45 protein-coding genes and 2 tRNA genes (2 of these 47 cut by a window edge) are annotated in these 57671 nt (G+C 55.1%); 27 read left to right on the top strand and 20 right to left on the bottom strand.

Annotated elements, in window-relative coordinates; all coding sequences use genetic code 11:
- Both NQ559_RS03435 and NQ559_RS03430 read right to left on the bottom strand, forming a co-directional pair.
- Positions 1-659: the 5' portion of a pyridoxal phosphate-dependent aminotransferase gene (locus tag NQ559_RS03435; RefSeq protein WP_026318530.1), read on the bottom strand. 538 nt of this gene lie to the left of the window's left edge; only the first 659 of its 1197 coding nucleotides appear in the window; its start codon is at positions 657-659; its stop codon lies off the left edge, out of view.
- Between the two features lie 31 nt (positions 660-690).
- Positions 691-951 (bottom strand): HU family DNA-binding protein, encoded by a 261-nt coding sequence (locus NQ559_RS03430; protein ID WP_018696701.1) that lies wholly within the window; start codon positions 949-951, stop codon positions 691-693.
- 170 nt (positions 952-1121) lie between these two features.
- Here NQ559_RS03430 and NQ559_RS03425 point away from each other — a divergent pair.
- Positions 1122-1206 (top strand) — tRNA-Ser (locus tag NQ559_RS03425).
- A gap of 71 nt (positions 1207-1277) precedes the next feature.
- Here NQ559_RS03425 and NQ559_RS03420 read toward each other — a convergent pair.
- The gene (locus NQ559_RS03420; RefSeq protein WP_018696700.1) at positions 1278-2318 is read right to left on the bottom strand and encodes a hypothetical protein; all 1041 of its coding nucleotides are present in this window, start codon (positions 2316-2318) and stop codon (positions 1278-1280) included.
- 580 nt (positions 2319-2898) lie between these two features.
- Between NQ559_RS03420 and NQ559_RS03415 the strand changes: the two genes are divergently transcribed.
- Complete coding sequence (locus NQ559_RS03415) at positions 2899-3714, top strand: hypothetical protein (protein ID WP_018696699.1); 816 nt, start codon at positions 2899-2901, stop codon at positions 3712-3714.
- 273 nt (positions 3715-3987) lie between these two features.
- On the opposite strand, the gene NQ559_RS03410 is transcribed toward NQ559_RS03415, so the two are convergent.
- Entirely contained in the window at positions 3988-6030 is a 2043-nt protein-coding gene (locus NQ559_RS03410) for a DEAD/DEAH box helicase (protein WP_018696698.1), read from the bottom strand.
- A gap of 185 nt (positions 6031-6215) precedes the next feature.
- On the opposite strand from NQ559_RS03410, the gene NQ559_RS03405 reads away from it, so the two are divergent.
- Positions 6216-7085 (top strand): enoyl-ACP reductase FabI, encoded by an 870-nt coding sequence (locus NQ559_RS03405; protein ID WP_018696697.1) that lies wholly within the window; start codon positions 6216-6218, stop codon positions 7083-7085.
- A 171-nt stretch (positions 7086-7256) separates the two neighbouring features.
- Here NQ559_RS03405 and NQ559_RS03400 read toward each other — a convergent pair whose 3' ends face one another.
- The 4 genes from NQ559_RS03400 to NQ559_RS03385 form a co-directional block, all read right to left on the bottom strand.
- Positions 7257-8333 (bottom strand): Gfo/Idh/MocA family protein, encoded by a 1077-nt coding sequence (locus tag NQ559_RS03400; RefSeq protein WP_018696696.1) that lies wholly within the window; start codon positions 8331-8333, stop codon positions 7257-7259.
- Positions 8334-8452: 119 nt separating this feature from the next.
- Complete coding sequence (locus NQ559_RS03395; protein ID WP_018696695.1) at positions 8453-9604, bottom strand: cytochrome d ubiquinol oxidase subunit II; 1152 nt, start codon at positions 9602-9604, stop codon at positions 8453-8455.
- Positions 9605-9610: 6 nt separating this feature from the next.
- The gene (locus NQ559_RS03390; RefSeq protein ID WP_026318528.1) at positions 9611-11182 is read right to left on the bottom strand and encodes a cytochrome ubiquinol oxidase subunit I; all 1572 of its coding nucleotides are present in this window, start codon (positions 11180-11182) and stop codon (positions 9611-9613) included.
- A 9-nt stretch (positions 11183-11191) separates the two neighbouring features.
- The gene (locus NQ559_RS03385) at positions 11192-11404 is read right to left on the bottom strand and encodes a DUF4492 domain-containing protein (protein ID WP_018696693.1); all 213 of its coding nucleotides are present in this window, start codon (positions 11402-11404) and stop codon (positions 11192-11194) included.
- A gap of 157 nt (positions 11405-11561) precedes the next feature.
- Here NQ559_RS03385 and NQ559_RS03380 point away from each other — a divergent pair, with 157 nt between their 5' ends.
- The 5 genes from NQ559_RS03380 to NQ559_RS03360 all read left to right on the top strand — a co-directional run bounded on the left by NQ559_RS03380 (position 11562) and on the right by NQ559_RS03360 (position 15790).
- A complete protein-coding gene (locus NQ559_RS03380) occupies positions 11562-13043 on the top strand; it encodes a Na+/H+ antiporter NhaC family protein (protein WP_018696692.1) in 1482 nt (493 codons plus the stop codon).
- Between the two features lie 15 nt (positions 13044-13058).
- Positions 13059-13709, top strand: a complete 651-nt coding sequence (locus NQ559_RS03375; RefSeq protein WP_026318526.1) for an HAD family hydrolase — start codon at positions 13059-13061, stop codon at positions 13707-13709.
- A gap of 140 nt (positions 13710-13849) precedes the next feature.
- Positions 13850-14455: a TetR/AcrR family transcriptional regulator gene (locus NQ559_RS03370; RefSeq protein ID WP_018696690.1), complete on the top strand. Its 606-nt coding sequence runs from the start codon at positions 13850-13852 to the stop codon at positions 14453-14455.
- A 79-nt stretch (positions 14456-14534) separates the two neighbouring features.
- Positions 14535-15254, top strand: a complete 720-nt coding sequence (locus tag NQ559_RS03365; RefSeq protein ID WP_026318525.1) for a T9SS type B sorting domain-containing protein — start codon at positions 14535-14537, stop codon at positions 15252-15254.
- Positions 15251-15790: a hypothetical protein gene (locus NQ559_RS03360; RefSeq protein ID WP_026318524.1), complete on the top strand. Its 540-nt coding sequence runs from the start codon at positions 15251-15253 to the stop codon at positions 15788-15790. Before NQ559_RS03365 ends, NQ559_RS03360 begins: the two co-directional genes overlap by 4 nt.
- A gap of 7 nt (positions 15791-15797) precedes the next feature.
- On the opposite strand, the gene NQ559_RS03355 is transcribed toward NQ559_RS03360, so the two are convergent.
- The gene (locus NQ559_RS03355; protein WP_026318523.1) at positions 15798-16931 is read right to left on the bottom strand and encodes a sigma-54-dependent transcriptional regulator; all 1134 of its coding nucleotides are present in this window, start codon (positions 16929-16931) and stop codon (positions 15798-15800) included.
- 193 nt (positions 16932-17124) lie between these two features.
- Between NQ559_RS03355 and NQ559_RS03350 the strand changes: the two genes are divergently transcribed.
- From NQ559_RS03350 to thyA, 4 genes are all read left to right on the top strand, one after another.
- On the top strand, positions 17125-17811 hold the full coding sequence (locus NQ559_RS03350; RefSeq protein WP_018696686.1) for a DUF4290 domain-containing protein: 687 nt from the start codon (positions 17125-17127) through the stop codon (positions 17809-17811).
- 62 nt (positions 17812-17873) lie between these two features.
- Complete coding sequence (locus NQ559_RS03345; RefSeq protein ID WP_018696685.1) at positions 17874-19016, top strand: TlpA disulfide reductase family protein; 1143 nt, start codon at positions 17874-17876, stop codon at positions 19014-19016.
- A complete protein-coding gene (locus tag NQ559_RS03340) occupies positions 19016-19753 on the top strand; it encodes a UDP-2,3-diacylglucosamine diphosphatase (RefSeq protein WP_018696684.1) in 738 nt (245 codons plus the stop codon). Before NQ559_RS03345 ends, NQ559_RS03340 begins: the two co-directional genes overlap by 1 nt.
- Positions 19750-20649 (top strand): thymidylate synthase, encoded by a 900-nt coding sequence (gene thyA / locus NQ559_RS03335; RefSeq protein ID WP_018696683.1) that lies wholly within the window; start codon positions 19750-19752, stop codon positions 20647-20649. The genes NQ559_RS03340 and thyA overlap by 4 nt, the downstream gene beginning before the upstream one ends.
- Positions 20650-20759: 110 nt before the next feature.
- Here the strand turns inward: thyA and NQ559_RS03330 are convergent, their stop codons facing one another.
- The 11 genes from NQ559_RS03330 to NQ559_RS03280 form a co-directional block, all read right to left on the bottom strand.
- Positions 20760-22529: a right-handed parallel beta-helix repeat-containing protein gene (locus NQ559_RS03330; RefSeq protein ID WP_018696682.1), complete on the bottom strand. Its 1770-nt coding sequence runs from the start codon at positions 22527-22529 to the stop codon at positions 20760-20762.
- 20 nt (positions 22530-22549) lie between these two features.
- The gene (locus tag NQ559_RS03325; RefSeq protein ID WP_018696681.1) at positions 22550-24217 is read right to left on the bottom strand and encodes a right-handed parallel beta-helix repeat-containing protein; all 1668 of its coding nucleotides are present in this window, start codon (positions 24215-24217) and stop codon (positions 22550-22552) included.
- Positions 24218-24257: 40 nt separating this feature from the next.
- Entirely contained in the window at positions 24258-25949 is a 1692-nt protein-coding gene (locus NQ559_RS03320; RefSeq protein WP_018696680.1) for a RagB/SusD family nutrient uptake outer membrane protein, read from the bottom strand.
- A gap of 9 nt (positions 25950-25958) precedes the next feature.
- On the bottom strand, positions 25959-29078 hold the full coding sequence (locus tag NQ559_RS03315; protein WP_018696679.1) for a SusC/RagA family TonB-linked outer membrane protein: 3120 nt from the start codon (positions 29076-29078) through the stop codon (positions 25959-25961).
- A gap of 100 nt (positions 29079-29178) precedes the next feature.
- On the bottom strand, positions 29179-30615 hold the full coding sequence (locus NQ559_RS03310) for an Ig-like domain-containing protein (RefSeq protein ID WP_018696678.1): 1437 nt from the start codon (positions 30613-30615) through the stop codon (positions 29179-29181).
- A 268-nt stretch (positions 30616-30883) separates the two neighbouring features.
- Positions 30884-31933 (bottom strand): LacI family DNA-binding transcriptional regulator, encoded by a 1050-nt coding sequence (locus tag NQ559_RS03305; RefSeq protein WP_244061984.1) that lies wholly within the window; start codon positions 31931-31933, stop codon positions 30884-30886.
- A 58-nt stretch (positions 31934-31991) separates the two neighbouring features.
- Positions 31992-33917, bottom strand: a complete 1926-nt coding sequence (locus tag NQ559_RS03300; RefSeq protein WP_026318522.1) for a glycoside hydrolase family 97 protein — start codon at positions 33915-33917, stop codon at positions 31992-31994.
- Positions 33918-33923: 6 nt separating this feature from the next.
- Positions 33924-36740, bottom strand: a complete 2817-nt coding sequence (locus NQ559_RS03295; protein ID WP_018696675.1) for a glycoside hydrolase family protein — start codon at positions 36738-36740, stop codon at positions 33924-33926.
- Entirely contained in the window at positions 36737-39325 is a 2589-nt protein-coding gene (locus NQ559_RS03290) for a glycoside hydrolase family protein (RefSeq protein ID WP_033395293.1), read from the bottom strand. The genes NQ559_RS03295 and NQ559_RS03290 overlap by 4 nt, the downstream gene beginning before the upstream one ends.
- Before the next feature lie 31 nt (positions 39326-39356).
- Positions 39357-41639 (bottom strand): FAD-dependent oxidoreductase, encoded by a 2283-nt coding sequence (locus tag NQ559_RS03285; RefSeq protein WP_018696673.1) that lies wholly within the window; start codon positions 41637-41639, stop codon positions 39357-39359.
- Between the two features lie 4 nt (positions 41640-41643).
- Positions 41644-43284 (bottom strand): sodium:solute symporter family protein, encoded by a 1641-nt coding sequence (locus NQ559_RS03280; RefSeq protein ID WP_018696672.1) that lies wholly within the window; start codon positions 43282-43284, stop codon positions 41644-41646.
- A gap of 248 nt (positions 43285-43532) precedes the next feature.
- On the opposite strand from NQ559_RS03280, the gene NQ559_RS03275 reads away from it, so the two are divergent.
- The 15 genes from NQ559_RS03275 to NQ559_RS03205 all read left to right on the top strand — a co-directional run.
- Positions 43533-44018 (top strand): dihydrofolate reductase, encoded by a 486-nt coding sequence (locus NQ559_RS03275; RefSeq protein ID WP_018696671.1) that lies wholly within the window; start codon positions 43533-43535, stop codon positions 44016-44018.
- A gap of 103 nt (positions 44019-44121) precedes the next feature.
- Positions 44122-44820 carry a 4Fe-4S dicluster domain-containing protein gene (locus NQ559_RS03270; protein WP_026318521.1) on the top strand — a complete coding sequence of 233 codons (699 nt, stop codon included), beginning with the start codon at positions 44122-44124 and terminating at the stop codon, positions 44818-44820.
- 3 nt (positions 44821-44823) lie between these two features.
- The gene (locus NQ559_RS03265) at positions 44824-45912 is read left to right on the top strand and encodes a heterodisulfide reductase-related iron-sulfur binding cluster (protein ID WP_018696669.1); all 1089 of its coding nucleotides are present in this window, start codon (positions 44824-44826) and stop codon (positions 45910-45912) included.
- Positions 45912-46916 carry an FAD-dependent oxidoreductase gene (locus tag NQ559_RS03260; RefSeq protein WP_018696668.1) on the top strand — a complete coding sequence of 335 codons (1005 nt, stop codon included), beginning with the start codon at positions 45912-45914 and terminating at the stop codon, positions 46914-46916. The genes NQ559_RS03265 and NQ559_RS03260 overlap by 1 nt, the downstream gene beginning before the upstream one ends.
- Positions 46917-46919: 3 nt before the next feature.
- Positions 46920-47255 carry a 4Fe-4S dicluster domain-containing protein gene (locus NQ559_RS03255; protein WP_018696667.1) on the top strand — a complete coding sequence of 112 codons (336 nt, stop codon included), beginning with the start codon at positions 46920-46922 and terminating at the stop codon, positions 47253-47255.
- Positions 47256-47257: 2 nt separating this feature from the next.
- The gene (locus NQ559_RS03250; protein ID WP_018696666.1) at positions 47258-49039 is read left to right on the top strand and encodes a (Fe-S)-binding protein; all 1782 of its coding nucleotides are present in this window, start codon (positions 47258-47260) and stop codon (positions 49037-49039) included.
- 262 nt (positions 49040-49301) lie between these two features.
- Positions 49302-49377 (top strand) — tRNA-Met (locus tag NQ559_RS03245).
- Positions 49378-49606: 229 nt separating this feature from the next.
- Complete coding sequence (locus NQ559_RS03240; protein WP_018696665.1) at positions 49607-50818, top strand: site-specific integrase; 1212 nt, start codon at positions 49607-49609, stop codon at positions 50816-50818.
- 215 nt (positions 50819-51033) lie between these two features.
- A complete protein-coding gene (locus NQ559_RS03235; RefSeq protein ID WP_154654055.1) occupies positions 51034-51801 on the top strand; it encodes a DEAD/DEAH box helicase family protein in 768 nt (255 codons plus the stop codon).
- A gap of 45 nt (positions 51802-51846) precedes the next feature.
- Complete coding sequence (locus tag NQ559_RS03230; RefSeq protein ID WP_154654054.1) at positions 51847-53223, top strand: hypothetical protein; 1377 nt, start codon at positions 51847-51849, stop codon at positions 53221-53223.
- 519 nt (positions 53224-53742) lie between these two features.
- Positions 53743-54546, top strand: a complete 804-nt coding sequence (locus tag NQ559_RS03225; protein ID WP_154654053.1) for a hypothetical protein — start codon at positions 53743-53745, stop codon at positions 54544-54546.
- A gap of 413 nt (positions 54547-54959) precedes the next feature.
- On the top strand, positions 54960-55541 hold the full coding sequence (locus tag NQ559_RS03220; protein WP_083923874.1) for an RDD family protein: 582 nt from the start codon (positions 54960-54962) through the stop codon (positions 55539-55541).
- Positions 55542-55610: 69 nt separating this feature from the next.
- Positions 55611-56513: a hypothetical protein gene (locus tag NQ559_RS03215; protein ID WP_018696662.1), complete on the top strand. Its 903-nt coding sequence runs from the start codon at positions 55611-55613 to the stop codon at positions 56511-56513.
- A gap of 515 nt (positions 56514-57028) precedes the next feature.
- Positions 57029-57304: a hypothetical protein gene (locus tag NQ559_RS03210; RefSeq protein ID WP_014775845.1), complete on the top strand. Its 276-nt coding sequence runs from the start codon at positions 57029-57031 to the stop codon at positions 57302-57304.
- A gap of 101 nt (positions 57305-57405) precedes the next feature.
- Positions 57406-57671, top strand: the beginning of a protein-coding gene (locus tag NQ559_RS03205; RefSeq protein ID WP_014775846.1) for an ATP-binding protein. It continues 460 nt past the right edge of the window; the window shows 266 of its 726 coding nt (coding positions 1-266); the start codon lies at positions 57406-57408; its stop codon lies beyond the right edge, outside the window.

Below are 57671 nucleotides of genomic sequence, written 5' to 3'. Positions count from 1 at the left end.
TGGCAGGCCGATATGTAGGGCGACCCGGTGTAGATGAATTCGCGGTAGACCTCGTCGGAGAAGAGGAACAGGTCGTATTTTTTGACCAGGTCGCGGATGCGGTTCATCTCCTTGCGTGTGTATAGGTACCCCGTGGGGTTGTTGGGATTGCAGATCAGGATGCCGCGCGTGCGGTCGTTGATGAGCTTTTCGAATTCCGCGACGTCGGGCAGTGCGAATCCCTGCTCGATCGACGATACCACGGGGCGTATCACGGCCCCCGCGGAGATGGCGAAGGCCATGTAATTGGCGTAGGCCGGCTCGGGGACGATGATCTCGTCGCCGGGGTTGAGGCACGACATGAAGGCGAACAACACGGCCTCGGAACCGCCCGTCGTGACGATGATGTCGTCGGGCGAGAGCTTGATCTGGAACTGTTCGTAGTAACCTACCAGTTTCTCGCGCAGCGAGCGATATCCGTCGCTGGGGCTGTATTCGAGCACCGTACGGTCGATCTTTTTCAGGGCGTCGAGCCCGGTCTGCGGCGACGGCAGGTCGGGCTGGCCGATGTTCAGGTGGTAGATCTTGGTGCCGCGTGCCCGGGCGGCTTCGGCCAACGGGACGAGCTTGCGTATGGGTGAAGCCGGCATCAGCTCGGCACGTTGTGAGATTTCTGGCATGTGTGAAAAAAGTTAAAAAACGCAGTGGAAATTACTCGACCTCGGCCGTGGGGCGGAACTTGATGGCCTTGCGCGGCGGGATCTTCACCGGGGCGCCCGTGCGCGGATTGCGGCCCATACGTGCGGGTTTCTGCTGCACGCTGAATGTCCCGAGCCCGGTGAGGGTAAGGCGCTCACCCTGCCGGAGACTGTGTACGGTCACCCGGATGATGGCATCGACCGCTTTGCGCGCGTCGACTTTCGAGATGTTAGCGTCGAGGGCTACCGCCTCGACCAGCTGCGATTTGTTCATGTTCTATAATGTGTGAAAAGTTGCGACCTTACCTAACTTGTTGACAAAGATATGGAATTTTCCTAAAAGTCAAAAATAATGTCCTTAATTTGAAGTCCGGCTCCGCCCGGGCGGAAAATAATCGGGGTGAAGATTTGGCAGAATGGAAAAACCGTGCTACTTTTGTCCCCGGAAAGATGGCAGAGTGGTCGATTGCGGCGGTCTTGAAAACCGTTGAGCTGCAAGGCTCCGGGGGTTCGAATCCCTCTCTTTCCGCCGAATGTATGAAGAATCGACAGCAAGAGGGGCCATCAGCCCCTCTTGTCTTATTCAGGTGTCGGTGTGGCCTATTGCGTGCCCAGTTCTTTATAGAGTTCCAGCCGCAGGCCGCAGTAGTTTGCGATTATTTCGGCAGCCTTTTGAACACGCCCCATGTGCATTTCCAATTCCTGCGGAGCCATGTAGAACTCGGCGCTGTAAGACGTTTTTAACAGCACCTGTTTCAGGCATGGCAACGTGAAAATGTTTTCGATATGGTTGTCGTCGAATACCAGCATTAGTTTTGTCGAAAGCGTCCGCATCCGGTCGTGCATCACGACCGGATCATGGATGTCGAACTCCATACCGTGATAGACATAGTAGAGCGTGTGGTAGAAATAGACGATCGCCTGCGCCGAGAACTGTGCCGCCAGCCGCACGTTGCGGCCCCCGGCAAACGCATCCTGCGCCTGTTCGAGCAGGTCGTTGCCGAGCGTGCGGAACGTGTCGAAATGGAATTTGGCGTCGGCATAGGCTTTGGCAAAGTCAATCGGGTGCTTCGGGCGGCGAAACAGATAGTGGTCGCTGCAATGCAATAGTTCACCCTCGGCATGGGCAAAGTAGAGGAACGGCGTCCGATGCGATTCGACATAGTTCAACGGCAGGATATAGGGATTGATGTAGGTGACCTTCCGGTGGCGGTACGGCATCCTGTACCGCAGGATGCGTTTTGCCCGAATCCAGTCGTATTCGGGCGTTTCGCGCACGACCATCAGCAGGTCGTAGGCCACGGCCTCGCTGTGGGGCGTGCCGCCGGCCAGCTTTCCGAAAAGCAGGACGTATTCCGGGTCGAAATAGCCGTCCGTCAGGTGGCGGATTATCTGCGCCGTTTCGTCGGGGTCGTAGAGCAGTTCGTCGGGGCGCCCGGGTTGCGGTTGTGGTTGTGGTTGTGGTTGTGGTTGTGGTTGCGGTGCCGGGGCGGGTTGCGCGGCAGATTGCGCGGCGGGCTGTGCCGGTTCCATGGCGGGAGCGACGATCTGTTCGATGTCCGGCTGTTGCGCGGCCTGCGTGGTTTGGGGGACTATGGGTTGCACAGGCTGTTCCTGCGCGGGGTTTTGATTCGTTTCCATTTTGTTTGATTTTAAGATTGCAGACGAAGCCTGCGGGGTTTGAAAACATGCGCAGCGTGTTTGCAGGCCTCCGCCGGGGGAGGCTTCGGCCTGCCACTGCCTGTGGCAGCGGATACGACGTGCATAAAAAGGGCTGTCCTTATCGTGCAACAGGGCACAACAAAGAGAATAGCGATTTGGTTAGCAGTCGTTTGCTAATCGGACGGGTGAAAATGGAACCGGATCGGGAGGTTGCACGGCGGAAACCGCCTGCGGCTGGCCTTGCGGCGTGTCTGTACCGGGGTACGGACGGAAGATAGTGTTCGCATAATACAAAAAAAAGTGTGCGCAGCTGCGAACACTATCTTCACCTTTTTACGGGCTCAATACAGGTGCCGTTCGCGGGATTGCTCCCCAACGGCTCTGCGCATACTTTTTTCGTGGCTTCCCGTATTGAGAATCCAGTGAAAAGGTTTTTTGAAAATAATGTTCGCAGGAGCAAAGATAGAAATTATTATTTGAATCAAAATAATTGGATATCATCATTATCTTTTTAAATTTGTATAAATTTAAAAGAATATAATTTGTTATCTGAATATTTATGAGCGATATCAATATTCCAAAAGAAAATGAAGGTTTTATCTATACGATTCTCTCGTTTGAGAGGAATGTCGAGATAAAATGCAACAGGGACTGTCGTTATATCAAGGATAGAGAATACTATCAAGATTGCCCAATCCACTTAATGATGGGAAATAGCAAGACTAAATCCAAGTTTATTGCTGATAGATTGATTGTGAACATAAAAAATATTGGCGGACATGACAGTTGGAGATTTGATTCGAATGAGGTGTTGTTGGTGGATGGAGAGGGCTTTATCCATGAGGGCGAGTTTATGTGCCTTGATAATTTGCCAGAAAAATACGCGGGTGACAGATATATAGTCCTACCTCAAACACAGATGAATTTCATGTTATTATTCCATCCCTTACCCGAAAATGTCAATGTATCGCGTTTTAAGATTAATATATACAACAAATGGGTAGACTTTATCCTTCAAGATTTTGACGAGTCCGTTTCTGCGCTTTTCAATGCGGTGGGGAAAAAGGTGAAAAAAATCGAGTATGATATGGACGGTGAAAAGAGACATATTTCCAATACCTATCTTGATTACAACCTGAAATACAATCTTGAACGGTACGAAAAAAGATTGTTGGATTTGAAGGTGAAATTATTTTCCCGATTCAACAACGTATTGACCCCGGCTGAAACGACGAAACTGGATAATAAAATAACAAGTGAAATATATGCATTAGGCCTAGAATTGGTAGAGAAGCAAGAAGTTGAGTATAATCAGGTAAAAGCAAATTTCACCCGCATCAAGGATGAATATACACGAAAAATAAAAAATAGGTGAGAAATAAGAGTGATTGGGTCACTAGATTATCCTTTTTTCTTTGCTATAACCATCTGCAATATAAGCTAAAACGATGCAAATCGGCCGTAGGCTATTCTGTGTACTTAAATTAAGTTCAAAGAATAACAGACTGATATACGGCGAATTTCGGGAGGTTCTGTTCCTTCATTTCCTGCCAAATAAAACGCGGTTGCAGATTATCTGCAACCGCGTTTCGTGGTGTATATGGGCGGACGGAAGAAAAGATACTGCCCGGTGTCCCTTCCGGAACCGTTATTTCCGTTTCTTGCCTTTGGCGGCGACCCGCTGGGCGGCTGTGACCGTCTTTTTCGGGGTCTTGCGGACGCTTTTGGTCGCTTTGCCCTTGCCTTTGCCATTCTCGTCGCGTCCCCATGCCGTGCCTTCGTCGAATTTCATAAATGCCGACCAGTCGAAACCTTCGTTCGACATTTTGCTGAAATCGGGGATGTCCGGGTGGGGCTGGGTCTTGGTTTTCAGCTTCCGGCGCGGCGATGACGTTTGGTCATATGCCGTTTGGTCGTGTGAGGGTTCTGCGTGTACCGTTTCGTCGTGGGCGGGCGCCGGGTCGTACGCCGCCGGGGTTGCCGGGACGGGCGTTGCCGGCTTCACGTTCCGCGTCGGCTTTTTCGGTGCCGGGGCGTATGTCTGCCCGGCGGTCTGGTAATCCTCGGTTTTTGTGCGGCGGGGCTTGCGAACCGGGGCTTCCTGCGCCCCGTTTTCCCCGTCGCGGGCGATCTCGGCCATCGGCCGGCGGCCGCGGTTCAGCCGGTTGAGTTTGCGGACGACCTCCTCGGCATCGCGGAACGGGACGCTCACGAACGAGAAGTTGTCCGAAATCTGGACGTCGTTGATATATTTGTCGCGCAGGCCGCATTTGAATTTGAGCATGTCGACCAGCTTGCGTGCCGTGTAGCCGTCGCGTTTGCCCACGGCCAGGAACAGCCGCGCCGTACCCTTGCGGTCGACCGAGAAGGAGCGTATTTCGGGGTAGTTGTTCTGGTCGAGCTCGCTGCGGAACGCCAGGCGCAGCAGCGCACCCAGGGCTATGTCGGGGGTGTATTCGGCGAGCAGCTCTTCGGCGAATTCCTTGTACCCGTCGTAGCTTTCGTTTTCGACGATCTCCTGCATCTCCTCCTTGATTTTCAGCCGTTTCATCTCTACGATGTCCTGCGGCGAGGGGAGGGTTTCGCGTTTGATCTCGACCTTGATGTCGCGCATCAGGTTATTCAGGCCGCGGAACTCCGAGGGCGAGACGAACGTGATGGCCGTTCCCTGCTTGCCGGCGCGGCCCGTGCGGCCGATGCGGTGCACGTAGCTCTCCGAGTCCTGCGGCAGCGAGTAGTTGATGACGTGGGTCAGGTTGCCCACGTCGATGCCCCGGGCGGCCACGTCGGTAGCCACCAGGATATTGATCGTGCGGTCGCGGAATTTGCGGAGTATCTTCTCGCGCTGCGCCTGCGACACGTCGCCGTGCAGCACCTCGGCTGCGTAGCCGCGCACCGTCAGGCGCGAGGCGGTTTCGTCGGCGCCGATCTTGGTGCGGGCGAAGATGATGCCGTAGAATTCGGGTTCGACGTCGATGATGCGGGTCAGGGCGTCGAACTTGTCGGCCTCGCGTACCTCGAAATAGATTTGTTCCGTGAGGTCGGCCGTGATTTGCTTGTGTTCCACGCGCACGATCTCCGTGTCGCGCATGTAGGTTTTCGAAAGCCGGATGATGCGCTCGGGCATCGTGGCCGAGAAGAGCAGCACGCGCCGCTCGTCGCTGGTGTGGCTCATGATCTCTTCGACGTCCTCGACGAAGCCCATGTTGAGCATCTCGTCGGCTTCGTCGAGCACGAGGTAACGGACGTTTTCCAGTTTCATCGTGCCGCGGCGGATGTGGTCGAGCACGCGCCCCGGTGTCCCGACGACGATGTCGATGCCTTTGGCAAGGCGACGCAGCTGTTCGCTCATCGCCGCACCGCCGTAGATGGCCGTGATCGAGAGTCGTTTTTCGCGGTTGTAGGAGAGCAGTTCTTCGGCCGCCTGGAGTGCGAGTTCGCGTGTCGGTACGAGGATGATGGCCTGTATCGGCCCGCGGGCGGGTTCGAGGGTCTGGAGTATCGGCAGTCCGTAGGCTGCGGTTTTGCCCGTGCCGGTCTGCGATTGCGCGATGATGTCGTTGGGTTTTGTGAGCAGGTGGGGGATGGTGAGCTTCTGGATTGCGGTGGGCGTCTCGAATCCCTTGGCGCGTACGGCTTCGAGCATCTGCTCGGAAAGCCCCAGGGCGCTGAAATCGTCTGTAATGGTCATGTGCATGTTTTATTCGGCACAAAGGTACGATAAAAAGCCGAAAAATGTGTAAAACGTGAAAAAACCGTGATTTACAACCCGTGTTTTGGTTCGGGGACATGCCGTTTGCCGCGGTTTGCAGGGACGGCGGTTCGCCCGTTTCAAATATTTTTGTTATATTTGCCCGAATTTTTAATCTAAATAGGATGGCATACAATTTATTGAAAGGCAAGAAGGGCCTTATTTTCGGAGCACTCAACGAGCAGTCGATCGCATGGAAAGTGGCGGAACGCGCCGTTGAAGAAGGGGCCGAAATCGTCCTTACGAATACTGCCGTATCTATTCGCATGGGTACAATCGGCCGGTTGGCTGAAAAATGCAATACGATCGTCGTCCCGGCCGACGCTACGAGCGTCGAAGACCTGGAAAACCTAATCGACAAGACGATGGAACATTTCGGGGGCAAGTTCGACTTCATGCTCCACTCGATCGGCATGTCGCCCAACGTCCGCAAGGGGCGCACATACGACGACCTGGATTACGATTACCTCTCCAAGACGCTCGACATTTCGGCGATCTCGTTCCACAAGGCGATCCAGGTGGCCCGCAAGAAGGACGCCATCAACGACTGGGGGTCGATCGTGGCGCTCTCGTATATCGCGGCACAGCGTACGCTCTACGGTTATAACGACATGGCCGATGCCAAGGCGTTGCTGGAGTCGATCGCCCGCAGTTTCGGGTATATCTACGGCCGTGAGAAGCACGTGCGCATCAACACCGTGTCGCAGTCGCCGACGCCGACCACGGCAGGAAGCGGCGTGCTGGGAATGGGCGACCTGATGAATTTCGCCGAGAACATGTCGCCGCTGGGCAATGCCTCGGCCAACGACTGCGCCGACTATGTGCTGACGCTTTTCTCGGATCTTACGCGCAAGGTGACGATGCAGAACCTTTACCACGACGGCGGTTTTTCTTCGATGGGTATGAGTCGCCGCGCCATGAAGACCTACGAAAAGGGGATGCGTTTCGAGGACGTGCACCAGAACCAGTACCCGTTCGGCGAGGAGGGGAAATAACGCCCGTAGGATCCCGCAGAATATAAGGCCCGTGGGCCGTGAGGTTTACGGAGAACCGCTCTTTGGAGCCGGCAGCAGGATATTCGTTATCCGGCAGCCGGCTCCTCGTAATTCAGGCCGGGGGAGCGGTTCCTGCCGGCACCGGTTGCATACGGCGGCGGATATAAATTCCTATTTCGTCCGGGGCGGTTGGGCGGGACGTACCGGGGTGCCCGCCGCGTTGTGTTTGGCGGCTTCGAGTATCTCGACGACGGTCACGTTGTTTTCGAGCGCCGAGAGGTCGTACGGCGCCATCGTTATTTCTCCACGAACCAGTGCGGCAAGGTAACGGAACGAATCGTCGTAAGGAGCCGGCAGCCGTTGCGGGGTGAGGTGCGTTTCCCTGCCGCCGGTGTACAGGCGCATGTCGGTCGCGGTGTCCTGGTAGATATATCCGCGGCTGCCGTAGATATGCATGTCCTTGCGGTTCATGGGCCAGTTCCACGATGCCATTATCTCTACGGTTGCCGTCGGGTATTCGAGCACTATCGTGGCGTCGTCGTCCACCTTCGGGTAAATGTGCGGCTTCTGTTGTTTGAGCACGCCGGAAACCTTCAGCGGCTTTTCGCCGAGGAACATCTTGGTGGCGAGGTTGGCGCCATAGCATCCGAAATCCATGACTGCGCCGCCGCCGTTCAGTTTCGGGTCGGTCAGCCATGCCAGGAACTCGGGGCCGCACCCGATCTCGACGGGCCCCTGATGCCCGTCGAAAATATTCATTCGGGTGATTTCGCCTATTACGCCCGTCCGTACGAGCCGGAACGCCTCGTCGTTGGTGGCGTACCATGTGGTTTCGTAGTTCGTCATTACGATGATGCCGTAGCGGCGGGCCAGGTCGGCGATGCGGTGTGCATGCTCGACGCTGACCGCCAACGGTTTCTCTACCATTACGTGAATGCCCCGCGGGGCGCATGCTTCCACCACCTGCAGGTGGTCGTAGACGGGCCCGAACGCCACTACGGCTTCGGGTTTGGTCTGGTCGAGCATTCGGGCGAGGTCGGCATAGAACAGCGCCCCGTCGACTTTGTCGTGCAGGTGCGTGGCGGCACGGAGACTGTCGTTTGCCTCCCATACGCCCACGACCGTGAAATCTCCGCGGTGGGCTTTACTTATCACTTCGTGGATATGCCCGTGCGACACTCCCGCAACACCTATGCGGAGCGGTTCGGCCGCCCGGAGGGCGGCCGGTGCGCACAGGACGGCCGCCATTATCAATATGCTGGTTTTCATGCTCTCCTTTTATTGTTCCCACGTAGGGATCGCCGCCTGCCGTTTGCCGATGCGGGCTGCGGGTTTTTTATTCGGGCGGTTCCGTGTCCCGGCCGGGTTCAGTATTGGTGGTCGTCCCCGCGTATTTCCTCGCGGGTGATCGGCTTGCGGTTCATCGCCCGCCATGCGTACCAGATGTAGGCTGCGACGAAGGGGATCAGCAGCGAGACGATCGACATCACCTTGAGCGTGAAGAGGCTCGATGAGGAGTTGTAAATCGTCAGCGACGACTGCATGTCGGCCAGCGACGGGTAATAGGCCGTGTCGTTCCATCCGGCGCAGAGCAGCAGCGCCAATACCGTCAGTACCGTACCCGCACCGCCGAACCAGATGGCGTTGCGCCGGCCGCGCCAGCCCAGGCCGATGCTCCACAGCACCGCCACTACGCCGAGGAGCAGCACCACAGCGAGGTAAGGCATCTCGATGAAGTTGTGCAGGTATTTGTACGGCTCGATGGAGATCCGGCCTGCGGCATCGACCGCCCGGCCGTCGGCGAAGAGCAGCATGCCGAGCCACGCTACGAAGAAAAGTACGAAACAGACTGCCGCGGGGATCATCCGCTGGCGGGCACGTTCGTGGATGGTCTTGTCGTCGATGTTATTCATGAAATACTGGCAGGCCAGCGTCATGGCGAGGAATGTTACGGCAATGCCCAGAAAGACGTTCGAGATATCCGTAAGCGCTTCCAGCCCGTGCCACGGGGTCGTCCACTGCGAAATGACCGTCGCGCTGCCGCTTCCGGCGCCGTAGGCCAGGTTGAGGCGGTCGACCGTGAAGTTTGCGCCCGTGAAAAGTGTCCCGACGGCCGTGCCCAGCAGCAGCGGCCCGGCGATGCCGTTGATCATCAGGAATACGTTGAATGTCTTTTCGCCGAAGACGTTGCCCGGTTTGCGGCGGTATTCGTAGGCCACGGCCTGGATGACGAACACCAGCAGGATCGCCATCCATACATAGAACGCGCCGCCGAACGACGTGGAGTAGAAGAGCGGGAACGAGGCGAAGAATGCGCCGCCGAAGGTCACGAGCGTCGTGAAAGTGAATTCCCATTTGCGGCCCAGCGAGTTGACCAACATGTTACGTTCCTCTTCGGTCTTGCCGATGTCGTAGAGCAGCCCCTGCCCGCCCTGTACGAAGAGCAGGAATACGAGCAGTGCCCCTAGCAGGGAGATAATCAGCCACCAATAGTGTTGCAAAAGTACCAGGGTATCCATAGTCGTTTACTGTTTTTCGTTTTCGGGCCCGATTTTGATCTGGCGGAACATGATGCTCAGCTCGGCGATCAGCAGCGCCGTGAAGAGCGCGAGGAAGATGAAGAAGGTGGCCGATACCGACCCGGGGCCGATCTTCGAGGCCGCGATGCCCACGGGCATCAGATCCTGGATGGCCCACGGCTGGCGTCCGACCTCGGCCAGCACCCAGCCGGCCTGTGAAGCGAGGTAGGCCAGCGGGATCGACCATACGGCGACCCGCAGCAGCCAGCGCTTGTCCGCCAGTTTATCCTTGCGGTTGAGCCACCAGACGATGCCCAGCAGCAGAATGAAGAAGCACCCGGCACCGACCATCACACGGAACGAGTAGAAGAGCAGCGGTACGTTGGGGACGATCTGCTGCGGGGTGTCGAGGTAGCCGTACCCGAAATAGGCGAAATATTCGCGCAGGAACTCTTCGCCCTCGGGCTTCGAGGGGTCGAACTTGGCGATGATTTGGTCGATCACCGCCTGGTCGCCGGCCTCGAGCGCTGCCCGGTAACGGGCCAGTTCACCTACAGCGACGCGGCCCCGTTCCATCTTCTCCGCGGCCGACATCACGCCGTATTTCTCGTTGCCGTTCACCAGGTCGTTGATGCCCGCCACATAGGCGTCGGCGTCGCGGAAACTCATGATCGAGAGCAGTTTCGGGATGTCGATCTTGAAATAGAATGCGTCCTCGTTCGAGGTGCGTTCCGCCTCCGGCCTCACGATGCCGATGGCCGTCAGAGGCGCACCCTGCTGTCCGTCGTAGAGCGCTTCCATGGCCGCGAGTTTCATCGGCTGCACGCGGGCGATGACGGCGCCCGACTTGTCGCCCGTCATCGCCGTGACGAGCGCGAATACGAAGCCGAAGGCCGAGGCGATGGCGATGCTCTTGCGGGCCATCTTCTGTTCGCGGTGCCGGAGCAGGTACCAGGCGCTGACGCCCACGACGAACAGCGCCGCCAGCACGAACGACGAGGTGATGGTGTGGAAGAACTTGTTCATCGCCACGGGCGAGAAGAGCACCTCCCAGAACGAGGTCATTTCGTTGCGCACGGTTTCGAGGTTGAACGTACATCCCACGGGGTGCTGCATCCAGGCGTTGGCGACCAGGATCCACAGTGCCGAGAGGTTCGCGCCGATGGCCGTGAGCCATGTCGCCGTGAGGTGGAAGCCTTTCGAGACCTTGTTCCAGCCGAAGAACATGATGGCGATGAAGGTGCTCTCCATGAAGAAGGCCATGATGCCCTCGACGGCCAGCGGGGCACCGAAGATGTCGCCCACGAAATGCGAGTAGTTCGACCAGTTGGTGCCGAACTCGAATTCGAGGATGATGCCCGTTGCCACGCCGATGGCGAAGTTGATGCCGAACAGGCGCATCCAGAATTTGGTCGTGCGCTTCCAGAACTCATCGCCCGTGCGGACGTAAAGGGTCTCCATGATGGCGATGATGAACCCCAGCCCCAGCGTGAGCGGGACGAAAAGCCAGTGGTAAATGGCCGTCATGGCGAATTGCGCACGCGACCAGTCGACTGTTTGTAGATAATCCGATAACATAAGCGATGGTTATTTGTCGGGGGTTAGTTCTTTCATGACCGAACGGCTGCGCTCTTCGGGGCTCTGCCCGGCCAGGAAATCGGGAAAAAAGAATACCTTGAGGATTGCGAACAGGATGAACAGCTTGACCAGGATGATGGCCCACAGGGTTTTGCCTACGGTCATGCTCCGGAACCCGTCGAGGTAGAACCGGAAGATCTTTTTGATTGTCTGTGCCGCCATATCCGTCGCTATGTTTTACCAAAATTAGATAAAATTTCGGAAATAAAAAACAATGCGCCCCGAAAAGTCGCACTCGCATATCTTCCGGTCGGAAATGGTTATCCCCGGTACCGGGTGTGCGGATATGTGGTAAGTTTTTCGTATTTTTGCCGTCCGTATGGTTAATGGGAATCCGGAATCGGGAAAGAACGCGGTGAAGCTGCCTTCGCCGTGGGTGTCGGTGCTGCCGCTCGCGGTGCTGACGCTGCTGCTTTACGTGGTCATCCGCTGTTTCGGCGGGGACGCGATCAACGGCGGCAGCCAGATCGCGCTGCTGTCGGCCACGTCGGTCTGCGTCATGCTGGCCATCGGTATTTACCGCTGTAAATGGGCGGTCTTGGAAGAGGCGATCATCGACAATATCCGGGCTTCGGCTTCGGCGATCATCATCCTGTTGCTGATCGGCGCCATTGCCGGGTCGTGGATGGTGAGCGGTGTGGTGCCGACGATGATCTATTTCGGGCTGAAGATCCTGCACCCCTCGTTCTTCCTGGTCGCCTCGTGTGCCATTTGTGCGGGCGTGTCGCTGATGACCGGCAGTTCGTGGACGACGATCGCCACGATCGGCGTGGCGCTGATGGGCATCGGGCAGGCCATGGGTTTCCCCGAGGGGTGGATCGCGGGGGCGATCATCTCCGGCGCTTACTTCGGCGACAAGATCTCGCTCCTGTCCGATACTACGGTGCTCGCGTCGTCGACCGTCGGGGTTCCGATTTTCACGCACATACGTTACATGTTGTATACGACCGTCCCGTCGTTCGTCATCGCGCTGGCGGTTTTCGTCATCGCGGGGCTGACGCTCGATCATACGGGCGGCACGCATGCCGGGATGTATGCCGAGTCGTTGCGCGGGACGTTCCGCATCACGCCCTGGTTGCTGGCGGTGCCCGTGGCGACGGGCGTGCTGATCGTGCGCAAACTCCCGGCCATCGTGACGCTCTTCTGCGCCGCGGTTTTCGCCTGCATAGCCATGCTGCTGGCGCAGCCCGAACTGGTGGCGAAGGTGGCCGGAGTCGGAGGGCTGGATTTCATGTCGGGGTTCAAGGGCGTGCTGATGAGCTGCTTCGGCCCGACGGCGATCCCTACCGGAAGCCCGCAGCTGGACGAGCTGGTTGCGACGCGCGGCATGGCGGGCATGCTCAATACCGTATGGCTCATCATCTGCGCCATGTGCTTCGGCGGCGTGATGACCGGCAGCGGGATGCTGGGGGCGCTGACCTCCGTTTTCCTGCGCTTCGTACGCCGTGCCTTCTCGGCCGTGGCTTCGACCGTCGGCGCGGGCATCTTCTTCAACCTCTGCACCGCCGACCAGTATATCTCGATCATCCTTTCGGGGCGCCTTTTCCGGGAACTTTATGCGGAGCAGGGGCTCGAACCGCGGCTGTTGAGCCGCTCGGTCGAGGATTCGGCCACGGTCTGCTCCGTGCTGGTGCCGTGGAACTCGTGCGGCATGACGCAGGCCACCGTGCTGGGTGTTTCCACATTCGTCTACATGCCTTACTGTATTTTCAATATTGTCAGTCCCCTGATGTCGCTGATGGTGGCGGCCATCGGGTGGAAGATCAAAAGAGCCGCAGGCACTGCGGCGCATCCGCATTAAATTATGGAATATAAGATGGATACCGGACTTGTGATATTCGACCTCGACGGCACGCTGCTCAATACGATCGGCGACCTGGCTGTCGCATGCAATGCCGTGCTGGCCATGCGCGGCCTGCCGCAGCATACCTATGACGAATACTGCCATTTCGTGGGCAACGGCATCATGCGGCTCGTGGAGCGGGCGTTGCCCGAAGAGCTCCGCACGCCTTATACGGTCGCGGCCGTGCGCGCGGATTTCGTGAAATATTATACCGAGCATATCGACGTTTATACGAAACCCTACGAAGGAATTCCGGAACTGGTTGCGGAGATTGCGCGGCGAGGTGTCCGTATCGCCGTGGCATCCAACAAGTTCCAGACCGGAACGGAAAAACTGATCCGGTTGTTTTTCCCCGGTGTCGAATTCGCCGCGGTCTTCGGCCAGCGCGAGGGCGTGCCGCTCAAGCCCGACCCCGCGGTGGTGGAGGAGATACTTGCGCTTACGGGCGTGGCGAAGGAGCGGGTGCTCTATGTCGGCGACTCGGGCGTGGACATGCAGACAGCCGCGGCCGCCGGTGTCCGCTCGGTCGGAGTGACGTGGGGGTTCCGTGAGCGCGCCGAACTCGAGGAGGCCGGGGCGCGGCACATCGTCGACAGCCCGGCCGGGATATTGGAGCTGTTATAGTCCGGGGGGGGCTCTCTGTTTGCCCGGCTGTCCGGATCCTTTTGAGGATTCTTCCGAATTTTATGCTGAAAATGTAAATTTTTCCCGAAAATTGCATTAATCCGGGAAAAAGATGTATATTTGTTCCCGAGTAGTAACATATGGCGAAGAACAACAATACCGAACGTGACCGGGATGCTACCGAACAGCGTATGCTGAAGGCGGTGGGAGAGATGATCCGCAGGGATGGCTTCGAGAAACTCGGGGTCAATGCCGTCGCGGCGCATTGCGGGGTCTCGAAAATCCTTATCTACCGCTATTTCGGTTCGCTGGACGGACTGCTGGCCGCCTATATCCGGCAGCACGATTTCTGGATCAATTTTCCGCTCGACATTCCCGGCCGCGCGCATTTGCCCGAATTCCTGAAAAAGACGTTCCGCACGATGATCGGGCGTTTGCACGGCGACCCTACGCTGAGGCGCCTGTACCGCTGGGAGTTGTCCTCGAAGAACGAACTCGTGGCGGCGCTCCGCAGGCAGCGCGAGCAGGCCGGGCTGGAGTTGATCGCCCGGGTGTCGCGGAAAACCGGGCTGCCCGAATCGGAGGTGGCCGTGCTGGCTACTTTCCTGACGGCTTCGGTGACCTACCTTGTGCTGTTGGAGGAATATTGCCCGGTTTACAACGGGATTCCGATCGGAGAGGCTGCCGGCTGGGAACAGATCGTCCTCGGGATAGACCTGCTGATTGACAAGACTTTCAAGGAATGACCGGCCCGCGGGGCGGGAAGGTATATATATTTTTTATAACGAATGTTACCAATAGGTAACAAATTGAAAACCAAAAACAATGAGAAAGATGGTAATGGCATGGATTTTACCGTTCGTATTGCTTGGTTCCTGCGATAAGGAGCTGGTCGAATATGAAAAGGGAAGCGTGGAAATTGTCGTGGAACGGGGCGACGCATGGCTGCATGATTTTCCCCTGTTCCTGGGGATTAAAAGGAAGAACCCGCCGCAGATCGCGGTCTGGATCGAAGATGCGCAGGGGCGCTACCTCTCCACGGTTTATGCGAGTTCCAAAATCGCCACCCAGTCCTGGCTGGCGGCGGGCGGAAACCGCCGCAGGGAGGCGCTGCCTCACTGGTGCCATAGCCGGGGTGTGCAATATGCCGACGGGCTTTACCTGCCGACGAAAAGCGAACCGCTGGCGGACGGCATATCGGGTGCCACGCCGCGCGGCAGTTTCGACCTGAAGCTCTCGCCCGGGGCGGGGCTCGATCGGTTCGTCGTAAAGGTCGAGGTGAACCATTCGACCGATTTCAACGAAACCTATCCCGAATCGGCCAAGGAGGGGGAGCCCGCTTACTCGGGCGGGCGGCACGGGAGCGGCCAGCCGGCCGTGGTCTATGCCGCCGACGTCGACCTGTCGTCGGGCAGGGAGCAGTTCGAAGCCGTGCTGGTAGGCCACAGCAGTCCCGACGGAAGTTCGGGCGGGATAGACCCCGATATTTCGGGGCTCACTTCGGCGCTCCGGATCGTGGAACGCATTACGATCCGTGTCCGATGAAGGGGCGATCCCGAGTATTGGCCGCGGCGCTGTGCGTGCTGCCTTTCCTTGCCACCGAGGTGCCGGCGCAGGAGTTTCCCCGCTTTTCCTGTTCGACGTCCGTAGGGACGGGCTTCGGCCTGACCCGCCCGTCGTCGGTGCCCGTCGTCTGGCGCGTGACGGGTTATTACAATGTGAGCCGCCGTTTTTCGGTCGGTGCCGGAACGGGGGTTTCCTGCTATGAAAAAACGCTCGTGCCGCTCTTTGCCGATGCGAAGTTCCTGCTTACGCGCCGCCGCAGCTTTACGCCCTATGCCGGGTGCGCCGCCGGATATGCTTTCGCACCGCGCAGGGATGCCAACGGGGGACTGCTGCTCAATCCCGAACTGGGGGTGCAGTATGCATTGCGCTGCGGTGTGCATCTGTTCTTCGCGGCGGGCTATGAGTTGCAGCGGCTGGAGCGGCTCCGGAAATACGAAGGCCGCTGGTTCTCCGCCGAATTTGCCGAGCAGCTCAGCCACGGCACCCTCCTGCTGAAGGTCGGGGTGCTGTTCTGAGCCTCGGTCAGCAGTAGGCCTTGACGTCGGCGGGGGTGATGCGCTCCTCGCTGAGTATGATGAGCCGCTCGATGACGTTGCGCAGTTCGCGGATATTGCCGCTCCAGGGCATCGTTTGCAGTTCGCTAAGCGCTTCTTCCTCAATGCGTTTTGCCGGGATGTGGTATTCGGCACAAATTGTGTGTATGAAATGGTCGACCAGCAGCGGGATGTCCTGCGCATGTTCGCGCAGCGCCGGGACGCGCACGACGACCACCCCGATGCGGTGGTAGAGGTCTTCGCGGAAATTGCCCTTCCGGATCTCCTCGCGCAGGTTCTTGTTCGTGGCGGCGATTACGCGCACGTTGACCTCGATGTCCTTGTCGCTGCCTACGCGGCTGATCCTGTTTTCCTGAAGCGCCCGCAACACCTTGGCCTGCGCCGCCAGCGACATGTCGCCGATCTCGTCCATGAACAGCGTGCCGCCGTCGGCCTGCTCGAACTTGCCCCTTCGCTGCTTGATGGCCGAGGTGAAGGCGCCGCGCTCGTGGCCGAAGAGTTCGCTCTCGATCAGTTCCGAGGGGATCGCCGCGCAGTTGACCTCGACGAACGGAGCCGCGGCGCGGTTGCTTTTGGCGTGCAGCCAGCGTGCGACCAGCTCTTTGCCGGTGCCGTTTTCGCCCGTGATCAGCACACGCGCTTCGCACGGCGCGACCTTGTCGATCAACAGGCGGACGTGTTCGATCTGGGGCGAGGTGCCGATGATATGCTCCGTCTGCGCACAGTGTCCGCGGCGGGTGCGGCGTGCCGGGGCCGCCGCGGGGGCCTGCACCGGGGCCGGGTCGTCGATCGTGCGGTGGATGGACTGCAGCAGGCGGTTCATGTCGATGGGTTTGGTCAGATAGTCCTGGGCACCGTTGCGTACGGCTTCCACGGCCGAGTCGATCGACACCTCGGATGACAGCACGATGAACGGGACGCCCTTGTCGGGGATTTTGCACCCGGTGTCCGACAGGATGACGTCGAACGGGATTTTCTCGCACATGACGGAGGCCGCCTCTTCGTCTTCGGCGGCCTCCGTCGAGAAACCTTCGTATTCGAGCCGCTCGCGCAGCGTGTTTCGCATACTTTTTGATTGGTCTAAAATTAAAACCTTTGCCATAGCTTGTTTTTCCTGAAATTTTACCTACTTTTGTCCCAAAGTTATGACTTTCTGCGGTGTAAAACCAATCTTGTAGGGTCTTGCCGGATGGGGTGGAAAGTCGGAAAAAACGTCTTGAATCGGTTTACCGCAACGGGCTTGCCGGACGCTCCGGCGGACGGATTGAAACAGTGCGGAAGACCACAAATACAATATGAAAAAGAATTATAACTACACACGACGCAAGTTGTACCTGCCCGAGTATGGGCGTCATATCCAGGAGATGATCGACTCGTTGCAATTGATCGAAGACCGCCGCGAGCGCAACCGCCAGGCGCGTGCCGTGATCGCCGTGATGGGCAACCTGAACCCCTTGCTGCGCGATACGGCCGACTTCACCCACAAACTGTGGGATCACCTTTTCATAATGTCTGATTTCCAACTCGATGTGGATTCCCCCTATCCGCAGCCTTCGCGCCAGGAGCTGACCATTACGCCGCGCCGCATGGCCTACACGCAGGGGCGTATCTCCTATAAGCATTACGGCAAGTATGTCGAGCAGATGATCGCCGGGCTTTCCGGGGAAAAAGACCGGCGTACCATGGCGCGCACGGTGGACAACCTGGCCCGGTACATGCGCACGAAGAGCTACGAGTACAACCAGGAGCATCCCAACAACGAAGTGATCGTAAAAGACATCAAACGCATGTCCGGCGGAGCGATCGAAATCGATGAAGTGGCATTAAATAATCTCCGAAGTGACTATAAACAGCACTTTACGGCACGTCCCCAGAAGGGGCCGCAGCAGCGTCAACAGCAGCGCCCGCAGAAAAACCGCAACCAGCAGCACGGGCGCAATTTCTCGAAAAACAACGGCGCACACCGCAATTCGTCGAAATAAAAAGTGCGCATATCCGGAATTTTGCTATATTTGTAAGCATTTAACTGCGATAACAAGGATAAATGAATAAACAAACGCTTTTCGTGTCCCTGACCACGGCCGTCATGCTGTGCGCATGCCAGTCGTCGAAGGTGAAGATTTCGGGTCGCTTCGTAGGTAACGATGCCAAGGATGTTTATTTGGAACAGGTATTGCCCCTGACGCAGTCGGTGATCGACTCCGCGGTGCTCGACAAGGACGGTAACTATCGTTTCGAGTTGAAGGGCGTGACGAAGACCCCGTCGCTTTATAATGTAATATATAACGGCGAACGCATTCCGCTGTTCCTCGCCGCCGGCGAGAAACTGTCCCTGAATTCCGTGGGGAGCGTCGTACGCAACTATACGGTCGAAGGTTCGAAGGAGTCGGAACTGCTGCGGCAGTTCTACCAGGCTTTCGTTTCGGGCGCGCAGCGGCTGGATAACATCGCGTCGCAGTTTGCCAAGGCAACGCTGTCCGAGGAAGACCGCCAGGCACTGGTAAAGGAGTACACGGCCGAATACTACCGTATCCGCCGCGAACAGCTGCGGTTCATCATCGAGAATAAAGCGTCGCTGGCGGCGGTCTATGCCCTGTACCAGCGGTTGCCCGGGGACACTTACCTGTTCAACGGCGACAGCGACGTGGTTTATTACCGCACGGTGGCCGAGGCCATCGAACAGACTTATCCCGAATCGCCCTACCTGCAATCGCTCATGGGGGAGATCGCCCGCATGGACGCCCGCATCAGCCTGTCGTCCCAGATTACCGAGGCGGGGTATCCCGACCTCGAGCTGTCGGACATCTACGGCAAGAAGGTGCGTCTCTCGTCGCTCGCGGGGAAAGTCGTGCTGCTCGATTTCTGGTCGGCCGAGCTGGGCAACAGCAATACGCTCAATGCCGAACTGAAGGAGGTCTATAAGAAATATGCCGACGCCCCCGTCGCATTCGAGGTCTACCAGGTTGCCATCGACACGTCGAAGCCCCTGTGGATTTCGGCCGTGCAGGAGCAGCAGCTTCCCTGGGTTTCGGTGAGCGACCTGCGCGGGCGCGCATCGTCGTCGCTGGGACTCTACAACGTGCAGAAACTCCCGGCCAATTTCCTGATCGACAAGGAGGGGAATATCGTCGGGAAGGATATTTACGGCAAGAGCCTCGAACAAAAACTCGATGAACTGACCCGTTGATGTACTATTTCGCATCGGATATCCACCTGGGCGCAGGCGGCGAGGCGTTTGCGCAGCAGACCGAACGGCGCTTCGTGCGCTGGCTCGACGATGCGGCGCAGGATGCGGAGGCGATTTTCCTGGTGGGTGACGTCTTCGACTTCTGGTTCGAATACCGGGGCGTGGTGCCCAAGGGCTTCGTGCGGACGCTCGGCAAACTGGCCGAACTGACCGACCGCGGTATCCGGGTGGTATTCTTTACGGGAAACCACGACATGTGGGTCGGCGATTACCTCGCCCGCGAGTGCGGCGTCGAGATACATACCTCGCCGCAGCAATTCTGCCTGAACGGTAAAAACGTCTTCATCGCCCACGGCGACAACATGAACATCGACGGACAGCCGGTGCTCAAATTCCTCAATACGGTATTCCGCTCGCGGACGTTGCGCTGGCTCTTTTCGTGGCTGCTGCATCCCGACCTGGCGATGCGCTTCGGGCACTGGTGGAGCGGCAAGTCGCGCAAATCGCACGGTGCCGAGGAACTCGACGTTTCGCTTACCGAGCCGCTGATCGAATATGCCCGCCGGTATGCCGCCGAGCACGACGTCGACCACTTCGTCTTCGGGCACATGCATTTCCCGCGCGACTACCGCGAGCAGAGCCTGCATGTGATAAACCTGGGGTGCTGGGAGAAATACCCTTCGTGCGCCGTGCTGGACGCATCGGGCGGAATGACTTTAAAAATGCTGGAGAGATGAAACAATACCTCGACCTGCTGCGGCGGATCAAAGCCGAGGGCGTCGTCCGCGGCGACCGTACCGGCACCGGCACCAAAGGCGTCTTCGGACACCAGATGCGTTTCGACCTTTCCGAAGGCTTCCCGCTGCTGACGACCAAAAAAGTATTCCTGAAAGGCGTGATCCACGAATTGCTGTGGTTCCTGGCGGGCGATACCAATATCAAGTACCTCGTGGACAACGGCGTCCATATCTGGGACAACGACGCTTTCCGCTACTACAACGAACTCTGCGTGCGCCACGGCGTGCTGCCCGTCGACCGGGATACGTTCCTGCGTGCGGCACAGGACGGTGTCGAATCGCCCGTCGAAGGGTATCGGTTCGGCGACCTGAACCATGTGTACGGCTATCAGTGGCGCAGCTGGCCCAAGCCCGACGGCCGCTTCATCGACCAGATCGCGCAGGCAGTCGAACTGATACGGCACAATCCCGAGTCGCGGCGCATCATCGTCTCGGCCTGGAATGTCGCCGAGATCGGGGACATGGCATTGCCGCCTTGCCACGTGTTGTTCCAGTTCTACGTGGCCGGGGGAAGGCTCTCGTGCCAGTTGTACCAGCGCAGCGCCGACACGTTCCTGGGCGTGCCGTTCAATATCGCGTCGTATGCCCTACTGACGCTGATGACGGCGCAGGTATGCGGCCTCGAACCCGGCGAGTTCGTCCATACGCTCGGCGACGCGCACCTTTACCTGAACCACATGGAACAGGCCGACGAGCAGTTGTCGCGCGAACCGCGGCCGCTGCCCGTGATGCGGCTGAACCCCGATGTGAAATCGCTCTTCGATTTCCGCTACGGGGATTTCACGCTCGAAGGCTACGATCCCTGGCCGGCGATCAAGGCGCCGATGTCGTTCTGAACCATTTCACTCCCGTCAGGAACGGTGGCGAATTTCTCTGCGCACTGATCCGCTTGAACTGATGAAACAACAGGCGTCCCTGCTTCAGAGACGCCTGTTTCCACAGACAGTTATTTCTCGACGATCTTGATTTTTCCCGGTTTCTTGTATCGGTTGTTTTCGATGACGACCTGCTGCGAGTTCCGAATGTCGATCGTCGGAAGGTCGTTGTAAGGTTTGTATTTCTCCGATAATTCGATGGTATTGTCTCTGAAAATCAGTCCTCCGACGGATTTCGCCCGAAGCAGTTGTTCGTTGAATGTTCGGAAAAGATTGCCTTCGATCGTGATGTTGCGTTCGTAGGGATGGCCCGGAACCTCTTTTTTCTGGTGCGGGTTGATGAATATCGTCGGGAAATCGGCGCCGCCGTATGTGCCGTCTAGGAACTTGTTGTTGCGGATCGTTACGTCGCGCACGGCTCCCGATTCGTACCAGTGATCCATGTCTCCTTCGAACAGAATGGCGGACATCATGGATGAGAATGTATTGCCTTCGATGATGACCTTCCGGGGCGTGCTGACCAGAATACTTCTCGCCCGGTTGTTGCGCACGACGTTGTTCCGGAAGATCAGTTCGGGGTACCACGACATGTTTTCCAGCCCGTCGCCGACCGTGAGTCTGCCTTCGACAGGTGAGGTGAACGTCAGCCGGATGTAATGGGCATTGATGCGTTCCGATTTTTTCACCCGCAGGGTGTGTTTCGCAAGCAGGGTCTGCCCGTCCACGACGTCGATTTCGTCGCCTTTCCCGGCGAATTCATACCCGGCCTGCTGGGGGTGGTTAATGCGGGCGATGACCTGATTGGGCGCCGTGATTCCGGTCACGCGGACGTAGGAGCCGTGTACGTTGGTCGCGTCGTCGAGCATGTTCTCGAAAATGCACTCTTCGATCAGTACGGTTCCCCGGCAGTTGCAGAAGTGCGTGGCGTCCGCCGTGGTCGTTATTATCCGGGGGCTTCCTTTCCGCAGAACCACCTGCAGCCTGCGGACTGTTACGTTGTCGGTCTTTTCGGCGATCAGTCCCATGCCGCCGCAGTGGTGGATGGTTACGTCTTCGACCAGTACACCGGACGAGGCGGTCGCGTGGATCGCAGGCGAATGCCGGTTCTGGGTGAAGACGCCTTTGAATGTCAGGATCGTTCCGACGGGCGGTAAGGCGCGTACGAACCGGGTTTGGAGTTCATACCGGCCGGGGGCCTTCGGCGTAACGCGTATGTCGAAATTGTCCGGCTTGGGAATATAGTAGTCGTCGCTGCGGTAGGCGGTGGCCATGGTGCGGGGGTCGAAAACGATATTTTCGCCCAGAATACGTTCTTCCCAGCCTTCTGCCCGCATGATGAGCTTGCCGTTTTCGAACGCATGGCCGAATTCGTCCGGAATCTCGATTTCGATACGTTGCCGTTCCGGATCCGCAGCCGTAACCTTTCCTTCCAGCGTGAACGGAATTTCCCAGTCGACGGTGAAATTGCGCAGCGTCACGCCGTGCGAATCCTCGATCAGAAACGGGATGATCCGGCCGTGGAAGATGAATTCCGAGCCGCCGCCGTCGATCTCGATGTTCCGCCGTCCTGTCAGCGGGAATGCGAAATGCCGGTATCCATTGTCGTGGTTGGTGATACAGTGGTATTTCCCGGCGGCGAATTCCGGCCAGAAATGGTAGGTGCCTTCGGGGAATACCAGTTTTACCGGGTTGTCCGCCGGGATGTTTTCGAGCAGGGTGTAGATGAACGGGGTCATGTCCTGCGTGTCGTACCGGCCTTTATAGTCTGCGATGTCGATTATTTTGCTTTGGGCATATGCCGTACCGCAGACCATACTCATGAGGAGTATGACGATTCCCATGGGTGGCTTTATACGCATGGCTATTTCTTTACGTTGTTCTTTTCCCAGATTGGCGCACCCGTGTCGGCGCCGTACCGCTTTCCGTGGTTACGCGTCACCTCTTTTGAGTTTTCGACCTCGTTGTCCGACATCTTCAGCCCGTCGACCGACGTGACGACGATTGCCGGGTAGGGACAGTCGGTTACCTTGTTCTTTTGAACGGTGATGTTCATGAATGCGCCCGGATCCGCGACTTTCGCGTCGCCGGTGATGTAGAAGAGCGACAGCGCTCCAGGAGGCAAGCGCGGATTGCCGCGCTCGAACATGCATTCCTCGATCGTATTGCCGACGATCTGTACGTTCGAGGAGAAGCCTCCTCCCATCCATTCGATTTCGGGCGACATGAGTATTCCCTGCATGGCGCATCCGGTTATCTTGTTCGAAGACACTACTCCGTCGATACCCTTGATCAGGATTCCGCGCGAACGTACGTGCCCCACTTCGTTGTCTTTGACGAGGAATCCGCTGCCGACCGCATCGGCATTGAAAACCACGTCGCCGGGGCCGATTTCGAACGGCATCTGCTTCACCTTGAGCCGGAACCCGAGTTTGTAGGAGGGTTTCGACAGCAGCGAGGGATAGCCCCTCGTCACGGCGTTGCGCTGCTCTTCGGTCGGGTCGAAGCGGTTGATCGAAACCAGCCGGAGCTCGCCTTTGCGTTTTCCATCGTAACCGACCACAACCAATCTGTCGCCGCGCCGGAATACGGGGTGAGTTTCGCGCGTCACCAGGTCGATCGTCCTCTTTGCGGCATCCGCCGATCCGACCGGGAATGAGCGTCCGCAGACGATGATACAGTCGTCGCCGTTATGGCCCACCTTGCACCCCGTGACAGTCGGGCCTTTTCGGGCCTGACTGCTGTGGATGCCGTCTGCGTTGCCTGAACGCAGGCGGGGTGCGATGCCCTGTGGCATGGGGCCGCGATCGACAACGCAGTTCTTGTATTCGTTGGCGTAACCTTCTTTCTCGAAGAAAGAAAAGGTATTGGATCCGTATACCGTAACGTTTTCGAGTTTGGTGTTGTAGCACTTGTTGAGCATGATGGTATGGACGCCGGCATTTGGTTTGTCCGTTTTGACGTCCATGACTACCAGATCCCCGACCTGCTCGCCTGCGCTCCACGTTCCGTTCTTGACGGCCCGGAAGAGGTTGTGACCGAGCTGTTTCAGCTCGGAGTAGTTGCTCGTGTAGGTGGTGATGCTGTTGCGCTTGAGCAGGCGTGTCTGCGGATCGTAGAACTGCACGCGGTTGGCGGCCAGACCGGTTACGGGATACCCCTTGTCGATCCGGACGTCGAACCAGCTTCCGTCTTCGGCCACGGCCGTAATCTCGCCCTGCGTAAAGCAGAGCGGATCGTAGTCGATGGTCAGGTCGCGCAGCTCCACCCGCACGCAGTTGTAAAAGCTGAACGCCTGCTCCTGATTGTTGCAGATGACCGTCGATCCGTTGCCGTTAATGTGGACATCGGTCAGGTTGTGGAACTTGTACGGCCCATTGTTACGCACGTCGAGCGTATAGGTGCCTTTGGGTATTTCGATGAGGATCTGGCCTTTCTGTCGGTCGAGGATCTCGTATAGATCCGGGTAATTCTGTGCTGCCGCAGATGTCGTGAGGCATGCGACAGCACAGAAAACAGTCAGTTTGTTCATCTGAATAGGGTTTGTTGTCGGAGGTTACCCGCAGGAATCGTCAGATCGTCTGCGAGTACCCCGGATTTTGGCTCAGGTTTTTGTTCACTTCGCGTTCGCGCTTGGGTACCGGCATCCATATCTTGTACGGTTTGTAATTGTTCTTGATCGGCTCCATCTGCGGGGCGAAGTAGTAATATTTGTTGCCGGTGTCATTGACGGTTTTTATTCCGCCGATCACCTCCGTCATTTTGCCCGTGCGGATCAGGTCGATGCGTCTCCAGCCCTCGACGCAGAGTTCGCGCGAACGTTCGTCTAGCAGCTCTTCCATGAAATCGGTCTTATAGTAGGCCGAATTCATGGCGTTGAGCGCCGATTCGTCGAGTTTCCCCTCCGTGTCGGTGCAGGCGCGTTTGCGCACCTCCTCGACCAGTTCGCGCGCAAGGGATTCGTTGCCTGTTTTGTAAAGCGCTTCGGCGTACAGTAGTACGATGTCGGCAAAGCGAAGCATCGGGAAGTCGATATTGCTTGCCCACGTCGGAATGCCCTGCGACGTTCTGACTGCGGGATCTGACTGGCGGAACTTACCGTGGCAGAGGTTGGCGCCCGATGCGTAAAGCGCCACGGGACTGAAATATTTCGCTCCGTTGACCGTCGTATAATCGGTGACGTTGTTACCCAGACTGCCGCAGAGGTTCCAGGCCATGCGGCTGTCCTCGGTCACGTATTTGTCCGACAACTCGCCAGTCGGGCGTATCCAGCCGTAACCGCCTCCGTTCGTGCCGACGTTACCTTGCGGCCCGGCCCAGTAGGCGAAGAGGAAATATTCGTTCGAGCCGCCTGCTCCGGTTTGCATGACCATCATGCATTCCTCCTTCTGACTGCTTTTGGTGTCGGCCAGAAAATTGTAATGGTAGGGCCTGATGAGCTTATAGCCGCTGTGGGCATAAATATCTTCGGCGATGGCCGCGGCTTTTTTCCAGCACGCTTCGGCATCTACCCAGTCGAAACTGTTGATCGGTGAGCCGAGTTCCTGTCCTACGCGGTTCTCCTTGCAGGATGCCAGATAGGTATACATCTTGAGCAGATAGCTGCCCGCGGTCCATTTGTTTACGCGGCCGCTTACATTTGAATTGCGGTCGGGAAGTTCCTTATAGGCTTTGTCGAGATCTTCCTCAATGCAGGCGTAGACCTTGTCGAGCGGTTCGCGCGGAGCTTCGGCCGACGAGTTGGGCGTGTTCGGCAGGGGGACTTCGCCCCAGAGCCACGCCTGATAGAGCCGGTAAAGGCCGCGTAGCAACTTAGCTTCGTTGACGATTTCGTCACGGCGTTTGGGATCCATGTCGATAGCCGGAACTTTCTGAATGATGTGGTTGGCACGGTCGATGCCGACGAAGAGTCCGAACCATGCCATCGAGACAAAGTCAGCCTCTTCATTGTAACCGCAGCTGGCGATGATCTGATGATGCGGGTCACTGATGCCGTTGGGGGCGATCTCGTCGCCGAGCATCATCAGGTAGTGCATGCCGCGTCCCCAGAGGGGCTGGTTGCCGGTTCCCTGAATTGATCCTGCGTTGAGTATGTCGTATACGCCCGTGAGGGCCAGCTCCGCATTCGCGGCAGTGGTATAGAGGTCGTCGCCCGAAACGAACGAATAGGTTTTTTCGTCGAGAAAACTGGTGCAGCCCGCCATCGCCGTGCAAAGCAGGAACGCAGTCGTGTATTTTAGTGCTTTCGAATAGAACGTTTTCATATCGCTGTTTTAGTATTTGATTGAAACTCCGAAAAATACGGATCGTGCACGCGGATAGTTAGTGTAGTCCAGTCCGGGAATCAGACGATTCCAGAACGATACTTCCGGATCATAGCCCGAATAGCCTGTGCATGTGAAGAGGTTTTCGGCCGTGACGTAGACCCGCAGGTGGGAGAGTCCGATTTTCCGCGAGATGTGTGTGGGCAGCGTATAGCCTACTGTCAGGTTTTTCAGGCGGAGGTAAGAACCGTCCTCGACGTAGTAGCTCGACATTTCGGTCTTGCCCTCGCCGTTGAGCGACGGATACCTATTGCTAGGACGCTCCTCCGTCCAGCGGTTGCGCCAGTAGTCCGTCGAGACGTTGTTGTAGCCCACGAAACCCTCGTAACGGTAGCGGCCGATGTTGATGATGTCGTTGCCGTAAGACCACTGGAACATGAAACTGAGGTCAAAATTCTTGAACGTAAAGTTGTTGGTCATGCCGCCGAAGTGCTTCGGGTCGCTGTTCGCAATGACCGTTTTGTCGTTGTTCGGGTCGATGACGTTGTCGTTGCCCGCTATGTCCTTGAACTTCATGTCGCCCGGCTTCACGGTGATTCCTGCGAATGACGGCACGCCCTTTTTCAGGTTCCCCTGTTCGTCGAAGTCGGATTTCTGGTAAATGCCGTCGAAGACGTATCCCCAGCCCGAACCGATCGGGTGTCCTACCATGACGCGGCCTACTTCGGTGATGTGTCCGCCGGCGACCTTGACCGGGATCGAGCTGACGTCGCCCAGCGATACGACTTTGTTGCGGTTGAGGTTGAAATTCAGGCTTGTCGACCATGTGAAGTTGCGTTTCTGAATATTGACCGTGTTGATCGTAAGCTCGAAACCTTTGTTGTCCACCTGCCCGATGTTCTGCCACTGACGGTAGGAACCGATCTGGCTGGGAATGTCGGCATGCAGGAGCATATCCTTGGTCTTTTTGTAGTAAACGTCGGCTTCGATGCTCAGTCGATTGCGGAACATGCTGATATCCAGACCTCCGTTGAGCTGATAGGTCGTCTCCCACTTGAGGTCGGGGTTCGATATCTCCGAAGGCGACAGACCCAGCTGTACGGAGTTGTTGTCCCCCGAATAGTAGGTCTTGTCGGTACGGCTCAGCGACTGGTAGGCCGGAATGCGGTCGTTACCCGTCACGCCGTAGCTGAGCCGCAGTTTCATGTCGCTGAAAATCTTTTGCTGCTTCATGAACTCCTCCTTGCCGATGCTCCATGCGAAAGCGGCTGAGGGGAAGTAGCCGTACTTGTTGTTCTTGCCGAACTTGGACGAACCGTCGCGTCGAATCGAAGCCGTGAAGATATACTTTTCGGCGAGGGTGTAATTCAGGCGCAGGAATTCCGATTCGGAGGTGTTGCGTTCGCGGTTGGTTTGTACGTTCTCGGGGAATACGGAGCCCTGCCCGATGTCGAACGCTCCGTTGAAGCTCTGGTTTTCGAATCCTTCGGCGCGGGTGCTGAGACGTGTTGCGGTGTAGCCGCGTAGTTCGAATCCGAGTACGGCGTTGAAATAGTGTTTGCCGCGCGAGATGGCATAAGTCAGCGTGTTGGAGGTTTGCCACGATTCGGCGCCACTCTCCGCGACGACGGCCATGCCGTTTTTGGAGTAGCCCCACGAGGTCGTCGAAGGATACCACTCTTCGGTCTTCGAATTCAGAATCGTACCGCCGCCGCTGATACGCAGCGTCAGGTTGTTGAGGATCTTGTATTTGAGGTAGAGATCTCCGATCGTACGGTTCTGGGTGGATGCCTTGTAGGAGTCGTTGATGAAGGTGATGGGGTTCGTCAGGTTGTAGTTCTCGGGGTTGGATGCTTCGTCATCGTCGTCGCTCACGAAAATTGGCTTGTAGAGAACGAAACTCTGCACCAGTCCGTTGTACGAATTGGCACCTGCATTGGTGACGGCTCCCTTGGTCACGATGTGGGAGAAGTTGATCGTACCGCCGATAGTGAACTGCTTGCTGAGGTCGCTGTCGAAACGGATGCGGCCCGTGAAACGTTCCATCTGATTCTTCTTGACGATGCCTTCCTGATTGAGGTAGCCTGCCGAAGCGGCCACTTTGGTCTTCGCGCTGCCGCCCGAAGCGACGCCGATGTTGTAGCTCTGGATGATACCCGTGCGCATGACCTCCTCCTGCCAGTTGCGGCTGCGGTAGTCGGAGAAGTCCCTCACCTGATCGGGCAGGCCGTCGCCGTTGGTGTCGATACCCCACGCATCACTGGTCGGGAACTTTGCGAAACGGTAGTCCGCGAATTCCTGTCCCTGAAGCACATCGATCGTATTCGACATCCGGGCCAGGCCGACGCTCATGTCGAAATCGACTGAGGCTTTTTCGCCGCGCCCGCTTTTGGTGGTGATGATCACGACACCGTTGGCTCCGCGCGACCCGTAAATGGCCGTTGCCGACGCATCCTTGAGGACGGTGATCGACTCGATGTCCGATGGGTTGATGCCCGCCAGCGGATTGTAGCGCACGTTGGCCGACGTGTAGCTGCTCGTGGCGACTTCGTCGGCATTGACGTCAATCTGTACATCGTCGATGATATACAGCGGCTGTGTTCCAGCATTGATCGAGTTGCCTCCGCGGATCGTAATGTCGATGCCCGCGCCGGGTTCGCCCGAACTGGAGCTGACCTGCACGCCGGCCATGCGGCCCTGGAGCGCATCCATAAAGCTCGTGCCTTTGGATTTGGTGATCTCTGACGTGCTCAGCACGCCCAGCGAGCCGGCGACATTTTTCTTCTGGGCGTCGCCGTAACCGATCTGCACGACGACGTTTTCGATCTGGGTCACATCCTGCTGCAACTCGACCCGCAGATCGGTGCTGCTGCCGACCATGATGTTCTGCGGTACCATACCAATAAACGAGAAGGTCAGGACGGATTGGTGGTTTTTGACGCTTATGGCGAAACGGCCTTTGGTGTCGGTCGTGGTTCCGTTGGTGGTTCCCTGCTCGATCACGCTCGCGCCGGCCATCGGTTCGCTGGTCGCGGCGTCCAGCACGGTGCCCGTTACTCGGAGCTGGGCATAGACGCTGCCGTACGTAAACAGGGCCGATAATAGTAAAAGTAGTACACTTTTCTTCATGGTTATATTCAGGTTGGTTTTTACTGGATGGTATGTCGTGGATCCGATGCCCCCGGAGCCGCCCGTGTCCGGGACGGCTCCGGAGATGTCGGATACGGAATTATCTCATTTCGGCGGACTCTTTGTCGAGCGGTGTATGGCGGATGCACCGCACGGAGTAGGCGTTGGTTCGCTGGTAGTTGTTCAGGTATATGCTGGTGCCGTTGAGCATGATGAAACGCGCCGCATTGGTGAAGATGTTGCCTGCGCCGGCGATGATGGGCATGTTCGTCCAGTAGACGCCGCGGCCTCCCGATACGGTTCCCCCGACGACCGCCTGTCCTGCCCACGGCATTTTGAGCGGGCTTCGGGCGAATACGGCAGCAAGATCGGTCACCTTGTAGGAGGTGTCGCCGTAAACCATCGTTTCGAGTCCGGTGACGGCTTTGGCCATCTCGATGAATTCGTTCACCGTCGGTACGCGGTAGCCCGGAGGGCAGGGATTGTTGTCCTGCGTGGCGGCATCGAGCGGCGCCGCATACGTCTTGTCCTCGAAGCGGCCGCCCCAGAGTCCGTCCCGGTTCGACGTGTCGTCGCGCGCCCAGTCGTGGGGCTCCTTGTTAGTTGGCATGAAACCTTCCCGACCCGACTCCCGGCGGTCGGCGGTGGGAGTGTTCAGCGGTGCGAGGGCATTGACGAATGAACCAGCCGTGGCAGAAGTCCATTTGGTCTTTTCGTGTCCGTCGGCTTTGCGCGACCACTGGAAGAGCGATCCGAAGGCCGCATAGTCATTGGATGCGGCGGCGATGCTTTTGGCACCGAGGTTGCGGTCGAGCCATGTTTGTTCCGTCGCCTGGCCGTTCTCGTCTTTGACGGTGATGTTTACAGGGAAATAGATGATCTTGTAATAGTCGTCATCCGAATCATAGTTGCGATCCTTTACTCCGATCACGGTCACTTCGCATTGGGCGGTTTTCTTTCCGCCGTCGGTGGTCGAGACGTGGATGGTCGTTTTGCCGTGCGATACGGGAACCAGTAGGCCGTTTTCGTCGATTTCGGCGACGAGCGGATCGTCGGAGATCCACTTGAGCTTTTTGTTTGTGGCGCTCTCCGGCAGGATTGTCGGGGTGAACTGGAAGTATCCGACTCCCGGATCAGTTGCGAAGTCGAATGTCTTGGACGTAGCGTCGAGCGTCAGGCTTTCAATGGGAATGCTGTTGTCCACGTCGTCGATCGTGAGGTGGATCGCGTCGTTGACGTGCATGTCGTTGGCTTCGGCTGTGAGCGTCACCTCGCCGAAAGCCAGCGCTGTGACCAGGCCGTTCTTATCCACGGTGGCCACGTTCGTATTGGAGCTGTACCATGCGATTCTCTGGTTGGTGGCATTTTCCGGCGTGATCGTGACCGAAAGCTGATATGTCTTACCGGGATTGAGGTGGAGTTCCCGAACGTCGATACTTACTTTTTCGACATGGATGAATTGCCCCTCGTCATCTTTGCAGCCGGAATGGACAGCAGCGATAGCGGTGATTAGAAAAGCGTAAAGAAGTTTTTTCATATTTTAGGGTTTGTTTGTTGGTTGCATACAGCGGATAAATCGCCTGATCTTATAAGCAAAATTATCAGAATGAATATTTTTTGAATCTCGTGTCGTGAAATAAATTAACGGGAACGGTTTCGGGAACGGTTTGATTAGCCGGGAGCGTTCCCGGAAATGTCTTCAAAAGTGAGAAAACCGCCCTGAAAAAACTTTTTCAGGACGGAATCGGGACTGATTGTATTATTTTCGGGATGCTCCTCCCGCTTCGCCGAATGTGCGTGCCGCGCTATTGCTGCAGCCTTATGTCGGTGGATTCGCGGATGTTGATTCGCGCGTCGAGTACCACCGTGCGGTTCGGGGCATCGGGATTCTTGATTTTTTCCAACAGCAAGTTTGCCGCCGTTTCGCCGATCAGGTCGAGGGGCTGGGCCACGGAACTCAGCTGCGGTTCGGTCAGTAGGGCCGACTGCGATTCCGAGAAGCCCATCACGGCGATTTGCTCCGGAATGCGGTAACCCCTCTTTTTGATGGCCTTGAGCGCTCCGATAGCGAGTTGGTCGTTGAAACAGAACACCGCGTCGGGAATACGATCGCCGTCGAGTATCATATTCATGGTCTCGAAACCGCATTCGCGGGTGATGCCCTTGCATTGGATGAACGTATCGGGTGCGGGGGCGATGCCGTGTTTACAGAGGGCGTCCTTGTAACCCTGGTAGCGTGTGGCTGAGTTGAAAATCCCTTTCGGTCCCATCAGGTGCAGCGGTCGGGTGCGTTTGGTTCTGTTGGCGTAGAGAATGTGCTCTACGGCGAAAAATGCCATCCGGAAATCGTCGATGACCACTTTGCTGGCTTCGACTTCGTTGCTCGGACGGTTGAAGAAAACGATCGGGATTCCGTTGTTGATTAGCCTTCGGTAATATTCGTCGTTGCGATCCTTTTCGGTGACGGAAAGGATGATGCCCTCCACCATGCTGTTTTCCAGCAGATGCAGGTTCTTGAGTTCGATCTCGGCGGATTCGCCTGACTGGGTGATCAGGACATTGAAACCCTCTTTCTCGAAGACTTTCTGTATCTGGATGATGATGCGCGGGAAAAACGAATTGACGAATTCGGGTACGACGACGCCGATGACCTTCGAGCGTCTCCGTATCAGGTTCTGAGCGTATGGGTTCGGCCGGTAGTTCATTTTTTCGGCCATTTCGAGCACCAGCCGTTTGGTCTCGGGCTTGACGTCGGAATGATCGGCCAAAGCGCGTGAAACTGTGGATTTGGATATGCCCAGAGCTTGGGCGAGATCCTTTATCGTGGCATGTTTTATCATTTCCAGCTTTTTCACGCAAAATAGTATTTTTTTTACAGTTTACAAAAAATAAAGATTCCCGGTTCCCGGAAGATTATTCGAGCACGACGATAAATCCCGCATTCTCCGGCAACTGCATGACGAGTGGTTCCGGCGCCGGCAGTGCGACTTCGGCCGTTTGCAGCGAACCGTCCGCCGCGTCGCGGACGATCTGCGCCTTTCGGGCCGTCGCGGGGATGAATCCGGCGGGAATCGTCACCGCGGCGGGAGCGGTGTTCACACCGGCGATGTACCATGTGCCGGCCTTGCGGCGGGCGATGACGGCCAGCCGTCCGATCTCGCTTTGCAGTAATACGACTGTTTCGTCCCATACCGTCGGCAGACGGCGGATGATGTCGAGGGCAGGGCGGTAACGCTTGTCGCCGGAGAGGACGAACGGATTTTCAGCGATCGTCAACAGCGGCGAGTCGAGCAGCAGAGCGAACGCCAGCTGATGGGCGGCCGTCGTGCCGCCGGGCATGGTGAATGCGACCGGAGTGTAGTCTGCGGCGCCCAGTATGCCGCGTGTGAAAGGCAGGGCAGCATTGTGGCTGGCCGGAATGTTCTGGTTTTCGTCGCCGGGCACATAGCGGTTCGGATTGGGGGCGTGACCTTCGTCCCGCATCCGTTTTTCGTAGTTGGCCGTGATGCGGTTGAGTTCAATGCCCCGCACGCCTTCGCGGGTGATTTCATTGGGGTAGGTGCGGATTTCGCCCGTCGGCTTCTGGCAGCCGTGGAGGTTGACCAACAGTCTGCGTCGTGCCGCATTTTTCAGCAGGTGGGTATTGAAGTCGATCTGGCGTATGCCCTCGCCGTTCATGAAATCCACCTTGACACCCTTTATGCCGACCGCTGCGACCGAGTCCAGAAAGCCGCGCATCTGGCGGTAATCGTCCGCCGGGTCGTTGAGTTTCTCCCAGTGGCGCCATACGAATAGTCCCACGCCGCGGGATTCGGCGTATCCGGTCAACTCCTGCAGGAATTTCCATTTGTCGGGACGTTCTTCCCAACCGTCGTCGATGGTGCTGTATTCGATGCCCAGTGACGATGCGGTGTCGATCACCCGCTTTTCGCCTTCGAGGGTCATGAAGCGGCCGTCGATGCCGCTCCACCAGCTCCATAACGAACGTCCGGGCACGATCCACGACGTGTCGGCGAAAAGTTCCGGATCGGGAGCCGGATTGAGACTCGTGATGATGTCGGTGTTTACCAGTGCATCGAGGTCGCGGGCGATGATCGTGACGCGCCATGGGGTGACGATGTCGCCCGACAGCTCGAATCCCTCCTGCTCGGTGAAGTCGGCCCGCAGGCTGGCTCCGGCTTCTGCCCGCAAACGCATGCCGCTGTAGCCGTACAGCGCGGCTTCTGTGATCATCACGTATTCGTCAGGGGTTTGGTAGAGCAACGGCATGGTCTGCACGGGCCCCTGTCGGGAGACGATGTGCAGGCTGTCGGCCGTCGTGGATATCCATTCGCCGGCATAGGTGAGCAGTTTCCATCCCGAGTTCCGCTCGGCGAACCATACCCTGCTCCGGTGGGGTGGCCGCCATTGGGCCGCTTCCCCGTTGACGATCCGTTTGCCGTCTCCCGGCAGAATGAACCGGTAGGCGAAGCCGTCGTCGTAGAGACGTGTCTGGAGCTGATATGTATAGCCCGAAGGGCGATGCGTTACGTCGAAAAGGTATTCATTGCACCGATTCTCTGACACGGCTTTGCGTCCCGTGACGGAATAGGTTTCGTTGATTTTTCGTGTGCCTGCCGGGCGCAGAACCGCATCGCGGAACAACTCCGTTCCGTCGATGGTTACACCCATGGCCGATGTATCGATGATCGTGCGGCCGTCATGAGTTACGCTGTAGCTGAGACCTTCCTTGTCGGCGAATACCTCTGCCCGGATATTACCCGAAGGACTTTTTTGTGCGCTACTGCCGCAACTTGCGGACAGAAGGGCCATGAAGGCGAAAAATGCTGTTTTTCTCACGTTGCGTTATTTTTTAAGTTCCAGAGTTTCCCATTCGATAATTTCGCCCTGCCGGGTAAGGGCTTTTACCGCTATCTCCGTCCGCTCTCCGTCGATGGCCGCCGTATGTTCGAACGGATAGTGGGTGTCTTCGGTCTGCCGTCCGTCGATGGTGAACCAGACTTTCTGCAACTGCGTGTCGTCTTTGGTTAGATAGACGAATACGTTGTTTGCAGCCCGGCCGAAGCTGATCCGCATGCAGCGTACGGCGTCATCCTGCGTCGCGGCGTAAGAGGTTTGCCACTGTTTGCCAGCCGTGAAGAGTGCGGCGAGCTGCGGCCGAATCGGGGTTGGGGTTTCGATCCTGACTGCGGCGATCCCGTTTCCGGTGACACGGATCGGAAAACGTCCGTCGACGAGTGGCCCCGATACGCCCCTGCCGCCTATGACCTGTGTCCTGTAATGCCGGCCTTTCGAATGTCTGCTCAGGGCGTAATCCAGCGCGACCTCCGTTTCGACCGTTTCCGGAGACTGGTTCATGAAAACGATGTACAATGCGTCGTCGTCGACGGCCGAAATGTAGTTGAGTTGCCGGTCGGCCGGTGCCGCCAGCCCCGTCGGCATCCACAACCGGGCTTCGTGGCCGTAGACCGTGCCGGGGAGGTGACCGTAGAATTTGCTTTGCAGATAAGCGTATCCTTCGATGAATTCACCCGGGAAATTCACCTGTCCGTCGCTTCGGTACAGGGCCTGCGTGACGAGGAAGTCGTAAAGCAGCGATATGTGCGGCATGATGTGGTTGTAGTGGAAGGAGTTGGCGCCCAGTTTCATGTGTTCCCGAAGCGGGTAATCCGCCTTTTCGTATACGGTCGTGCGGGCCGTGTTGATGTGGTAGCCCGGGAAGTTGCGGTAGCGCCCTATGACGGCGTGATCCGCCGTGCGGGCCAGGAATTCGTCGCCCGTGTAATGCGCCAGCCGCAGCATCCATGCGGCATAGTTGGCCATGAAGATACCCCGATGCCCGGTACTCGTGCCCGAGGATTCCGGGGTGAGTCCGATTTCCGAAAGCCGCCATGCCGGAACCCGTTCGGCGGGAGCGTCCATCTGCGCATGCCCTTTCGATTTCAGGTATTGGTAGTGCGGGGCCTTCCCGTCGGGATTGACCAGAATGTTCCGATCCGGGACGGCTGGGGAATACCAGATGTACTGCGTGTAGAGTTTGGCCCCGCGGTGGGCGGCCCGGAGATAGGCTTTGTTACCCGTCAGTTCGTACATTTCGAGCAGGTCGATCCATTTCGGGGCAAATCCCGTCCAGAAGAAAAATCCTCCGGCTTCAGGATCGCGGAAATCGGTGGCCGGCGTGTCGATGCGTCGGCGGATGTATCGGTCGGCTCCCGCAACGGCTTTTTTCAGGTATTCGGTCTCTCCGGTGGCCCGGTAAAGGTGCATGGCATTTTTCCATGTGCAGCCTTCTTCGACGACATCCAGATTGCGAGTGCGCGTGGAGCCGTACTCCTTTTTAGCGAAGGAGAGCAGGTAAGGGGCGCTGCCTTTCAGAATGCTGCAGAGCGCCGTCAGTTCCGAAATCGGACAGCAAGGGCCGTTCATACGCCGGGAAGGGTACTGGATGTTCTGTGTCGAATCGGCACAGAAGAGCAGCTTTTCGCGCGACAGCACGTATTCGTATACCGGCAGCGCCCTTTCGAGAAGCATTTTCCGGTTGTCGTTCAGGGCGGCGATTTCCAGCGGATTGAGACTTGAAACGTTTTTCACTGCGCCCGGAACATCCGTCGAATAGGTGCAGCCCTTTTCGTTGTCCAAAAAACGGCTGTAAGGGCCGAGTACGTAGGAGATCATGTTTTCGATCGTCTCGTTGAGCGAACCGAGCGCATTGTTTCGGTTGGTTGTAAAGCCGAACAGGTTCTCTGCGACATTCCGGAGCGCATCCGTGGTGTCGCCCCGCTGTCCGCAGAGCAGTGCGGAAAAAGTGAGTTCCCCGCCTGGGGCAGTTTCGGAGCCGATGCCGCCCGGAACCGGGGCGAACAGCATCGGTGATGCCAAGCCTTTGCGGTCGCGCACGGCGACGCCGAAACGGCTGTTGGCGGCTGTCGGCAGCGGATCGAACGGAAATTCGGCAGGGTGGGCCAAAATGCCGTATGTCGTATTGCGGGAGGTGATGAACGCCGAAGGGACGGGACATCGGAATGCGAGCGTGAGGTAACTTTTGTCGGGAAACCGTTTCTCCTGCCAGATCAGCGGCTGCCAGATTTCGTCGGTTCGCTCCGGCTCTGTTCCCGCGAAACCGGTGAATCCGACCGAATACCAGCCTCCGGTTTTCGCCGTGAGACGGTAGGTGAGAAGGGGATGTCCCGTCGTGGTGTCGGCCGTCAGCTCCGCTGTGATGCGGAAAAGGGCGTTTTCGGGGTAGCCGAAAGTGACTTTGTGCCCTCCTTCCGCACGGTGGGAGGAGGGACGGATGACGATGATGCGTCCTGAATTGAAAATGTCGGCCGTCCGCGATTCGACGGAACCCTCGAGTATCTCATCGTCGAAGCCGTCGCCCGACTGATCGGCCCTGCGATCCGTGCGGTTCAGATCCGGGCAGTCGCTGAGCCATGTAGCCACATTGTACTGTACGTCGGGGATGCCCGCCGGACGCATTTTCAGCTGCGGATCCGTAGCCGAAAAGAGGACGGTGAATTCCGGCAGGTAGTCGGGCAGGAGGTGCTGTCCGCCGAACACGACCGTATGATCGGGTTTCACCCTGAATTCCTGTGCCTGTGCCGGGCGGTATGCTCCCGCCGCGGCCAGTATGATCAGCAGTATGCAGCCGGCTCTTGTCATGGTTCGAGGTCGAATTTCAGGGTTTGTATTCCGTAGCCCGGAAGGGTGATGCCGAACGTTCCGTCGTTGCCCGGCATGATTTTACGGCCGGTTGCGGGATCAGCGGCCGAAGCGGTGTCGATGCGCCTGCCGGGAATGGCCGCGGGATGCACCGTCAGCGTCGTATGCTGTTTCCGGGGCGTGCTGTTCATCAGGATCAGACAGAGTCTGTTCCGATCCGTCGTTATGGCCGACAGAACTTCGATGTCGGTATTGTCTGCGTCGAACAGTCCTTTGACCATGGCCGGATTCGCCAGCTCTCCGTATACGGTTCCCGGTTTGAATCCGAAGATCCGCTGCGGCCCGACTTTCGGGGTCATGAAACCGCGGGGAAACGAAATTTGGCGGCCGCTCCGCATTTCTGCTTCGGCGAAGACGTAATCGGCGATCCATCCCAGTTGCCACCATGCATGGTGCGGGAAGGGGCCGGGCCCTCGGTCGAACTGGCTCCAGTAATAGGTTGCCATATGCGTGTCTGGTGCGAGGTGCGCTTCGCGGGCTGTGGCTGCAGCTCGCGCGAGGTCGAGGAAAAGCCGGTCACCGGTCTCTTCGTACAGCCTTACGAACATGCCGCAATGGCTGGTGAGCAGGATCGGGCCGCTCTTGACCGCCGATCCGGCACAGCCACCGTGCTCGAAGCAGAGCCCGACCTGACTGATCTGCCATTCCTGCATCTTCCGCCCTTTGTATTCGATTTCACGGTCGCTCGGTGTCGGGTGTGTATAGATTGACGTGGTGTACATCCGGGCCGTGCGGAGTGCGGCCTCCCGGTATTTGGCCTCTCCGGTCAGGTCGTGCACGTCGAGCAGGGCTTGCACGGCCTGTCCCGTGGCGAAATCATTGATGAAACGCGCGTCGCCGCAGACGCCGGTGAAGGCTCCCTTGTCCACGGCGTTGCGGACGAACCAGTCGGCGCCCCGTACCGCGGCATCGAGGTATTTCCGTTCTCCGAGCAGTTCGTAGGCGACGACGAAGCCGTAGAACGTGGGGCGAAGGTCTTGCAGGTCGGTGAACAGCGGTTTCCCGTCGTGTTTGCCGTATGCCACGGCAAAACCGCCGTCGGCCTGCTGCAACGACAGCAGCCGTTCGGCTCCGGCTTGGAAGCTGTTGCGCAGCAGCGAGTCGTCCCGCTCGAAAAGCAGGATGTTTCCCAAGTCCATGAGCGTATAGTACGTGATGCCGATAGGTTCGATATGGTCACCCCATTCTTCGACGAACTTTTTCTTTTTCCACAGGTAATACTGTCCCATGGCCGCGCCGTAGTTGGGATCGTCCGCCGGGGCCTGCTGCATCAGTTTGAAATTGCGCATGAAGGGGAGCCGCTCTTCGGTCAGCCGTGGATCGCCAGTCATCGAGGCGAGCATCCACGATGCGCCGATGTCGGAATTCTTCATGGCGTCGCGGTCGGATTCGACGACTCCCCCCAGATAGTCCTGCGCTCCGATGGTCAGCCCCTTGTAATCGGCGGTTCGCCAGAAAGAGAGCGAATCGTCGAGAATGTAGTCCCAGATCGCTTTCATGCGCTTGTAGAGAGGAATGGCCGTATGTTTGAGCGCGAGCGAGTTTCCCAGACCGTAAATGTCATAAACGGCGTGTTTGTGCAGTTCATACCATCCCTTGTCCGTCATGCTGACGCGGAATCCAAATCGGACGGAGTCGCCTGCCTGCCTTTCTGATCCGTCCTGTCCGAGCACCGGATAGTAGAGCGTCGGGGAGAGTTCTCCCTGCCGGTTCATGTGCGAAAGGCCGCACCGCCATGAGATGCCGTGCATGCGCTTGTCGCCCGTATAATCGGAACGGGAGTAGCCACTGTCGGGAATTAGCGCCAGTGTATTTCCCCCTTTTTCGGTCATGGACGTAATCATCGTGGTGACCGTATTGTCGTTGCATACCACCGGAAGGTGGGGCAGCCCTTGTCCGTACATGTAGGCGAGGTGGAATACGGGCTGGATGTAGTCGCCTTGGAAGAAACCCGGAACAACGCTCCAGCCGAGCCGCTCTTCGGGAAGTATGGCCAGTGTGGGTGTGCTCACCGAATAGTATCCCTTACGCGTTGGATAGAATACGCTTTCGACGCGTATGTCCGCCGGATAATCCGGGTCGGGACTCCATGTCGTGCGCAGGCGTCCCAGTTCGTTTCGGGCTTCGAAGCAGACGGTGCGTCCCTTCTTCCAGCCTTTTTCAGGGTAAAAGCGCAGTGCTTCGCCCGCACGGTTCATCGGCACGGAGGAGGTCGCCTTGTTGAAATCCTTGGCAATGTAATGGAACCGTGCAATGTCGAAGTCCATGGTGTCGCCGCTGCGGTTGGTAATCGTTTCCGGCTCCGTCGAGGGCTTTTCGTTGCTGAAGAGTATCGTATACGCCCCGTCGGGCAGTCCCCAGCAACGGCCTTGGCGGTCGGTAATCCGTGAAATTTTCCATCCTTCCGCAGTCTGCTCCCAGCGAATTTCCAGTTCTTTGTTCCTGACGGTCAATTCGTCAGAGGATGTGCAGGCGGTCGACAGCAACAGGACGAATGCGGAGAATATTTTGAAGTGCGGTTTCATGGCGTCGGTTTCTGATTCGAAGTTGTACAATTTATTCGACAAGGATACCCATCAGGGCCTTGTGTTTTCCGGGTTCGGAATCTTCCGGCCAGAAGCGGATTGAACGCAGCCTGTGCGGAGTGTCCAATGCGATCGTATTGCAGCTCTGGTGGTTTCCTTCCGTGTGGGACAGGAGGTTTCCGTTGCTGTCGGTAATGCGGTATTTGCGGATACATTGGGGCATCACCGAATCAAAATGCTCCATTTGCACGTTTTCCAGCGCGTGGTCGAAATCGGTGTCGAAGAACAGCCGGATTTGTTTGATCTCCCGCTCTTCGCCGAAATCGATGCGGATCGACGGCGTTTCGTCGTCGGGAGCCGGGATCCAGCCGTTGGGCTGTATGTAGGGACGGAAATAGCCATTGAGGAGGTTCTCCGCCCCGAAGCAGGTCAGCGGCGCGGAGAATTCGAGTGCGATGTTTTTTCCTTCGGGACGGCGCTTGGGACACCAAAATTCGAACGTATCGACTCCGATGTCCTCTGGCGGAACCTGCCTGCCGAAATTGGAGACCGCGGGATTGACGGTATTGAATACCGAAGTCAGGCCGGAGACGATCTCCGAACTCATCGGAATGCTAACGTCGGGATTGGCCATGAAGCAGATGAAGACGTATTGCGGTGCGTCGTAGCGCATTCCGAAATCGACGGTCAGCCTGTTTTCTCCTTCCCGGAGGTCGAAATCGAGCCGCTTGTCGGTCGTGTCCGGGGTGTAGTTGCCCCTGCGCGACGAACTGCGCAGTTCGACCGTCAGCCGGGTCGCCTTGTCCGCTTTTACGGTAAGACTGATGACCGGAACCGGGGCGCTGACCGGGATAAGCTCGGCGGCGGAGCAGTCCAGTCGGAAACAGGTGCCGTCGGGGTGCAATTCTCTGAGCGCAAACTCGCTGGATGCGGTAATCCGGGCTGTCGGGGGCAGCATGCCGCGGCCGAACCGCTCTCCCGGCAGAAAATGCCCGGTTCGGAGCAGTGCGGACTGCAGTTCGCCGATGCGTTCCTTGTCGATAAGGTCGGACGGTTTGAGTTTGTCGCGCAGGGCGATTGCGGCCGCCATACCGATCGCCTGACCTCCGTGTGCGGCAGTGCACATGACGCGCGTGGAGCCGTTGGCTACATGGCTGACGCTGATGATGCGGCCTCCGATGAAGAGGTTGTCTACGTCGGGCGTCACCAGACAGCGGTAAGGAATTTGGTAGATGCCCTTGCTGTGCCACTGGTTGCAGGCCCGTCCTGTGCCGTAAACGCCGTCGGCGGGGTGAAGGTCGATCGACCAGCCGCCGAACGAAACGGCGTCGTATTGTTCATGCTGTTCGATTATGTCCTGCTGGGTTAGCATGTAATAGCCTTTGAACCGCCGGCTTTCGCGTTTGCCGGGGAAAAGCCCGACCCATTCGAGCGTGTAATTCTCCATTTCCGGGAATTTGCCCGAATTTTTGATGTGATTCCAAACGCCGTAGACGATTTTCCAGAGTTCGAATTTGATTTTTTCGGTATCCCGGATCGTGTCCAGCCGTCCGCCGTACTCCAGCCACCAGTATTTGCAGCCGTGCTGCGAGGTGTTGAAATATTCCGGATTCCGGAGCCGAGGGATTAGCTCCTCAACCTCCTTCAGAGCGAATTCGGGAGCTTCGAAGCGTACGGGGCAGCCCGTGTCCTTGATGTAGAACAGGATGCTGTGTCCCAGCAGTTCGCCGTATTCGTTTTTGTCGGGTGCGAACTTCTCCCCGTATTCTTCGCGGTCTTCGGCTCCCATGCGATATTCGGCTCCTGCCATGTAGGCGAGCGCGCCGTCACCCGAACAGTCGGCGAAAAGATCGCCTTCGATCGTGTGGTACGTTCCGGTTTGCGGGTTGAACGCCGTGACCGATCTGACGGTGCGGTCGGATATCTCGGCGTCGTATACGCATGTGTTGAGGTAAAGCGTGATGTTCGGCTCGGAGAGCACCTTGTCGATGAGCACCATGTCGAACAGGACGGGATTGCCTTCCCGGTTGCGGAACGTGTTCTCGACCAGTATTTCGTCGATGACGCCCCCTTCGCGTGACCAGCGATTGTTATTGCCCATGTGCGAGGTGGCCCCCAGTGCCCACAGGCGGACTTCGCTCGAAGCGTTGCCGCCCAACACGGGACGATCCTGAATCAGTGCGACGTCGGTGCCCGCACGGGCTGCGGTAATGGCGCAGCATACGCCGGTAAGGCCTCCGCCGACGATCACCAGACTATGACGGCTGCATACTTTTGCCGATTTGCGTTTTTTTTCGAATTCTCCGATAAACATATGTTTATTTGTTTTTTGTCGTGAGGAAAATCAGGCCGCCCAATACCGTCAGAACGATACCCGTCGTGAGAGGAACGAGGGTCTCACCGCCGGATACGAGCGCGATAAGGGAGATGAAACAGCCCGAAATCGCCGCTCCGATGCCGATGATGCGGATGCTGTTGTTGTTATCCGTCCCGGCGTCCTCGGCGGCGGGTGCCGCAGTACTCTCTGCCGCAGGCATCGGGACGCAGATGCGCGAGCCGGACAGTTTATGATAAATTTCATAGCCGGCCAACAGCAGCGCAGGGAAGAGCACCCCGACCAGCATCTCTTCTGCCCGGCTGAGCGAGAAGCCGACGGTGGTGGGTGCGATGAATTTGAGTAACGCATTGACGGTCAGACTGGTGACGGTCGTGCTGAGGATCGCCCTGCCGTTCAGATTCTTGGAGAAAAGGCTCCAGATCAGCGGCAGATAGAGGGGAACTCCGGTAAGGGCCGCCACGCTGATTACGACATTGACGATGCCGCCCATCTTGGGGATAAGCAGTGCCACGGCGATGGCCAGCACTCCGAAGCCGAGTGTGGAGATGCGGGCGACTTTCATCAGCGTCGTCTCCCCGGCGGAGGGACGTAGCCGTTTGAATATGTCGTTGGTGAAGACGCCTGCTGAGATATTCAGCGTGGCATTCAGCGAGCTTGCGGTTGCGAAGATCATGCCGCCGAGCATGAGTCCGAGCATGCCGGCGGGCATCGTCTGTTTGCACATCAGCAGGTAGGCGTTTTCGTTTTCGAGTCCCGAGAGTCCGGGTTCGAAGACGCGGTAGATCATCGGCGGAAGCATCCACAGGATCGGGCTGAAGGTATACAGCACGCCGAATAGCATGCCTACCTTCTTCGCATCCTTGGGTGTGCGCACGCTCGTATATCGCTGGACGTAAGCCCAGTTCCCGCCCAGAAAGAAGAGGTTGTAGAGCATGAATGCGACAATGAACACCCAGTTGTATTCTCCTGCAAAGACGGTGAAGAATCCCTCCGGAACCCGTGCGAGGAATTCGGTAACGCCGCCCACTTCGCCGAACGCGAGCGGAATGACGATAATGACCGCGGCGAAGAGGATGATGAATTGCAGCACATCGGTTACGACCACGGCGCGAAGGCCGCCGAGTGAGACGTATATCATACAGAACAGTCCGAGTATCAGGATGCTGGACGAGAGCGGAATCCCGGCGGCCACTTCGATGATTTTGGCGATCGGATAAAGAAAGGAGCCGGTGGTGAAGATCGAGATGAAAAGGAAAATGTAGGTGTAAAGCTTTTGCGTAGCGGTTCCGTAGCGGCGTGTGATGTATTCGGCGGCGGTAAGGCAACCCGTTTTGTTCCAACGAGGGGCGATAAGCAGGCCGACGGCGAATCCGGCCACGGCCATCGTGAGTTGTATGGTGACGGCGACAAAGCCCATTGAGTAGGCGATCGACCCCCATACCACGAATGTCCCGGCCGAAAAGAAGCCCATGAACAGCGACAGTCCGCTGATCCACCAAGGGACATTGCCTCCTCCGGCGAAAAAACTCTTCATATTTTTGCCGGTCGAGGAGAACAGCGAACCGACGAACATGATGCCCGCCGCAAAAACGGCAATGGTTATGTAGTCCAGAATTTCCATAGCTCGGGTTGTAGTTTACGAACAAAAATAGAATATGCCGGAAGATATTCCGCACAATCGGCAAATAAAATCTTCGGGAACGATTTCGGGAACGATTGCGATTGCCGGGAGCGGTTGCGGAGCTGTCGGTTGCAGGACAGGGCGGTGCGCAGGCGAGTCCATTGCACCGAACCGATTTATTACTATCTTTGCAGGGCGGCCGGACACCTCAGTCAGACGCTGCGCCGGATCGTGTTAATAAATTATATATGGTAAGCATCATCGTTGCCGTGGCCGAAAACGGCGTGATCGGGGATAAGAATACGTTGCTCTGGCATATTTCCGAAGACCTGAAACATTTCAAGGCCGTCACGACGGGGCATCCCGTGATCATGGGCCGCAAAACCTACGAATCGCTCGGGCGCCCGCTCCCGAACCGTACCAATGTGGTCATTACGCGGCAGCAGGCGGAGATTGCCGGTTGCACGGTGGCGCATTCGCTCGGCGAGGCCCTCGCGCTGTTCCCCGGGGACGACGAGGTCTTCGTCATCGGCGGCGCGCAGATTTATGCGCAGGCCCTGCCCCTGGCCGACCGCTTCTACCTGACGCGCGTGTTCCGCGCTTACGAAGGCGATACGCATTTCCCCGAGTGGGACGAAGCGCAGTGGCGGCTTCTGTCGTCCGAATCCTTCGCATCGGGTGCCAACTACCCTTATCCTTTCGCGTTCGAGACCTACGAGCGCCGGCGAAATTAGGTATTTATACCACTGCACGGCTCGCCCGTATTCCCTACCTTTGCACTGCAAAGGTTTTTTTGTTGCATCCGGGACGGTTTCGTGCCCGGTGAAAGGTGAGATTATGGGAAAATATTTCGATATGCTGATGGAGGACGTACGGATGAAGGAGGGCCTTCACTCGTGCATGAACTGCGGTGTCTGCACGGGCGTATGCCCCGCGGCCGAGTTCTACAACTACGATCCCCGTCAGATCGTCAATATCGTGCAGACGCGCGACGACGATGCCATCGAGGAGTTGCTGAAAAGCGATACGATCTGGTATTGCGGCGAGTGCATGTCGTGCCGCCCGCGCTGTCCGCGCGGCAATACGCCGGGGTATGTGATTCAGGCGCTGCGCACACTGTCGCAGAAGCTGGGTTTCTTCGTCGAGAGCGAGAAGGGACGCCAGCAGCTGGCCCTCAAGCGCATCATCGGCGAAAATATCCTCCGCACGGGCTACTGCATCGTACCGCGGTTGGTGAAGCCCGAGCTGCACCCCGAGCAGGGAACCGTGTGGCAGTGGATCTACGATAACGACAAGGAGGTCTACGGACAGTTCACGCCCGTATACATGCGCCACGGCGCGGGTGCCCTGCGCCGTCTGGACGAACAGTCGCTCGAGGAGATCAACAAGATCTTCGAAGTCAGCGGCGGCAAGGAGATGTTCGACTCCATCGAGGAGCATTCCGACCGCAAGGCCCGGGAACTGGGCTACGGGGAGGGTGCCGACCAGCAATACATGATGGATGTCTTCCTCCATAATAACAACGAACATTATTGACAGATGATAAAGCGAAAGAGTTGGCAGGATTACCAGAAGGAGATTGCCGACGACCACTATTACTATGCCCGCAGCTGTATCCGGCAGAATTTTTTCCCGGGCAGCGAAAAACTGTTCATAGACATGCTGCGCAACGACTTGGGGCGGGATCTTACGGATGACCCGCTCCACTCGTCGTGCACGGGAATCGGTTACCATTCGGATATCGTGCCGCTCGAAACCATCATGACGGTCGTGGCACGCCAGTTCGCGCTGATGACCGAAGCCGGGTATGAGAACCTCGTGTCGTCGTGCATCACTTCGTTCGGTGTCTATTCGGAGATACTGGCCACGTGGCACGAGTTTCCCGAAACCGAGGAGAAGGCGCGCGAGAACCTTTACAAAGCCACCGGGCGCGAGTTCCGCAAGCCTGCGAGCCTGGCGCATACCTCGGACATCGTTTTCCATTTCCGCGAGCAGATCGCCGCACGCGCAAAGCATAAGCTGGTAAACGCCCAGACCGGGGAGCCGCTGCGCGTGGTGGAGCATATCGGTTGCCACTACGCCAAGATATTCCCCAAGTCGGGTATCGGCGGTTCGGAATTCCCCTATGTGCTGGCCGGCATGGTCGAGTCGTGGGGCGGCCAATGCGTGGACTACCCCGAGCGGCGGCATTGCTGCGGGTTCGGGTTCCGCAACTACCTGGTGCAGGCCAACCGCGGCTATTCGATCGCCAATTCGCACAAGAAACTCGAAAGCATGGCGCCCTACAAACCCGATTTCATCGTGGCCAACTGCCCGGGGTGCGCGATGTTCCTCGACAAGTGGCAGTATGCGATCGCCGAGATGGAGGGTACGACCTACGGCGAGAACGGCCACGGCATTCCGGTGCTGACCTACGAGGAGATGGCCGGACTGGTGCTGGGCTACGACCCGTGGGTGCTCGGAATGCAGATGCACCAGGTCGACGTCGAACCCCTGCTCGACAAGATGGGCGTCGAATACGACCCCGCGGCCAAATACCTCGGCCGCAACGGAAAATATATCGGTAAACCCGCGTCGGCTGTGGTCAATTGCTGCCCGACGGACACAATATACGACATCAGAGAATAATGAAGCGAGTTGCAGTCATAGGCGGCGGCGTAGCGGGCATGCAAACGGCCCTGCGCCTCGCAGAACAGGGCGTCGAGCCCGTAATCATCGAAAAGGAGGCCGAATTAGGCGGCAAGCTCCGGGGATGGCATGTGCTGTTTCCGTCGTTCACCCCGGCGTCGGAGATACTCACCGAACTGCGCCGCCGCATTGCCGAGCGCGGGATCGAGGTGATGACCCGTACCGAAGCCAGGGGGTTCAGCCGCGAAGGGGTTCAGCTCCCGGACGGGCGTATGCTGGCATGCGATTCGGTCGTGGTCTGCTCGGGCTTCACGCTTTTCGATGCCTCGATCAAGGAGGAATACGGCTACGGCATCTACGACAACGTTTTTACGACGGTCGACATCGAGCGGATGCTCAACGAGGGCCGCGTGGCGAAAGCCGACGGTTCGCGCCCTAGGCGCATCGCTTTTCTGCACTGCGTGGGCTCGCGCGACGAGAAGGTTTGCCAGCAGCATTGCTCGAAGGTATGCTGCATCACGGGGGTGAAGCAGGCCATGGAGATGCGGCAGATGTTTCCCGAGGCCGACGTGTTCAATTTTTACATGGATATCCGCATGTTCGGCCCCGGTTACGAGGAGATGTACCGCGAGGCACAGCAGAAATACAACATTCATTTCATCCGCGGGCGTATTTCGGAGGCGAGCCCGATGATCGACGGACGCGTACAGATCAAGGCCGAGGATACCCTCACGGGACGTCCGCTGCGCATGAGCGTCGACATGCTGATCCTGATCGTGGGGATGCGTGCCAACGATGACAACGCCGCTTTCGCCGAGGGTGCCGGGCTGAACCGTGCGCCGAGCGGCTTCATGGCGCCGCGCGACATGTTCCTCGGCAACGTGAAGAGCAATGTCGAGGGTATTTTTTATGCCGGGACGGTCACGGCGCCGAAGAATATCGGAGAGAGTCTGAACGAAGGGACGGCCGCCGCCGATGCTGCGGCCCGGTATGTAGGGGTTTAGCATATGGCAGCGATCAATTTCGGATATACCATTTCCAAGCCGCGGGCAATCGACATCGACCGCAACAACCTGCGCAAGAGCGACGAGATCCTGCGCGAGATGCCCGAGTTGCAGGCCTGTATCGGTTGCGGCGCCTGCACGGCGGTCTGTACGGCGGGCAATCTCACGGAATTCAACTTCCGCAAGGTACATACGCTGGTGCGGCGCGGCGAATACCAGGGGGCTTACGAGGAGATGAACAAGTGCATGCTGTGCGGCAAATGCCGTCTGGTATGTCCGCGCGGGATCAATACGCGCGGCGTGGTGATGCTTATCAAACGTAAACTGGGGGACTTCTGACGATGACTTTTTTCGCACCATTCTGCATACCTTTCATGGTCGGCGCCGCGGTGATGTTCATCGTGTTGCTGTGGAAGTGGGGCCTGTGGCTCTACCGCCTGCCGCTCGCCGACAAGAAACGGATCCTGTTCGGGCTGCCGACCCGCCGTACCTTCTCGGCGATAGGGGAGGTGGTCAGCGAATCGCTGCTCCACCGCAGGATCTTCAGGGTCAACCCGCTGTTGGGCTACATGCACATGAGCCTGGCCTTCGGCTGGTTCCTGCTGATCGCCGTGGGGTGGATCGAGACCGTCGCCTACCTCGGGTTCCGCTATGTGCCGTTGCAGGGGCATGTCTTCTTCAAGTACTTTTCGACGGGGCTCCAGCATAAGCCGGTCTTCGATTTCCTGATGGATCTGTTGCTGCTGTTCGTCCTGTCGGGCGTAGCGCTGGCCTGGGGCAAGCGCTTTTTCTCGAAGAGGATGGGCATGCGCCGCACGACCAAGCATGTGCCGGGCGACCGCATTGCGCTTTCGGCCCTGTGGTTCGTATTCCCGGCGCGCCTGATCGCCGAAAGCACGACCTGCGCCCTTTATGGCGGCGGGGGATTCCTCACCGGTTCGCTGGGCGGATGGATGGCTGCGCACATGAGCACCTTCGTGCTGATAAACCTCGAAAGCGTGGCGTGGTGGTTCTACTCCTCGTGTCTCGGTGTTTTCTTCGTGGCGCTGCCGTTCTCCCGTTACATGCACATCTTCACGGAGATACCCTTGATCTTCCTGCGCCACTACAAGCTCCGCTCGACCGAAAAGGAGGGGTCGTTCGACAACTTCCAGGTCGAGGCCTGCTCGCGCTGCGGCATTTGTATCGACCCCTGCCAGTTGCAGAGCGTGCTGGGCATCGACAACGTGCAGTCGGTCTATTTTCTGCGCGACCGGCGATATAAGATGCTGCGCCTGCAGGTGGCCGACAATTGCCTGATGTGCGGACGCTGCGCCGAGAAATGCCCGGTGGACATCGACCTCAATACGCTGCGCCTCAATTCCCGCGATACGATGCGCAATGTCCCCGACGAAAAGCGCTACGGTTATTTCAAAGGGTTAGACCGCTCGTCCGGCGAGGGGAAGGTGGGCTATTTCGCCGGGTGCATGACCCTCCTGACGCCCCGTACGATGTCGGCGATGGAAAAAGTATTCCAGGCCGCCGGCGAAGAGGTCTGGTGGGCCGACCGCGATGGGGGCGTCTGCTGCGGACGCCCGTTGAAACTGGCCGGTGAGACGGATTCGGCGCGCAAGATGATGCGCTACAATACGGAGTTGTTCCGCAAGCACGGCATCACGACGCTCGTGACCTCGTGTCCGATCTGCCTCAAGGTTTTCCGTGAGGATTATGCGCTCGAAGGGGTCGAGGTGCTGCACCATTCGGAATATATCCTGCGTCTGATGAAGGCGGGCCGTCTCAAGGTCGGGCACGGCTCGACACGTTATACCTACCACGACCCCTGCGAATTGGGACGCGGCAGCGGGATTTACGACGATCCGCGTGCCGTGATCGGGGCTGTCGGGGAATTGCTCGAACCCGCTGAAACCCGCGAAAACGCCCCCTGCTGCGGCTCTTCGGTCGCCAATACGGCGATCTCCGACGGTCAGCAGGTGCAGATCGCAAAATCCGTGGCCGGGCAGTTGGAAGCTACCGGAGCCGAGGTGATCGTCACGGCCTGCCCGCTTTGCAAAAAAGCCATCGGGCGCGGTACGAAAGGGGAAGTCCGCGACCTGGCGGAGATTGTCGCAGCCAATATCCGCTGATTGGGAATGACGGTGTGTGTTGCGGATGGGGTCTGCAGACGGTGTGTGCGTTTTCATCCGGCCCTGTTCCGGGTGGCAGGAAATCTGTGGAAAAATCAGCGTGGGGCTAACCTGCGAAAAATAATAAAATATTTTTTTTGCGGCTGATAGATAGTACGATAAGCGGTGTGCGGAGGGAACATGCGCAGAATTATTTGTAAAGTCCGAATATTTGTCTTATCTTTGCACACGCAAAAGCGATAGTACAACACTGAAGATATATCGCGGGATGGAGCAGTTGGCAGCTCGTCGGGCTCATAACCCGAAGGTCGGAGGTTCGAGTCCTCCTCCCGCTACCAAAGGGGCTAAACAGCAATGTTTGGCCCCTAATTTTATGCTCTGTAAAGTGGTTAAGTGTCTTATAATCAGTGAATAAGTAAAATTGCTATATTTTAAGATATTTTAGTAATTAACCAAAATCGGGGCATTTTAGGGGTTCTTTGGAATACCGGGCAAAATCTGAAAATCTCGGTATTCCAGACTTGTAATGAAAAGTATTCCAGCAGGTTATAAAACAATCTGCTGACTATGGTTGAAATATTACGAATCACTTACTATCTCTATGAATTTAAGCGTACAAAGCAAGGAGAGGTACCTATCTATTGCAAGCTGACTACTGACGGGATTAACCGTCAGCAATTCTCTACCCGGTTGTATATCAGACCTGAAATTTGGGACAAAGACGCTCAATGTGTCCGTGGAACCTCGGAAGATGCCGTATTGATTAACCGTCGGTTACAGGACATCACCGTCGAGCTGAAAAGCATTGAGCGTAAATTATACGAAGCAGATGGAAATGTTTCACTCGATGAAATTTATTCTCTTTATAAGAATAAGACTGCCAATGAGCATACATTGTGTGGAATTTTCCGGGAACGTATAAAGCGGATGGAATCTCTCGTAGGCAAAGAATATTCACCTTCTACGTTGCAAAAATTCCGAGAGGTATTCGCCCACGTGGAGCGATATATCCAGAATTTATATAAGAGTACGGACATTCCGATACGCCGTGTGGATTATTTTTTCGTAAAGCAGTTCGAGGACACCCTATTATCTCAAGGACTGAAAGCGATTACTATAAATAAAATCATGCAGCGGCTGCGTCAGATGGTCGTATATGCGTTCAAGTGTAACTATATCCAACAAGACCCATTTGTTGAATATAGACCTTTAAAAGAGCGAAAACGGCTGGTATTCCTTACGCAGGAAGAATTGAAATTGTTGGAAGATTATCATTTTGCCCAACAACGGTTGGAAGAGGTGAAGAATATCTATCTTTTCTCCGTCTATACTGGATTGGCTTATCATGAAGCGCAAGCCCTGCAACCGAAACATATTGTCAAGGGTTTCGATGGGCGAAACTGGATTAATCTGGTACGTCAGAAAACAGACCGGGAGATTGCTGTTCCACTGCTTCCTCAGGCCGAAAAATTAATAATTTGGTTTGAAAAGTTTTGTAAGGTAAATGAGTATGTGCAACCGCGCATCTCTAATCAAAAGGTCAATTCCTATTTGCGGGAAATAGCGGAGGTTGTGGGTATCGACAAAAAACTGACCCACCATACAGCCCGTAAAACCTTTGCAACGACGATTTTGCTCTATAACGATGTGCCTATTGAAGTTGTGAGCAAATTACTTGGTCACTCCGATATTTCAGTTACCCAGCGCTCCTATGCGCAGGTTCTAAATAAGAATATCAGCAATCATATCGGGCGGTTGGAAAAGGTGCTTGATATGTAATAAAAGTGCTGATAACCAGCAAAATAGTTGTTGAATTATTTGGAAATCTCGAATATTTTTCGTATATTGTTAATACAGTTAAAGACTTATAGTCAGGTCTTTACATTGCCCGATGCAATCGGAAGCAAGTATAGTTTGGGGATAGCCCGTGTGTATGCATGGGCTTCCCTCGTTTAACACCCCATAGGAGAAGTATGGGGATAATACATATTGATATGGTAACAAAAAGAGTTTTCCAATCATTGTCTGCCATAACGCTTGGGCGTCATAAAATGAATGACCCGCGTTATGAATTCCTGACCGAAGAGAAAAACGGAGAGGTAGTCAGTTGTATCGTCAATAATGCGGAGATAAAGGATGTACCCGGAATCGATTATGAGTTGAGCATAAATCCGGATTATCCGGACAAGATAGATGCACTCCAAATTATTATCAATGATGAAAGCAAGAAGTTAGGGGATGTTTTCATGCAGTTGCCCTACGGAGTAATTAAGAAGAACGTTCCCGGCATTGGTGCTACAACGCTGGCGCTGCGTTCGCCGAACAACTGTATCGTTGTGTGTCCCACCAAAGCTTTGGCATATGAGAAATATCTGACGGGCATAGACCCTCAAACGGGGAGAAATCCGTATTTATATGTGGGCGGCGGATTTGGGGATATAAAACAATCCCCCTCCTCGAAAGCTATCAATAAGTATTTGTCAAATGAGACGATACGCTATAAAAAGATTTTGGTCGTAGCAGACAGTCTTCGGAAAGTAATGGAGAAAATCGAGCCGAGGCTTCGGGATTGGTATATAATGGTGGATGAGATTGATTCTTATCAGTCGGATAGTACTTATCGGAATCGTGCTTTGGGCTGGGTAATGGACTATTTCTTCAAATTTCCGGAACGCCAACGCTGTCTGGTATCTGCGACAATGCGCCCGTTTTCCAATCCGGAGATATTGAAAATGCCCGTTATCGAAGTGAATTTCAGGTGATTGATTAAGCGCGAGGTGAAGCTGTTATATACAAACGACGTCCATTTGACAACAGCCCAAACGATAATCCGCTTGCGTGACATGTACGGCTCAGGGCATAAAATTGCGGTCGCATATAACAGGATATCGGCTATCCGGGCTGTCATCAATCTGCTGCCGGAAGAATTAAGGACGGAATGCGCAATCTTGTGCAGTGCGCAAAGCCAAAGTGAAGCAGGAGCTTATTATGCGAATTTAGAGGGGACGTGTCTTCCCAAGCCAATTACATTTATAACGTGTACCTACTTCGTTGGAGTTGATATTGACGAGCGATTTCACCTATTATCCGTATCGGATATCAAGCAGATATATACGATTCTTTCACCGGAAAAAATGTTGCAGATTGCAGGCCGATGCAGGCATCCCCAAGGTCTATATGATGAAACGATTATCTACAACTCCTCTTCAAAATTGAATGAACGCTATACTGTATACAATAAAAATAAGCTGTTGTGTTTGGCTGATGAACTATGTAATATGTATAATGCGACTGTTAAAATATATGAAAATTTTAATGGCGTATTGACGTACAGTTTCTTGAGTTCAATGCAGTCGTTGATTCGTCAATCCAAGCAAACATTCTACGGAAGTACGCCTGTCAGTCTGATTCGGAAGAGTATTCATGGAAATTATGTGATATCCTACTTCAATATCGATGCTCTTGTTGAATTCGTACGATTGCGAGAATCGATTTACCTGAAACCAGACGGTTTGATTGAAGCATTGGGAAAAACATGCCGTGTCGTTGACTGGGAAAAAATGTGGCATGAAAACGGTGAGGCTACTCAAAAAGTTGTTGCGGCAACAAATAAGGATTTAAAAGAGCTGCAGTACCAGAGTGTCGATGAGGTTGTCGATGAAATCAGGCGGATGCATAAGCAGAGAACAGACTGTATCTCGGCTTATATGAAGCCTTTCAAGTGTAAATGCAATCGAACTCAACGCGGATTTGTCGAGCGTTATGAGAAATTATCGCAGTATGTCCCATTTGAAAATCTGGTACAAAGGCTTTCGGATATGAGGGACAAAAGCAACGCTTGGTACAAATGGTATCACAATGCGGTTATCTTCAATGCACTGGCAGAGAATCACCCATTCAAACAAGTTATCAAAGCGAGCTTTAAGCCAGAAACAAAGTGGTGCTCTTTAGATATTCAGGAGCATTTAAATGTCATTTTCGAACAAATGGGGATGAAACCTATTAAAGAGGAGCGTGAAGCTGTGAAATGGCTAAAATGCCTGTGTACCTTGCAGCGAAATAAGGATGCCGTCAAGGGCAACTATTATATAGTTAAAAATTACTGTTCCGAAAAATACCTGAATTGTGAGATTGCACAAACAATTTCGATGGCAACTCCGATTAACGAAGAATTCAAACTCTAGTACTCACTTATATCAATATATTTATATATAAATATTATAAGTTGAGTGAGTAATTGAGGATATAAAGGCTTGTCAGTAATGGCAGGCCTTTCATTTTATGGGGTACTTGAATCAAGTAAAACAGTAATCCCCAACGTAGGATAATCATATATATAATTCAATCTTGATTTTCAGAAACTTTTAACCGTAATTTGCACCTACAATACCCCAAGAGTGTGTTGTATTTCAAAAACATTTTCTAACTTTGTGATACCGTTCGTCAGAGCGGTGACATATTGATTGATGAAAGTGTTTAGCTTCATCCTGTACTGGGAATCTGGTAAATTTTAAGGACAGGGATAGGCAATACAAACACTCATCACTTGCGTAGATATATCATTCTTGATATACTGCCCAAGTGTGGGGTATTGTTTATTTGTCCTATGGCATACCAGAGCCTCCAGTACGATAAACTAACAACTCCACACTTTCTTTTTATAATCACCCGAATCGGAGTTGGGCGGGAATAGTTCTAAAACTATGACTACTAATTTAAATGAGAACCTGACTGTGATAAGCCAACAACCGTTCGCATTCACATTAATCAATTTATTAAAAGATAAAGGAGTAATAACAACTGGGATAACGATTCCATTTATAATAGGTGCATATAAAATTGCAAAACATGATTCAATAGAAGTAAATCTAAAATTTATACAGGAGGTATTTGCTGATATTGTAGCAACAGCCAAGGATACTAAATTTTTTATATGCACGTGTAACCATATTAATCAACATGTAATTACAATTTTGACACAAGAGGATACAGATGTGACCGGACATTATTCTACGTATCAGCATATTAAAAATAGTGATGGCGCCCCTGTCCTTTATTTTGAAGAAAATTTTGATATCGCTTATCCTTCATTAGATAAGATAAGTCAATTTTATTGGCTGAAATATGAACATATCCTCAAAGAACAAGTTTATTCATATCAATTAACTGAAAATAAATGGATTAAATTCTCTGATATAGAACTAGGATGTATTATATCTGCATTTTCATCTTGTGAAGAGGCTAAAGAAATCATTCGACCACGCATTTCTAAAAATGTTGCTAGGATATATTATTTTTGGTGTGTCCTCAATATTCTACTGTTACTTCGTGGATTAGCTTACGGAGATGATTTTGATCGTCAAATTAAACGTTGGTTTCCTTTTGAAGGCGATTTAGACCGTTATGATATTAGTGAATTTATTCTTTATTGTGCCATAATCCCCCTCGTGTTACGTTGGATTTATAAAGGATGGAAAAAAGTCGAATGTAAATACTATAAAGACTAATTAAAATAGATTAGTCCTAACTCACTCGAATAGAACCGGGATAGAATTACTGTAAATAATAATGCAACTGATTAACTGTATGCTATGGCAGTTCTTCGATTTTATTGTCTGGCTTGCGGTTACACCGATTGCTGTGTAGGTCATCGTTGGGAAGATGAAACGCCATTAGCCAAATTTACATCCTTTACTTGTAAAGATTGCAAACGCTTATGCGATAATCGTTATCTGAAAGGTCAGCCCAATACCTTGATATATGCTTCAACCGGGCAGATATATTGGGAATACATACCCAATGAACCTTTTTGCATGTGGTGTGGTTCAAAGAATGTCGAGGAGTGGAGCGAAGATAATCCGGTGTGTCCTAAGTGTGGAGGGGTAATGAAATTGTTATTAACAACCTAAAAGATTAAATTATGACTCGTGAAGAAAAATTGAAATTTTGTTCTGTATGTAAGTATCAATGTCTGGATATAAAAAGGGGAATAGTATGTGGTTTGACTAATGAATATGCAGATTTTGATACCAAGTGTAAAAATATGGAGATAGATGCAGAAATTGCTTCTACTAAAAGTCAAATTTCTTATTTTGAATTACATGAGGTGCCTTGGTATAAAAGCATAATCAGCTCTATTGTTGATACATTTTTAATTACAACGTTAGGAATTTTATTGTTGGTGCTCCCATTAGAACGATTTTTCTTATCGATTAATGTCGTATTTTTATCAATACTATTATGGGTTGAGTTCTACCTCTTTTTCTTTGAAAGTTTATGGTGTAGAACTCCCGGCATGATGGTAATGGGACTGCGAATTTCTATGCTTGATGGTTCTCGGCCATCATTAAATAGAATTATGTTGCGAACTATATGTTTTCCTCTCAATATTATACTTATCATTACAGGTTTTAAGTGGCGGGCGCATAATGGCCAGATTATTTGGTTGCATGATAAAATTTCAAGAACCTATATCGTAGATCCGAGTAATAGCCTGTACTAGATAAATTCAATAAACAAGTATTCAGAAACAGAAATCCCAACACTTTTTTAATTTCCAAACTTAATAATCATGAAAAAGAACTACTATTATGCCATTGTTATCATGATGTTAGCAAGTATGCTTTCATCATGTTCGAAAGAATTTTATCAAGTATTGACGGCCGAATCTCAATCGGTCGAAACCCAACAAACCGATATGGTTTATGAGGATGAGAATTGTAAAATAACGTATAATTTGTGGGCTTCTCATGGAAACGCCGGATTTATATTCTACAATAAGACAGATAAAAACATAATTGTGAATTTGCAAGAAAGTTTTTTCATTTTCAATGGCTATGCTAATAATTACTACTTGGATCGGACTTATGTGTATGGCAAGTCTACTCGTGTAGGCTTCGGAAAATCATTTGGCAAATCTGCAAACTATTCCGAGACTTTATCCGGAACTCTTTATGGAACATGGCTTGGATATGACGCAAGTGTATCTGCGAGTGCATCGGGTGCTATTGGAGTATCTCAAAGCAGTGCAGCCCAAATACAGGCAGAAACGAATGCTTCGGTGGAAATCAAGGAGCAAAACAAGGTTTGCATTCCTCCTAAAACAGCAAAGTTGTTCTATGAGTATCAAATTCTTGATAATATTTATCGGGAATGCGGACTCTTGCTTGCTCCCAAGAAATCGGGAGTGAAGCATTTGAAATATACAAATGCCAATTCTCCTATAAAGTTTGGTAATGTAATCTGTTATAAAATTGGAGAAAATGGTTTGCCCATTGTTGTGAATAATGATTTTTATGTTGCAGATATTGTGAATATTACCGCAGGGGCGTTTGCCACAGATATTAAAATCGAGAAAGATTGTATGGGGAAATCTTACAGAGCAAGCCGATATAAGACAGTTTGCAAGGAACAGGCTCCGAATAAGTTTTATATTAAATATATTCAAAATGCCAAGAATCCGGATGTATATTAACTGAAAAGGTTATCGAATTCATCCCTGCATTCTCCAGAATGTGGGGATTTTTACTCACTTACTTGTATATAGAATAATAAAGTAAGTGAGTATGAAGGTTGCTGTCAAACATCCATTCAGCCCGTTATTATAATAGGGGTTTACTCATTCAGATTAATTATTTTATATAAAAATTTATGTTTGAGTGAGTAACCTTGCCTTTCTCCGGGCTTTTTCTCCTGCAATATGAGAATCAAGTAACTACGGCTATTAAAATGATATAACCGAATATCCTCTGTCCCCACATGCGAATCGGCTCAAGTACCACCCATCATACGATGAATTCTTGTGGTTACTTGAGTCGAATTCATTATTTTTTGCAATAAAATTTTTTCTGAAAGGCTGAAAATGTATGCCCGTGCGATATATCCCCCGAATACCCCCTCCCGCTTTGCGGGATTGGGTTACGACCCCGGCTGGGCTGTGGGGCACATCATATTATTGCCCATGTTGTCGAATCTAAAAAATCCATGACTATGAACCACACGCTCAAATTCCTGCGGACATTCACCCTCGACGAGTTCAAGGAGTGGAAAGGCATCCTTCAAATCCGCATCATCCGCAACGAGCAGACGGGCAAGCATTTCTTCGGGTATGGCGATAAGGCGGGCGCTGTCACGTCGAAGTATCCCGCCGAAGCGCTCGACCATCCCGTCATTTCGGAAGTTCTCTCCGAGGAGAGCGGCGAGCAGTTCCTTCTGCTTCACAATGCAGGCGACAATCCTCAGTTCACCACGGTTGCCGTACTGTAAGAATCGTCCTCTTCATTTAAAAGGCTGTTCCCCTCAAAAGGAGCAGCCTTGCTTTTTATCACCGTACTATAATCATTCCCATATCAAATAACCATTTATCTATGCAATTACGACATTCACAACGCCGGGCAGCCAAGATGCGGCTGGCCCTGCAAGGGGCATCGGGTTCGGGCAAGACCTATTCCAGCCTGCTGCTGGCCTGCGGTATGGCTTCCGACTGGACTAAAATCGCCGTTATCGACACCGAGAACGGCAGTGCAGACCTCTATGCCCATCTGGGAGCCTACAACGTACTCTCCCTCTCGGAACCCTACAACCCGGAGAAATACATCGATGCCATCGGTATCTGCGAAAGCGCAGGCATGGA

Source organism: Alistipes onderdonkii (assembly GCF_025145285.1).
GTDB classification, from domain to species: Bacteria; Bacteroidota; Bacteroidia; order Bacteroidales; family Rikenellaceae; genus Alistipes; species Alistipes onderdonkii.
The sequence above is the reverse complement of the archived record's forward strand: the minus strand, read 5'-3'. Positions and strand labels throughout refer to the sequence as shown.

Bases quoted from the DNA above. Each gene is read 5' to 3' on its own strand.
- NQ559_RS03430 (WP_018696701.1), bottom strand. From the start codon at position 951: ATGAACAAATCGCAGCTGGTCGAGGCGGTAGCCCTCGACGCTAACATC.
- NQ559_RS03420 (WP_018696700.1), bottom strand. From the start codon at position 2,318: ATGGAAACGAATCAAAACCCCGCGCAGGAACAGCCTGTGCAACCCATA.
- NQ559_RS03415 (WP_018696699.1), top strand. From the start codon at position 2,899: ATGAGCGATATCAATATTCCAAAAGAAAATGAAGGTTTTATCTATACG.
- NQ559_RS03410 (WP_018696698.1), bottom strand. From the start codon at position 6,030: ATGACCATTACAGACGATTTCAGCGCCCTGGGGCTTTCCGAGCAGATG.
- NQ559_RS03405 (WP_018696697.1), top strand. From the start codon at position 6,216: ATGGCATACAATTTATTGAAAGGCAAGAAGGGCCTTATTTTCGGAGCA.
- NQ559_RS03400 (WP_018696696.1), bottom strand. From the start codon at position 8,333: ATGGCGGCCGTCCTGTGCGCACCGGCCGCCCTCCGGGCGGCCGAACCG.
- NQ559_RS03395 (WP_018696695.1), bottom strand. From the start codon at position 9,604: ATGGATACCCTGGTACTTTTGCAACACTATTGGTGGCTGATTATCTCC.
- NQ559_RS03390 (WP_026318528.1), bottom strand. From the start codon at position 11,182: ATGTTATCGGATTATCTACAAACAGTCGACTGGTCGCGTGCGCAATTC.
- NQ559_RS03385 (WP_018696693.1), bottom strand. From the start codon at position 11,404: ATGGCGGCACAGACAATCAAAAAGATCTTCCGGTTCTACCTCGACGGG.
- NQ559_RS03380 (WP_018696692.1), top strand. From the start codon at position 11,562: ATGGTTAATGGGAATCCGGAATCGGGAAAGAACGCGGTGAAGCTGCCT.
- NQ559_RS03375 (WP_026318526.1), top strand. From the start codon at position 13,059: ATGGATACCGGACTTGTGATATTCGACCTCGACGGCACGCTGCTCAAT.
- NQ559_RS03370 (WP_018696690.1), top strand. From the start codon at position 13,850: ATGGCGAAGAACAACAATACCGAACGTGACCGGGATGCTACCGAACAG.
- NQ559_RS03365 (WP_026318525.1), top strand. From the start codon at position 14,535: ATGAGAAAGATGGTAATGGCATGGATTTTACCGTTCGTATTGCTTGGT.
- NQ559_RS03360 (WP_026318524.1), top strand. From the start codon at position 15,251: ATGAAGGGGCGATCCCGAGTATTGGCCGCGGCGCTGTGCGTGCTGCCT.
- NQ559_RS03355 (WP_026318523.1), bottom strand. From the start codon at position 16,931: ATGGCAAAGGTTTTAATTTTAGACCAATCAAAAAGTATGCGAAACACG.
- NQ559_RS03350 (WP_018696686.1), top strand. From the start codon at position 17,125: ATGAAAAAGAATTATAACTACACACGACGCAAGTTGTACCTGCCCGAG.
- NQ559_RS03345 (WP_018696685.1), top strand. From the start codon at position 17,874: ATGAATAAACAAACGCTTTTCGTGTCCCTGACCACGGCCGTCATGCTG.
- NQ559_RS03340 (WP_018696684.1), top strand. From the start codon at position 19,016: ATGTACTATTTCGCATCGGATATCCACCTGGGCGCAGGCGGCGAGGCG.
- thyA (WP_018696683.1), top strand. From the start codon at position 19,750: ATGAAACAATACCTCGACCTGCTGCGGCGGATCAAAGCCGAGGGCGTC.
- NQ559_RS03330 (WP_018696682.1), bottom strand. From the start codon at position 22,529: ATGGGAATCGTCATACTCCTCATGAGTATGGTCTGCGGTACGGCATAT.
- NQ559_RS03325 (WP_018696681.1), bottom strand. From the start codon at position 24,217: ATGAACAAACTGACTGTTTTCTGTGCTGTCGCATGCCTCACGACATCT.
- NQ559_RS03320 (WP_018696680.1), bottom strand. From the start codon at position 25,949: ATGAAAACGTTCTATTCGAAAGCACTAAAATACACGACTGCGTTCCTG.
- NQ559_RS03315 (WP_018696679.1), bottom strand. From the start codon at position 29,078: ATGAAGAAAAGTGTACTACTTTTACTATTATCGGCCCTGTTTACGTAC.
- NQ559_RS03310 (WP_018696678.1), bottom strand. From the start codon at position 30,615: ATGAAAAAACTTCTTTACGCTTTTCTAATCACCGCTATCGCTGCTGTC.
- NQ559_RS03295 (WP_018696675.1), bottom strand. From the start codon at position 36,740: ATGACAAGAGCCGGCTGCATACTGCTGATCATACTGGCCGCGGCGGGA.
- NQ559_RS03290 (WP_033395293.1), bottom strand. From the start codon at position 39,325: ATGAAACCGCACTTCAAAATATTCTCCGCATTCGTCCTGTTGCTGTCG.
- NQ559_RS03285 (WP_018696673.1), bottom strand. From the start codon at position 41,639: ATGTTTATCGGAGAATTCGAAAAAAAACGCAAATCGGCAAAAGTATGC.
- NQ559_RS03280 (WP_018696672.1), bottom strand. From the start codon at position 43,284: ATGGAAATTCTGGACTACATAACCATTGCCGTTTTTGCGGCGGGCATC.
- NQ559_RS03275 (WP_018696671.1), top strand. From the start codon at position 43,533: ATGGTAAGCATCATCGTTGCCGTGGCCGAAAACGGCGTGATCGGGGAT.
- NQ559_RS03270 (WP_026318521.1), top strand. From the start codon at position 44,122: ATGGGAAAATATTTCGATATGCTGATGGAGGACGTACGGATGAAGGAG.
- NQ559_RS03265 (WP_018696669.1), top strand. From the start codon at position 44,824: ATGATAAAGCGAAAGAGTTGGCAGGATTACCAGAAGGAGATTGCCGAC.
- NQ559_RS03260 (WP_018696668.1), top strand. From the start codon at position 45,912: ATGAAGCGAGTTGCAGTCATAGGCGGCGGCGTAGCGGGCATGCAAACG.
- NQ559_RS03255 (WP_018696667.1), top strand. From the start codon at position 46,920: ATGGCAGCGATCAATTTCGGATATACCATTTCCAAGCCGCGGGCAATC.
- NQ559_RS03250 (WP_018696666.1), top strand. From the start codon at position 47,258: ATGACTTTTTTCGCACCATTCTGCATACCTTTCATGGTCGGCGCCGCG.
- NQ559_RS03240 (WP_018696665.1), top strand. From the start codon at position 49,607: ATGGTTGAAATATTACGAATCACTTACTATCTCTATGAATTTAAGCGT.
- NQ559_RS03235 (WP_154654055.1), top strand. From the start codon at position 51,034: ATGGTAACAAAAAGAGTTTTCCAATCATTGTCTGCCATAACGCTTGGG.
- NQ559_RS03225 (WP_154654053.1), top strand. From the start codon at position 53,743: ATGACTACTAATTTAAATGAGAACCTGACTGTGATAAGCCAACAACCG.
- NQ559_RS03220 (WP_083923874.1), top strand. From the start codon at position 54,960: ATGACTCGTGAAGAAAAATTGAAATTTTGTTCTGTATGTAAGTATCAA.
- NQ559_RS03215 (WP_018696662.1), top strand. From the start codon at position 55,611: ATGAAAAAGAACTACTATTATGCCATTGTTATCATGATGTTAGCAAGT.
- NQ559_RS03210 (WP_014775845.1), top strand. From the start codon at position 57,029: ATGAACCACACGCTCAAATTCCTGCGGACATTCACCCTCGACGAGTTC.